This window comes from Streptomyces sp. CA189 (assembly GCF_056428985.1).
Genome location: NZ_JBWJVM010000017.1, coordinates 57,672 through 111,616 on the forward strand (window position 1 = coordinate 57,672; position 53,945 = coordinate 111,616).

At 70.4% G+C, this 53,945-nt stretch carries 45 protein-coding genes and 5 pseudogenes (1 of these 50 only partly in view); 22 read left to right on the forward strand and 28 right to left on the reverse strand.

Features of this window, described 5'->3' with window-relative positions; translation table 11 throughout:
• Both AC061S_RS16435 and AC061S_RS16440 read left to right on the forward strand, forming a co-directional pair.
• Positions 1 to 139, forward strand: the 3' end of a protein-coding gene (locus AC061S_RS16435; RefSeq protein ID WP_478686685.1) for a class I SAM-dependent methyltransferase. The gene continues 665 nt to the left of window position 1, outside the view; the window shows 139 of its 804 coding nt (coding positions 666-804); its start codon lies beyond the left edge, outside the window; its stop codon occupies positions 137 to 139.
• 134 nt (positions 140 to 273) lie between these two features.
• Positions 274 to 1,482, forward strand: coding sequence for an isochorismate synthase (locus AC061S_RS16440; protein WP_478686686.1), 1,209 nt, complete (start codon positions 274 to 276; stop codon positions 1,480 to 1,482).
• On the opposite strand, the gene AC061S_RS16445 is transcribed toward AC061S_RS16440, so the two are convergent.
• Complete coding sequence (locus tag AC061S_RS16445; RefSeq protein WP_478686687.1) at positions 1,475 to 4,108, reverse strand: AMP-binding protein; 2,634 nt, start codon at positions 4,106 to 4,108, stop codon at positions 1,475 to 1,477. The genes AC061S_RS16440 and AC061S_RS16445 overlap by 8 nt on opposite strands.
• A gap of 215 nt (positions 4,109 to 4,323) precedes the next feature.
• On the opposite strand from AC061S_RS16445, the gene AC061S_RS16450 reads away from it, so the two are divergent.
• The 3 genes from AC061S_RS16450 to AC061S_RS16460 are packed head-to-tail and all read left to right on the forward strand — an operon-like array spanning position 4,324 to position 8,020.
• Positions 4,324 to 5,343, forward strand: coding sequence for an iron ABC transporter substrate-binding protein (locus AC061S_RS16450; RefSeq protein WP_478686688.1), 1,020 nt, complete (start codon positions 4,324 to 4,326; stop codon positions 5,341 to 5,343).
• Positions 5,344 to 5,348: 5 nt separating this feature from the next.
• Positions 5,349 to 6,944, forward strand: coding sequence for an ABC transporter permease (locus AC061S_RS16455; protein WP_478686689.1), 1,596 nt, complete (start codon positions 5,349 to 5,351; stop codon positions 6,942 to 6,944).
• The gene (locus tag AC061S_RS16460) at positions 6,941 to 8,020 is read left to right on the forward strand and encodes an ABC transporter ATP-binding protein (RefSeq protein ID WP_478686690.1); all 1,080 of its coding nucleotides are present in this window, start codon (positions 6,941 to 6,943) and stop codon (positions 8,018 to 8,020) included. Before AC061S_RS16455 ends, AC061S_RS16460 begins: the two co-directional genes overlap by 4 nt.
• Before the next feature lie 163 nt (positions 8,021 to 8,183).
• Here the strand turns inward: AC061S_RS16460 and AC061S_RS16465 are convergent, their stop codons facing one another.
• Positions 8,184 to 9,458 carry an RNA-guided endonuclease InsQ/TnpB family protein gene (locus tag AC061S_RS16465; RefSeq protein WP_478686691.1) on the reverse strand — a complete coding sequence of 425 codons (1,275 nt, stop codon included), beginning with the start codon at positions 9,456 to 9,458 and terminating at the stop codon, positions 8,184 to 8,186.
• A 23-nt stretch (positions 9,459 to 9,481) separates the two neighbouring features.
• On the opposite strand from AC061S_RS16465, the gene tnpA reads away from it, so the two are divergent.
• Positions 9,482 to 9,910: an IS200/IS605 family transposase gene (tnpA, locus tag AC061S_RS16470; RefSeq protein ID WP_478686692.1), complete on the forward strand. Its 429-nt coding sequence runs from the start codon at positions 9,482 to 9,484 to the stop codon at positions 9,908 to 9,910.
• A gap of 96 nt (positions 9,911 to 10,006) precedes the next feature.
• Here tnpA and AC061S_RS16475 read toward each other — a convergent pair whose 3' ends face one another.
• Both AC061S_RS16475 and AC061S_RS16480 read right to left on the reverse strand, forming a co-directional pair.
• Positions 10,007 to 10,252 (reverse strand): hypothetical protein, encoded by a 246-nt coding sequence (locus AC061S_RS16475; RefSeq protein ID WP_478686693.1) that lies wholly within the window; start codon positions 10,250 to 10,252, stop codon positions 10,007 to 10,009.
• Complete coding sequence (locus AC061S_RS16480) at positions 10,249 to 11,070, reverse strand: ISAs1 family transposase (RefSeq protein WP_478686694.1); 822 nt, start codon at positions 11,068 to 11,070, stop codon at positions 10,249 to 10,251. The genes AC061S_RS16475 and AC061S_RS16480 overlap by 4 nt, the downstream gene beginning before the upstream one ends.
• A 1,152-nt stretch (positions 11,071 to 12,222) precedes the next feature.
• Between AC061S_RS16480 and AC061S_RS16485 the strand changes: the two genes are divergently transcribed.
• Together AC061S_RS16485 and AC061S_RS16490 are read left to right on the forward strand one after the other, a co-directional pair.
• Positions 12,223 to 16,791, forward strand: a complete 4,569-nt coding sequence (locus AC061S_RS16485) for an RHS repeat-associated core domain-containing protein (protein ID WP_478686695.1) — start codon at positions 12,223 to 12,225, stop codon at positions 16,789 to 16,791.
• 283 nt (positions 16,792 to 17,074) lie between these two features.
• Positions 17,075 to 17,311 carry an RHS repeat-associated core domain-containing protein gene (locus tag AC061S_RS16490; RefSeq protein WP_478686734.1) on the forward strand — a complete coding sequence of 79 codons (237 nt, stop codon included), beginning with the start codon at positions 17,075 to 17,077 and terminating at the stop codon, positions 17,309 to 17,311.
• 988 nt (positions 17,312 to 18,299) lie between these two features.
• Here the strand turns inward: AC061S_RS16490 and AC061S_RS16495 are convergent.
• Both AC061S_RS16495 and AC061S_RS16500 read right to left on the reverse strand, forming a co-directional pair.
• Positions 18,300 to 18,650 (reverse strand): hypothetical protein, encoded by a 351-nt coding sequence (locus AC061S_RS16495; RefSeq protein ID WP_478686696.1) that lies wholly within the window; start codon positions 18,648 to 18,650, stop codon positions 18,300 to 18,302.
• A 36-nt stretch (positions 18,651 to 18,686) separates the two neighbouring features.
• A complete protein-coding gene (locus AC061S_RS16500; protein ID WP_478686697.1) occupies positions 18,687 to 19,514 on the reverse strand; it encodes a hypothetical protein in 828 nt (275 codons plus the stop codon).
• Here AC061S_RS16500 and AC061S_RS16505 point away from each other — a divergent pair.
• Together AC061S_RS16505 and AC061S_RS16510 are read left to right on the forward strand one after the other, a co-directional pair.
• Positions 19,512 to 19,901: pseudogene (locus AC061S_RS16505) on the forward strand (bi-functional transferase/deacetylase); the annotation flags it as partial. The gene AC061S_RS16500 and the pseudogene AC061S_RS16505 overlap by 3 nt on opposite strands.
• Positions 19,902 to 19,903: 2 nt before the next feature.
• Positions 19,904 to 21,169, forward strand: a complete 1,266-nt coding sequence (locus tag AC061S_RS16510; RefSeq protein WP_478686698.1) for an acyltransferase family protein — start codon at positions 19,904 to 19,906, stop codon at positions 21,167 to 21,169.
• A 131-nt stretch (positions 21,170 to 21,300) separates the two neighbouring features.
• Here AC061S_RS16510 and AC061S_RS16515 read toward each other — a convergent pair whose 3' ends face one another.
• From AC061S_RS16515 to AC061S_RS16530, 4 genes are all read right to left on the reverse strand, one after another.
• Positions 21,301 to 22,329: a COX15/CtaA family protein gene (locus AC061S_RS16515; RefSeq protein ID WP_478686699.1), complete on the reverse strand. Its 1,029-nt coding sequence runs from the start codon at positions 22,327 to 22,329 to the stop codon at positions 21,301 to 21,303.
• A 220-nt stretch (positions 22,330 to 22,549) separates the two neighbouring features.
• The gene (locus AC061S_RS16520) at positions 22,550 to 23,383 is read right to left on the reverse strand and encodes a PIG-L family deacetylase (RefSeq protein ID WP_478686700.1); all 834 of its coding nucleotides are present in this window, start codon (positions 23,381 to 23,383) and stop codon (positions 22,550 to 22,552) included.
• A 209-nt stretch (positions 23,384 to 23,592) separates the two neighbouring features.
• Entirely contained in the window at positions 23,593 to 23,970 is a 378-nt protein-coding gene (locus AC061S_RS16525) for an FKBP-type peptidyl-prolyl cis-trans isomerase (protein WP_478686701.1), read from the reverse strand.
• 168 nt (positions 23,971 to 24,138) lie between these two features.
• Positions 24,139 to 24,561 carry a MarR family winged helix-turn-helix transcriptional regulator gene (locus AC061S_RS16530; protein WP_478686702.1) on the reverse strand — a complete coding sequence of 141 codons (423 nt, stop codon included), beginning with the start codon at positions 24,559 to 24,561 and terminating at the stop codon, positions 24,139 to 24,141.
• 162 nt (positions 24,562 to 24,723) lie between these two features.
• Here AC061S_RS16530 and eno point away from each other — a divergent pair, with 162 nt between their 5' ends.
• On the forward strand, positions 24,724 to 26,040 hold the full coding sequence (gene eno / locus AC061S_RS16535) for a phosphopyruvate hydratase (protein WP_478686703.1): 1,317 nt from the start codon (positions 24,724 to 24,726) through the stop codon (positions 26,038 to 26,040).
• A gap of 296 nt (positions 26,041 to 26,336) precedes the next feature.
• Here eno and AC061S_RS16540 read toward each other — a convergent pair.
• Positions 26,337 to 27,043, reverse strand: a pseudogene (locus AC061S_RS16540) (helix-turn-helix transcriptional regulator); the annotation flags it as partial.
• An 88-nt stretch (positions 27,044 to 27,131) separates the two neighbouring features.
• Between AC061S_RS16540 and AC061S_RS16545 the strand changes: the two are divergent.
• A complete protein-coding gene (locus AC061S_RS16545) occupies positions 27,132 to 27,281 on the forward strand; it encodes a hypothetical protein (protein WP_478686704.1) in 150 nt (49 codons plus the stop codon).
• Between the two features lie 152 nt (positions 27,282 to 27,433).
• Here AC061S_RS16545 and AC061S_RS16550 read toward each other — a convergent pair whose 3' ends face one another.
• The gene (locus AC061S_RS16550) at positions 27,434 to 29,164 is read right to left on the reverse strand and encodes an amidase (RefSeq protein ID WP_478686705.1); all 1,731 of its coding nucleotides are present in this window, start codon (positions 29,162 to 29,164) and stop codon (positions 27,434 to 27,436) included.
• Between the two features lie 154 nt (positions 29,165 to 29,318).
• Here AC061S_RS16550 and AC061S_RS16555 point away from each other — a divergent pair, with 154 nt between their 5' ends.
• The 4 genes from AC061S_RS16555 (at position 29,319) to AC061S_RS16570 (ending at position 32,501) form a co-directional block, all read left to right on the forward strand.
• Positions 29,319 to 29,960, forward strand: a complete 642-nt coding sequence (locus tag AC061S_RS16555) for a TetR/AcrR family transcriptional regulator (RefSeq protein WP_478686706.1) — start codon at positions 29,319 to 29,321, stop codon at positions 29,958 to 29,960.
• A 401-nt stretch (positions 29,961 to 30,361) separates the two neighbouring features.
• On the forward strand, positions 30,362 to 30,643 hold the full coding sequence (locus AC061S_RS16560) for a hypothetical protein (RefSeq protein ID WP_478686707.1): 282 nt from the start codon (positions 30,362 to 30,364) through the stop codon (positions 30,641 to 30,643).
• Between the two features lie 68 nt (positions 30,644 to 30,711).
• Positions 30,712 to 31,152: a nitroreductase family protein gene (locus tag AC061S_RS16565; RefSeq protein WP_478686708.1), complete on the forward strand. Its 441-nt coding sequence runs from the start codon at positions 30,712 to 30,714 to the stop codon at positions 31,150 to 31,152.
• A gap of 314 nt (positions 31,153 to 31,466) precedes the next feature.
• Entirely contained in the window at positions 31,467 to 32,501 is a 1,035-nt protein-coding gene (locus tag AC061S_RS16570; protein ID WP_478686709.1) for an amidinotransferase, read from the forward strand.
• Positions 32,502 to 32,640: 139 nt separating this feature from the next.
• Here AC061S_RS16570 and AC061S_RS16575 read toward each other — a convergent pair whose 3' ends face one another.
• The 3 genes from AC061S_RS16575 to AC061S_RS16585 all read right to left on the reverse strand — a co-directional run bounded on the left by AC061S_RS16575 (position 32,641) and on the right by AC061S_RS16585 (position 34,721).
• Entirely contained in the window at positions 32,641 to 33,753 is a 1,113-nt protein-coding gene (locus AC061S_RS16575; RefSeq protein WP_478686710.1) for a carboxylate-amine ligase, read from the reverse strand.
• Entirely contained in the window at positions 33,750 to 34,370 is a 621-nt protein-coding gene (locus AC061S_RS16580) for a SixA phosphatase family protein (RefSeq protein WP_478686711.1), read from the reverse strand. The genes AC061S_RS16575 and AC061S_RS16580 overlap by 4 nt, the downstream gene beginning before the upstream one ends.
• 159 nt (positions 34,371 to 34,529) lie before the next feature.
• The gene (locus AC061S_RS16585; RefSeq protein WP_478686712.1) at positions 34,530 to 34,721 is read right to left on the reverse strand and encodes a dsRBD fold-containing protein; all 192 of its coding nucleotides are present in this window, start codon (positions 34,719 to 34,721) and stop codon (positions 34,530 to 34,532) included.
• A gap of 22 nt (positions 34,722 to 34,743) precedes the next feature.
• Between AC061S_RS16585 and AC061S_RS16590 the strand changes: the two are divergent.
• Positions 34,744 to 35,511: pseudogene (locus tag AC061S_RS16590) on the forward strand (DUF72 domain-containing protein); the annotation flags it as partial.
• Between the two features lie 3 nt (positions 35,512 to 35,514).
• On the opposite strand, the gene AC061S_RS16595 reads toward AC061S_RS16590, so the two are convergent.
• Positions 35,515 to 36,633: a CapA family protein gene (locus AC061S_RS16595; protein ID WP_478686713.1), complete on the reverse strand. Its 1,119-nt coding sequence runs from the start codon at positions 36,631 to 36,633 to the stop codon at positions 35,515 to 35,517.
• A 196-nt stretch (positions 36,634 to 36,829) separates the two neighbouring features.
• Between AC061S_RS16595 and AC061S_RS16600 the strand changes: the two are divergent.
• Together AC061S_RS16600 and AC061S_RS16605 are read left to right on the forward strand one after the other, a co-directional pair.
• Positions 36,830 to 37,273 (forward strand): annotated as a pseudogene (locus AC061S_RS16600) (class I SAM-dependent methyltransferase); the annotation flags it as partial.
• A 16-nt stretch (positions 37,274 to 37,289) separates the two neighbouring features.
• Entirely contained in the window at positions 37,290 to 37,436 is a 147-nt protein-coding gene (locus AC061S_RS16605) for a hypothetical protein (RefSeq protein ID WP_478686714.1), read from the forward strand.
• Between the two features lie 92 nt (positions 37,437 to 37,528).
• Here the strand turns inward: AC061S_RS16605 and AC061S_RS16610 are convergent.
• Positions 37,529 to 37,714, reverse strand: a pseudogene (locus tag AC061S_RS16610) (VOC family protein); the annotation flags it as partial.
• 349 nt (positions 37,715 to 38,063) lie between these two features.
• Here AC061S_RS16610 and qcrB point away from each other — a divergent pair.
• Positions 38,064 to 39,728 carry a cytochrome bc1 complex cytochrome b subunit gene (qcrB, locus tag AC061S_RS16615; protein ID WP_478686715.1) on the forward strand — a complete coding sequence of 555 codons (1,665 nt, stop codon included), beginning with the start codon at positions 38,064 to 38,066 and terminating at the stop codon, positions 39,726 to 39,728.
• A gap of 1 nt (position 39,729) precedes the next feature.
• On the opposite strand, the gene ctaF is transcribed toward qcrB, so the two are convergent.
• The 7 genes from ctaF to AC061S_RS16650 all read right to left on the reverse strand — a co-directional run bounded on the left by ctaF (position 39,730) and on the right by AC061S_RS16650 (position 49,568).
• Positions 39,730 to 40,128, reverse strand: a complete 399-nt coding sequence (ctaF, locus tag AC061S_RS16620) for an aa3-type cytochrome oxidase subunit IV (RefSeq protein ID WP_478686716.1) — start codon at positions 40,126 to 40,128, stop codon at positions 39,730 to 39,732.
• Positions 40,118 to 41,791, reverse strand: a complete 1,674-nt coding sequence (gene ctaD / locus AC061S_RS16625) for an aa3-type cytochrome oxidase subunit I (RefSeq protein WP_478686717.1) — start codon at positions 41,789 to 41,791, stop codon at positions 40,118 to 40,120. Before ctaD ends, ctaF begins: the two co-directional genes overlap by 11 nt.
• Before the next feature lie 143 nt (positions 41,792 to 41,934).
• Positions 41,935 to 43,083 (reverse strand): substrate-binding domain-containing protein, encoded by a 1,149-nt coding sequence (locus tag AC061S_RS16630; protein ID WP_478686718.1) that lies wholly within the window; start codon positions 43,081 to 43,083, stop codon positions 41,935 to 41,937.
• A 30-nt stretch (positions 43,084 to 43,113) separates the two neighbouring features.
• Positions 43,114 to 44,157 (reverse strand): ABC transporter permease, encoded by a 1,044-nt coding sequence (locus AC061S_RS16635; protein ID WP_478686719.1) that lies wholly within the window; start codon positions 44,155 to 44,157, stop codon positions 43,114 to 43,116.
• The gene (locus tag AC061S_RS16640) at positions 44,154 to 45,719 is read right to left on the reverse strand and encodes a sugar ABC transporter ATP-binding protein (RefSeq protein ID WP_478686720.1); all 1,566 of its coding nucleotides are present in this window, start codon (positions 45,717 to 45,719) and stop codon (positions 44,154 to 44,156) included. The genes AC061S_RS16635 and AC061S_RS16640 overlap by 4 nt, the downstream gene beginning before the upstream one ends.
• A 57-nt stretch (positions 45,720 to 45,776) precedes the next feature.
• Positions 45,777 to 48,554: an ATP-binding SpoIIE family protein phosphatase gene (locus tag AC061S_RS16645; protein WP_478686721.1), complete on the reverse strand. Its 2,778-nt coding sequence runs from the start codon at positions 48,552 to 48,554 to the stop codon at positions 45,777 to 45,779.
• 72 nt (positions 48,555 to 48,626) lie between these two features.
• Positions 48,627 to 49,568, reverse strand: a complete 942-nt coding sequence (locus tag AC061S_RS16650; RefSeq protein WP_478686722.1) for a cyclase family protein — start codon at positions 49,566 to 49,568, stop codon at positions 48,627 to 48,629.
• A 159-nt stretch (positions 49,569 to 49,727) separates the two neighbouring features.
• Here AC061S_RS16650 and AC061S_RS16655 point away from each other — a divergent pair, with 159 nt between their 5' ends.
• A complete protein-coding gene (locus AC061S_RS16655) occupies positions 49,728 to 50,588 on the forward strand; it encodes a PP2C family protein-serine/threonine phosphatase (RefSeq protein WP_478686723.1) in 861 nt (286 codons plus the stop codon).
• A 62-nt stretch (positions 50,589 to 50,650) separates the two neighbouring features.
• Here the strand turns inward: AC061S_RS16655 and AC061S_RS16660 are convergent, their stop codons facing one another.
• The 3 genes from AC061S_RS16660 to AC061S_RS16670 all read right to left on the reverse strand — a co-directional run bounded on the left by AC061S_RS16660 (position 50,651) and on the right by AC061S_RS16670 (position 51,839).
• Positions 50,651 to 50,881 (reverse strand): hypothetical protein, encoded by a 231-nt coding sequence (locus AC061S_RS16660; RefSeq protein WP_478686724.1) that lies wholly within the window; start codon positions 50,879 to 50,881, stop codon positions 50,651 to 50,653.
• A gap of 114 nt (positions 50,882 to 50,995) precedes the next feature.
• Complete coding sequence (locus tag AC061S_RS16665; RefSeq protein WP_478686725.1) at positions 50,996 to 51,439, reverse strand: DUF6296 family protein; 444 nt, start codon at positions 51,437 to 51,439, stop codon at positions 50,996 to 50,998.
• Positions 51,440 to 51,467: 28 nt separating this feature from the next.
• Positions 51,468 to 51,839: a polysaccharide deacetylase family protein gene (locus AC061S_RS16670; protein WP_478686735.1), complete on the reverse strand. Its 372-nt coding sequence runs from the start codon at positions 51,837 to 51,839 to the stop codon at positions 51,468 to 51,470.
• Between AC061S_RS16670 and AC061S_RS16675 the strand changes: the two genes are divergently transcribed.
• Positions 51,759 to 51,926, forward strand: coding sequence for a hypothetical protein (locus AC061S_RS16675; protein WP_478686726.1), 168 nt, complete (start codon positions 51,759 to 51,761; stop codon positions 51,924 to 51,926). The genes AC061S_RS16670 and AC061S_RS16675 overlap by 81 nt on opposite strands.
• Before the next feature lie 123 nt (positions 51,927 to 52,049).
• Here the strand turns inward: AC061S_RS16675 and AC061S_RS16680 are convergent.
• Positions 52,050 to 53,945: xanthine dehydrogenase family protein molybdopterin-binding subunit (locus AC061S_RS16680; protein WP_478686727.1), on the reverse strand; the 1,896-nt coding region annotated here is incomplete at its 5' end.

Genomic DNA, 53,945 nt, shown 5'->3' on the forward strand with positions numbered 1-53,945 from the left:
CAGCCACCACCTGGAACCGGGGTTGCTGCGCGCCGGGCTGGACCAGGACACCCTGCGCACCGCCCGGGCGGCCTTGGCGCACGAGGCGTTCCGTGCGGTGTCCTTCACGGTGCACACCGTGCAGGCCCGCCGCCCTTGAGCCGCTGCGCCAACCCCGTCCACGTCCATGCGCCAACCCCGTCCACGTCCATGCGCCAACCCCGTCCACGTCCATGCCCCAACCCCGTCCACGTCCATGCCCAAGCCCATGTCCTGAAAGCGAGCGACCACCACGTGAGCAGCAGCACTCCGCTCAAGGTCACCACCGTTCACGTGCCCGACCCCGGACCCCTGGCCACCCTGCCTCCCGGCCCCTCCGGCATGCTGTGGCTGCACCGGGGGGACGGACTGGCGGCATGGGGGGAAGCCGTCCGCCTGGAGACCACCGGCCCTGACCGCTTCCGCGAGGCCGACCGCCTGTGGCGGGAGTGGACCGCGGCGGCCGTCGTGGACGACGAGGTCCGCCTGCCGGGCACCGGCCCCGTCGCCTTCGGGAGCTTCACCTTCGCCGCGGCGGGCACATCGGCGCTGGTGGTACCCCGCGTCCTGGTCGGGCGCCGGGCCGGCGTCTCGTGGATGACCACCGTCGGACCGCCTCCCGGCGCCGTTCCCAGGCAGGAGCTCGGCCCGTTGCCGCAGGCGGTCTGGCGCCACGATCCGGCCGCGAGGCCCCGATGGCACCAGGCCGTCGGCGAGGCCGTGCGCCGGATCAACGACGGCGAGGCCCGCAAGGTCGTCCTCGCCCGGCAGACGACCGGCGAACTCAGCCACCCCGCGGACCTCCGCACGCTGGCCGCCACCCTGTCCGACCGCTACCCGGACTGCTTCAGCTTCGCCGTCGACGGCCTCGCCGGTGCCACGCCCGAACTCCTCGTCCGACGGACCGGACGGCAGATCACGTCCATCGTCCTGGCCGGCACCTCCTGGCCGGGCGGCACCACCCCGATCGGCACCGCGAAGATCGCCGAGGAGCACGGCTACGCGGCCGCCTCCGTCATCGGCGCGCTGGGCCCGCTCTGCGCCGAACTGCGCCCCTGCGCGGAGCCGGAACTCCTGCACCTGCCGCACCTCACACATCTGGCCACCCGCGTCGACGGCAGCCTCCTGGACGAGAGCCTGTCCTCCCTCGGGGTCGCGGGGACGCTGCACCCCACCGCGGCGGTGGGAGGAACACCCACCGGCCGGGCGCTCGACCTGATCCGGGCCTTGGAGGACACCGACCGGGGCAGGTACGCGGCCCCGGTGGGCTGGCAGGACGCCAACGGCGACGGCGAGTGGTGCATCGCCCTGCGCTGCGCGGCCATCGAGGGAAGCCGCCTGCGGCTGTACGCGGGCTGCGGAATCGTGGCCGGCTCCGAACCGGAAGCCGAGTGGCAGGAGACGGAGGTGAAACTGACCGCGATGCGCAGCCTCTTCGAGGAAAGGGTGCCCGCCCTCAGGTAGGCGGACACGCCGTCCGGCGGGTGCGCCGCGGCCCGGCCGTTCTCGCCACCGCCGCCCTGCTCGTGAGGGCCTTCGTCCCCGCGGACACGCCCTTCAGCAGGCGGGCGACGCCGGCCGCGTAGGCGATGCCGAAGAGGAGCGAGGCGAGGAACGCCGCGTGCCGGGAGAACCCGTCGATGAGCGGGAAGATCTGCCAGTGGGTCAGGTAGATGTACAGGGAGCTGGTCGCGAGGAGGCCGGCCAGTTGGTTGAGGCGCTCGCGGCTGGGGAGGCTGGGCACCCAGACCAGGAGTACGAATCCGGCGAGGATGATCGCCTCGCGCCCGGGGTCGCCGGGGAAGAAGCCCGGCACGGTGGCCAGGGCCACGGCCGTGACCAGCAGGCGCTGTCGCACGGTGGCGGCCTTAGCCGCCGCCCAGCCGAGGGCGAACAGCCAGAAGACCGTGACGGCGTCCGGGATCTGCCCGCGCTCCGGCAGGCCGACGAGGTCGTAGCGGGTGAGGAGCCCCAGGCCGGCGAGGGCCAGGGGCAGGGCGTAGGGGAACCGGCGCTCCGCCCGGTCCACCGCGGGCAGGCCCAGGAGGACGACGGCGGCGATCAGGATGTAGACGAGGGCCTCGATGAACCAGAAGTGCATGCCGGTCTTGAGGCCTTCGGGCCCCAGGACGCTGTCGAGCAGGAAGAGATTGGCGAGCGTGTAGTCGTCGTTGAGGAGCAGGATCAGGCCGATCCAGGCCGTGCTGGGCAGTGCGACGCGGGCGAGGCTGGTCCAGCCCCGGCGTACGCGTACGCGCCGTTCGGCGGTGGTGAGGTGGAAGCGGGCGAAGTTGTATCCGGCGACCGCGAGCAGGATGTGCGCCCCGCCCTTGATGCCGAAGACCTGGATGTGCGAGCCGACGATGCAGAAGATCGCCAGGGCGCGGAGCGCGACGCTCGTCTCCAGGGTCCGCCTGCGGGAGGTCTCCGCGTGCGCGGGCGGCCTGAGATCCCGGATCGGTGTGGTGTGCCAGCCCGCCGGCAGGTGGCCGAGGCGCTCTTCGAGCTGGATCGACATCTCCACGTACGAGAGCGAATCGCCGCCCAGGCTGACGAAGGAGCTGTCCTCCGTGGCGTCGGGGCGGTCGAGGACCCGGGCGTAGAGCAGGCGCAGGCTCTCGGGGGCGCCCTTCGGGGCGGCTTCGCGGCCGGTGGTGGCGTCGGGCGCCTGGCGGGCCGCTTCGCGCACCGCACGGTAGTCGGGCTTGCCCGAGGGGAGGCGGGGGAGGGCGGGCAGGACGCGGACGTGGACGACGCGGGCCGGCAGACCGCACTCCTCGGCCACGCGCCGGGCTATCCGGCGGGCATCGGAGTCGTCGCCGCCGACGGCCGCGATGCGCAGCGCCTCGTCGTCGCCGGTGCACAGGGCGCTGACGCCGTGCCGGGCGAGCATCGCCTCGACCTGCCCGGGGTCGATGCGCAGGCCGAGGATCTTCGCGAACCGGCTGCTCCGGCCGACGATCTCGTACAGCCCGTCGGGGGCGCGGCGCGCGATGTCGCCGGTGGGGAGCTCGTGCACGGTCCGGCCGAGCGCGAGGTCCGCGGGGGTCCGGGCGTAGCCGAGCATGACGTTGGGGCCCGAGTAGACCAGTTCGCCGGTGTTCTCGTCGGGGCTGTGGGCGCCGTCGGCGGGGCCGTCGGGCAGCGGCCGGAGCCGGAAGGAGCCGCCGGGAATGGGGATCCCCGCCGCCTCGGGGCGGGATTCCGCGAGGTGCGGCGGCAGGTAGGCCATGCGGGCCGTCGCCTCGGTCTGGCCGTACATCACGAAGAGCTTCCAGCCGGCGGCGCGGCCGAGCGCGGCGTACCGCCGGACCCGGTCGGGTGCCAGGCGCCCGCCCGCCTGGGTGACGTAGCGCAGGTGGGGCAGTTCCATGGCGGCGAAACCGACCCGGTCGAGCAGGTCGAAGGTGTACGGAACCCCGGCGAGGGCCGTCCCCCGGCCGGCCTTGAACAGCTCCCAGAAGCAGGTGTCGGCGACCGACAGGTCGGTCAGGATCAGTCCGGCCCCGCGCAGGAGGTGGCTGTGCACGACGGACAGGCCGTAGCAGTAGTGCAGGGGCAGGGTGGTCGCGGCGCGGTCGGTGTCCCGGATGTCCAGGTACTGCGCGATGGACTCCGCGTTGGCCTGGAGGTTCTCGTGCGACAGCCGGACGAGCTTCGGCGATCCGGTCGAGCCCGAGGTGCTCAGCAGCAGCGCGAGGTCCGGGTGCAGCTCGTGCGCCGAGACCTCGCGGCGCTCGTCGAGCCGCATCTCCCCGCCTTCGGGGCGGGCCACGACGTCCGGGTCGTACGCGTCGATCAGGGACTGGACGGCTTCGGGGTGGTCGCCCGGCACCAGGAGGACGGGGTGCCCCGCCGCGAGGGCGGCGAGGTGGACGACGAGGGCGTCGACGGTGTTGGAACCGACCAGCAGGACGAGACGGCGTTCCCTGCCGAGGCGGCGGGCCGCACTGTCCACGCGCGCGGCCAACTCGGCATAGCTGACCGGGCCGTCGGCCGTGATGACGGCGGTCCGGTCGCCGTGGGCGGCGAGGCCGAGGGCGAACGGGACGGACGCGGTGCCTGGGAGGAGGTCGGGAAGGACTGTCACGGACGAATCTTAGGAAAGCCTTACCTCGCCCGATAGTCACAGGAAAGTCACAGATGGCTCATGGAAGATCCACAGGAAATTAAGCGGTAGGGTCGGCTCCGCCGATGGGTGGGTGCGACCGGATTGTTGCGTGCGTCACCCTTGACCTTTAGGTTAGCTTTACCTTACTTATGGGGCGGTACCCGTTCTCCACTGCCCCTGTAGGAAGGCTTCCCATGCGACGCCCCTTGGTCCGACGCCTGACCGCGCTCTTCGCGGCGGCACTTCTCCTCCCCGCCGTCGCAGGCTGCGGGGTCGACGAGGACGACGCGGGGCTCGTCATCTACTCGGGCCGCAACGAGAAGCTGGTCAAGCCGCTCCTCGACGAGCTGGAGAAGGCCGTCGGCACCACGGTCGCCGTCCGCTACGGCGAGAGCGCCGAACTGGCCGCCCAGATCCAGGAAGAGGGCGACAAGACCAAGGCCGGGCTGTTCTTCTCCCAGGACGCCGGCGCCCTCGGGGCCCTGTCCACGAAGGGCATGCTGGAGAAGCTTCCGCAGGCGTCCCTCGACAAGGTGGACCCCGGCTTCCGCGGTGGCGCGGGTGACTGGGTGGGCACCTCCGGGCGGGTCCGCGTCCTCGCGTACCACCCCGGACAGGTGTCCAAGGTGCCGGACACCGTCCACGATCTGGTCAAGCCGGAGTGGAAGGGGAAGGTCGGCTACGTCCCGACGAACGCCTCCTTCCAGGCCTTCGTCACCGGCATGCGCGTCCTGGAGGGCGACGACGCCACCCGCACCTGGCTGAAGGGCCTCAAGGCCAACGAGCCGAAGGTGTACGACAACAACCTCAAGGTGCTGGAAGCGGTCGGCAAGGGCGAGGTCTCGCTCGGACTGGTCAACCACTACTACTGGTACGAGCAGGTCGCCGAGAAGGGCGAGGCCAAGGTCAAGGCGAAGATCCACTTCCTCCCCGGGGGTGACGCGGGCGGTCTCGTCAACACCGCCGGTGTCGCCATCCTCAAGGGAAGCGACCAGGCCCCGGTCGCCCAGAAGGCCGTCGACTTCCTGCTCTCGGAGAAGGCGCAGAAGTACTTCGCCGAGGACACCAAGGAGTACCCGCTCGCCTCGGGCGTGACCAGCACGGTCAAGGGCCTGCCGCCGCTGGCCTCCCTGGACGCCCCGAAGATCGACCTCGGGAAGCTGGAATCGCTTCAGGAGACCCTGAAGATGCTCCAGGAAGCCGGGATGGTCTGACCTCCATGCCCGCCACGGATCCCGGCACGCCGACGGATCCGGCCACCGCCCACCGCCCGGACGGCGCCACCGCGCCGACCGGGCGGTGGCGTGCCGGACGCCGGCCACCTGCCGTCCTGCTCGTTCCCGCGGCCGTCGCCGCGGTGTTCGCCCTGCTGCCCCTCGGCTACCTCGCCGTCCGCTCCCTGGAGCGCGGCCCGGCCTTCGCCTGGGACGTCATCGCCGACGAGCGCACCGCCCAACTGCTCGGCCGCAGCCTCGGACTGGCCGCCGTGGTCGTCTCGGCCTGCCTGGTCCTGGGCGTCTCCCTGGCCTGGCTGACCGTACGCACCGACCTGCCCGGCGCCCGGGCCTGGTCGGTGCTGGTGACCCTGCCGCTCGCCGTGCCGAGCTACGTCGCCGCCTTCGCCTGGCTCTCCGCCTTCCCGGAGCTGGCCGGCTTCACCGGGTCCGCCCTCGCGCTGACGCTGGTGAGCTTCCCGTACGTCTACCTGCCCGTCACCGCCGCCCTGCGCGGCACCGACCCGGCGCAGGAGGAGGTGGCCCGCTCCCTCGGCCACGGCCCGCTCAAGACCTTCCTGCGGGTGACGCTGCCGCAGCTGCGGCCCGCCGCCGCCGGCGGGGCGGTCCTCGTCGCGCTGTACGTGTTCTCCGACTTCGGCGCCGTGTCGCTCATGCGCTACGACACCTTCACCCGCGGCATCTACACCTCCTACCGGGCCAGCTTCGACCGCACCCCGGCCGCCGCCCTCAGCATCGTCCTCGTGGTGATGACGATCGCCCTGGTCGCCGCCGAGGCGCGGACCCGCGGCCGGGCCGGCCACGCGAGAACGGGCGGCGGCACCGCCCGCCCCGCCGTTCCCGCCGCGCTGGGCCGCTGGCTGGCGCCCGCGCTGGCCTGGTGCGCGGCGGTCACCGGCGTCGCCGTCCTCACCCCGCTGGCGACGCTCGGGTACTGGCTGGCCGTCGGCAACTCCGCGACCTGGGACCCGGCGACGCTCCTCGACACCGCCGCCACCACCCTCGGCGTCGCCGCCGCGGGAGCCGCGTTCACCACCCTGCTCGCCCTCCCGGTCGGCGTGATCGCCGCGCGCTACCGCGGCCGGACCGCCCGACTGCTGGAGCAGTCGGCCTACGCCGGGCACGCACTCCCGGGCATCACCGTGGCCCTGTCCCTGGTCTTCTTCGCGGTCCGCTACGCCGAACCGATCTACCAGGAACTCCCGCTGCTGGTCTGCGCGTACGCCGTGCTCTTCCTGCCCGTCGCCGTCGCGGGCACCCGCGCGGCCGTGCTCCAGTCCCCGCCCGTCCTGGAGGACGTCGCCCGCTCCCTCGGCCGCACCCCGCTGCGGGTGCTGCGCGAGGTGACCGTGCCGCTGGCCGCCCCCGGGGTCGCCGCCGGAGCCGCGCTCACCTTCGTCGTGTGCATGAAGGAACTCCCCGCCACCCTCCTGCTGCGCCCCACGGGAATGGACACCCTGGCCACCCGCCTGTGGACGGAGACCGGCACCGGATCCTTCGCCGCCGCCGCGCCCTACGCCGCGGCGCTGATCCTGCTGGCCGCCATCCCGTCCTACCTCCTCGGAAGGCACCGCACATGACCGACCTGCAGATCGCCGGACTGGCCAAGGCGTACGGCCCCGGTGCGGCGCCGGTCCTCGACGGCCTCGACCTCACCCTCCCCGGCGGCGCGCTGACGGCGGTCCTCGGCCCCTCGGGCTGCGGCAAGACCACGCTGCTGCGCATCATCGCGGGCTTCCTGCGCGCCGACGCGGGCACCGTCACCCTCGACGGACGCGTGCTCAGCGGCCCCGGGGTCCACCTTCCGCCCGAACGCCGCCGCATCGGCATCGTGCCCCAGGAGGGCGCGCTCTTCCCGCACTTGAGCGTGGCCCGCAACGTCGCCTTCGGCCTGACCGGACTCGACCGGTCCGCCCGGCGGCGGCGCACGGAGGAGATGCTCGAACTCGTCGGACTGGCCGGCTACGGCGACCGCATGCCGCACGAGCTGTCCGGCGGCCAGCAGCAGCGCATCGCCCTGGCCCGGGCCCTGGCGCCGCAGCCCGCCCTGGTCCTCCTCGACGAGCCGTTCAACGCCCTCGACGCCGCCCTGCGCACCGGCGTACGGGCCGACGTGCGCGCGGCCCTGCGCGCCACCGGCGCCACCGCCCTGCTCGTCACCCACGACCAGCAGGAAGCCCTGTCGACCGCCGACCTCGTCGCCGTCGTCCGGGACGGCCGGGTGGCGCAGTGCGCCACACCGCACGAGGTGTACAGCCGTCCCGCCGACCCCTGGGTCGCCGCCTTCGTCGGCGACGCGGTACTGGTCTCCGGCACCGCGGACCGGGACGCGGCGGCCACCGTGCTCGGCCGCATCCCCCTGACGGACCCGCCCGGCCCTCTCCGCGAGGGCGTGGTGCTGTTGCGGCCGGAGCAGCTCCGGCTGACCGACCCGGACGCGGCCCAAGCCAGCGGCACGGTGACCGACGTCCGCTTCTACGGTCACGACGCCATGGTCACCGTCGCCGTCGACGGCATCGACGAGCCCATCGACGTCCGGGTCCCCAGCCCGGCCGTGGCCCGGCCCGGGGAGCGCACGGGCATCGAAGTGACGGGGGAGGCGACCCTGCACCCCGTCGTCGGATCGTCACCCGGAGCGTGCCGGCCGCTGCTCTGACCGCCGTTCAGGTCCTCACCCCGGTGGGCGCGGACCTGGACGTGGACGTGGACGTGTACGGCCCGGCTCGCTCCGGGCCGGGGTCAGGACTTCGGCACGGTGTTGATGTGGTTGGTGCCGGCGCTTTGAAGTGCTCTCCCGGCTGAAGCCGGGAGATTCCTGCTTACCTTGCGGCAGCGGGCTTGACGCGCTTGGCGCGCCTGACGACTGCCCTCCCGGCAGCCGGGACGAGCGCGAGGCCCATCCGGTACAGATGCAAGACGTTGCGGGCCGCGTTGTGGTCGGCGTTGCCCGACCAGCCACAGTCCGGGTTCTTGCACACGAACACAGCCTGGGACTCCCTACTACCCGGCGTGGTGACACCGCAGACGGAGCAGCGTTGGGACGTGCCGGGGGCCGGGACCTTGTGCAGGGTCCCGCCGTGCCGGGCGGTCTTGTACGCCAGCATGGTGACCGTCCGGCCCCACGCCTCCCCGCTGATGGCACGGTTCAGCCCTGACTTCTGGGCGACGTTCTTCCCCGGCTCCTCGATGGTTCCCTTGGCCGACTTGACCATGTTGGTGATGGTCAGTGCTTCGACCACGACGGTGCCGTAGGTGCGGGCGATGGTCGTAGTCGTCTGATGCTGCCAGTCCAGGGCCCGGCGCTTGGCTTTCGCGCGGAGTCCAGCGATCTGGTCGTAGGTGCGGTGCAGCCGGCCGCTGGTGCGCTCGCTGCGGTGGTGCTTACGCCTTGCAGCGCGCTGCTCCAAGCGCAGGAGCTTGGCCTTCTCCTTGTCGTTCAGCCATTCGCCGTGCTCGTACGTTTCGCCGTCCGAGAGGGCGATCGGGACGGTGACGCCCACGTCGATGCCGATATCCGACCCATGGCGGGGTGCGGGCTTGACCTCAAGGGTCTGAACACGGAAAGCGATGTGCCAGCCGAGCGCGTCCTTGACCAGCCGGGCCCCGGTGATCCGGTTCTCCGCGCCTGCGTGCTTGCCGACCGGAAGGTCTTTGGTCCACCGGAAGCGGACCCGGCCCACCTTGGGAATGTTGGCCATGCCCCATCGGCGGTGCACGCGGACGATGTTCAGGTCGCGGCCCTGCGGGATGTCCACGGACATCACCGTGCGGATGCGGCCCTTGAAGTTCGGGGCGTCGGCGCGGCCCTCCCAGCAGTTCTTCCACGCCCGGAAGTACGTCTTGAGCACCGCTTGCGCGGCCTGCGCGGGCAGGACGGCGAGAAAGTCGATGTCCTCGCGGGCCTGCCGGATCGCGGCGTCCGCATTCGCCAGGTTCCGCTTATCCTTCGGCATCATCCGCCACCACGCGTGCAGCAGGTTCCACAGAGCGCGGGCCGCGTGCGCCTGATCATCCGCCGCGCGAACCCTGGCAGGAGACAGCGCAAGCCGGGCACGGTGCCCGAACTGCCGCTTGACCAGGGTGTCTTGACTCACAATCGGGAACCTAGCATTGGTTTATGTCGCCGCGCTGGAACCCGAATCCCGATGTCAGAACCGGTCGCCATATTGTCTACAACCTGCACGTTCACTTGGTTTTCGTCACCAAGTACAGGCGGAAAGCGTTCACCGACGCCATGCTGACCCGTACCGAAGAGATCATGCGGGAGGTCTGCGCCGACTTCGAGGCTGAGCTGAAGCAGTTCAACGGAGAACAGGACCATGTGCACCTGCTCGTGCACTACCCGCCGAAAGTCCAGCTCTCCAAGCTGGTCAACTCCCTCAAGGGCGTCAGCTCCCGCAGGCTCCGCCAGGAATACGACAGCCACGTCCGCAGGTACCTGTGGGGCGGACACTTCTGGTCCGGCTCCTACTTCGCCGGATCATGCGGCGGAGCACCCCTGACCGTCGTCAAGCAGTACATCGAAAACCAGCAGCGTCCTGTCTGACCGTCACCCCGGAGAGGCAGAGCACTCCGGCGCTCCGCGCCTCCGGGCCAAGGATGGCCTTCACCCCCGCCCTGAAGAGCGGAGCACTAGCCAAGATCAGAGGTAGAATCCGTCCACCGTCTTCTGGACATCGGCCCGGGAAACGGCCTCACCGGCCTTGTAGTAGAACCAGTTGACCTTCATGTTCCACGTGCGCGAACCACCGGTGAAGGGAAGGTCGATGAACCAGTTGCTGAAATGCATGTCCATCTTCTCGCGCGGGACGTATTTGCCGGAGCTGGTGAACAGATCCTTGCCGTCCAGTGAATAGGTGACCTTTCCGTCCACGAAGGTGATCATCATGATGTGCCAGCCATCGAGGCGCTGCTTCTTGAGCGCGCGGGTGACCCGGTCCGGCGGATCGGCCTTGAACCAGCTCGTGGTGTCGAGCCTTCGAGGCGTCCTCTCCGAAGGGTGGTGTCGCGGACGAAGTGGAGCCGGTTCTCGATGGTCCACTGTGACCCGGAGAGTTGGCCCAGGCGCTGGGGCGAGGCTTCTTGCGAGGTCAGGCCGGTGATCGCGTAGATGGTCTGGCGGCTGACGGTGCCGGTCTTGAGGTCGGTGCGGTGGCGCAGGATGTGCACGGCCTGGACGGCGTGGGGGGAGCCGAGGTCGATGTCAGTGACCGCGAGGGCTCTGGTCGCCCGGGTCTCCGTGTGGCCGTGGCCGACCTCGCGGTCATAGCGCCGTGCGGTGACGTCCTTCCACGGCAGCGACCGCAGCTGCCGACCGAGCCCGGCTGGTTGGCCTTGACCCACCAGCAGGTAATGCGCCTTCTTCTCCTCCACCAGGAACTGCGTGCGGGCGCGCTGGGTGTGCAGGGCTTCAGCGGTGACGGTGACCCCGGTCAGGTCGAAGGGCTCCAACAGCGCGGCGAAGCAGGTGATTTCGTTCGTCTTGTCCGGAACCCGCAGCTGGGTGAGGGTCTGCCCGTCGCCGGGCATGGCGGCCAGCAGGTGGGCGGCGGGTGTGTGGCCGTGTCTGGAGTCTCGGGCGGCCTTGCCGTCCACAGCCAGCGACCGGGCGCCGCTGGGATCGGCGCCGGTCAGGTCGGCCAGGCCGCCGCGACAGAGCAGGTTGAAGACACGTCGGATCGTGGCGGCACTCGGCGCGATGCGCACCCCCAACGCACCCCGCCACGCGAGCGCCGAGGCGGGCCAGGGCGTGCTGCCGAGCGTTCGCGAACCCCTGGCCGATCGCCGAGTACGAGCGCGCCATCCACCACCGCACCTATCAGTGAGGTCGACCGTCCGAACCTGGCGACGTCTGCCGCCTGGCTACTTGGCGTCGATTCCGTCAACGGGTGCCGAGATCTGCTGTCATCCGCCGCTGTTGTCAGCCGTGATGGTCAGGTTCCGAGGCGCGTCGGAGCCCTCGCAACTGGCGGTAGATGCGGTACAGGCTGAAGAGTGCCATGCTCCCAGCGGCCGCTACCGGCCAGCCCACCGAGCCCCCGTTTCGGTACGTGGATATATCTCCGCAAAGCACCGTCAATGCAGTACGTACCGAGCAAGAGCCACGGCATGACCTTATCGACGGTGTCGCCATCCTTGAACGGATCCCTCACTGGCCCTCCCTGAATCACATGCTGTCGCACTCGCCCACACTCTCGCAGGTGATTCACCGCGAATCCCACTGCGGTGACGAGGTTTATCACCTGCCGGCCAAGCGCACCAGCCATGTCCGCCGCCGCTGGCTCACTTGCAGTCACACCTCGCCCTGGCGCACAGCCTTCCTGACTTGTCAATAACACTAAAGCGCGTACTGCTGCACTGGCCTGACGACCTGTCAGCTTTTCCATCGTGGGTAGGAAGGAGCAATCCGTCGCCCTCGGAATCGTGGGAACCGAGCATTACCTCCCAGTAATACGCGAAGGCTCCTCTTGATTGTAGGGACAAATAGGGCAACCTGAATCGAATGCCCAGCAGCGGTCACCGCTGACGAGTGGAGGCAGTAGGCTGCTCGCCGCCACAAGATCACTTGTGACTTATGCCACCCCATTTGCAAGGACGGTGTCCTCAAGGTGCGCGCTCTCGCACGCCAGAGACCTGGCAGCCGGCAGAGGCTGATAGCCATCGGTGTCTCGCTCGCAGTCTCAGTAACGGTCATCCAGGGCACGGAGTGGGCGCTCGCGCCTGCCGTCGCCTCGGCCGCCACGGTTCCGCCTTCGGTACCCAGCGTTACAGGTCTCTCTCCCTGGTCGCTGAATTCCCACAGCCAGGTCAATTACACGACCAGCGCAACCCCGACCTTCCGTGCCGTTGCAACGGCCGATGCGGGTAACTATTCAGGCCCAGTTCGAGCTCACGCCCGACCCGGCCGTCAACGACACGACTTACAACTACACGGGCCTGTCTGGCCGTACCTCGTCGGGCGCGGTTGCCGTGCACACCCTCCCGGCGGCCAATGACCTCCCGGACGGCAAGCATCTGCGGCTGCGGGTCCGGGCATATGACGGCACCAACTACGGTAGCTGGAGCGGCTACACCGCCTACACCGTGGACAGTGGCCGACCCGCCGCGCCCACCATCAGCTGCGCCGGCGTCACGACTGGCGGCTGGACCGCTTCGGTGCCGGACGGCACCCAGTGCACGCTGACCACCACGGCCGGCGACGGCCAGGGTTACGCATGGGGAATCGACGACTCTTCCGCGACCCAGCGCGTAATGGACACCTCCGGCAGCGGCACGGGCAAGCCGCTGACCATCAGCATCGGCGCGGGCACCGGGTGGCACACCCTCTACGCCCGAACCATCGACGCCGCCGGCAACCAGTCGGTGAACACCACCGGTTACAGCTTCGGTGTCGGCGAGGGCGGGGCAGCTCTGCTCACCCCGCTCGGCGGCGAGCGCACCGCCAGCCGGCTTTCGCTGTCGGCCGTGGGCGCCACCGATTACACCGGCGTCACCTACCAGTACCGGCTCGGCGAGACGGACAGCTGGAAAGACGTCCCCGCCGCCAAGGTCACCCGGACCTCCGACGGCTCGGCCGTCGCCTGGCCGCTCGCCGTCTCCGGCGGCGCCTCGGCGGCTCTGACTTGGAACGTCAAGGACACTCTTTCCGCAGACAGCCCGGTCGACGTCCAAGCCAAGTTCACCAAGGCCGGCGGTACCGGCTACACCCAGGTCTCGACCGTGACGCTCGACCGGATCGCAGGCGCCGCCCCCGTCCGCAACATCGGCCCCGGCAACGTCAACATGCTCACCGGCGACTTCGCGCTCGACTCGAGCGACGTGTCGTTCTTCGGCCTGAGCGTCTCTCGCACCGCGTCCTCGCGACAGCCTGACGCCGGTTCCACGCGGGCCGGCCAGGCCTCGATCTTCGGTCCGCAGTGGTCGTCGGGCGTCCGCGCCGAGACCACTGGCACCGACTGGGTGGCAATCGAGAAGACCTCGGCCACCTCGGTTGCCGCGGTAAACGAGGCGGGTCAGCGGATCGGCTTCACCGCCGTGTCCGGCAGCTGGGAGGCAGAGCCCGGCGTCGTGAACCTCACCCTCACGGGCTCACTGACCGGTTCCTTCAGTTTGAAGGACACTGACGGCCGCACCGCGACCTTCGCCAAGGTTGACCCGGCGGCGACCACTTGGGCGTTCGCGAGCAGCTTCCTGGCGACCACGAACTCCACGACGACTGTCGTCTCGGAGAAGGTCACCTTGAGCGGCGAGGTCCTCGCGCGACCGAAGTATGTCGTCGCCCCGACCAGCGCGGTCACCGCCGCCACCTGCGCTACCACGCCGTCTACTGCGGGCTGCCGGGTGCTGGAGTTCGAGTACGCGACCGCCACCAGCGCCACCGCGAGCACCTCAGGTGACTTCGCCGGGCAGGTCAGCCAGATCAAGCTGTGGTCGACCGTGCCCGGTGGGACGTCGAGTACCTCCACCGCCGTGGCGTCCTACGCCTACGACGTCTTGGGCCGCCTGCGTGACGTCTGGGACCCGCGACTGTCCTCCCCGCTCAAGACCGCCTACGGGTACGACACGGCCGGCCGGGTAGCGACCCTGACGCCTCCGGGCGAGCTTCCCTGGACGATGAGTTACGCCAAGGTTGGCAGCTCCTCGGTGGCCGGTGACGGCATGCTGCTCAACGTCTCCCGGGCCAACCTTGCTGCGGGTTCTGCGAGCACCACCGACGGCACCAACGCCGTCACCACCGTTGTCTACAACGTGCCGGTCAGCGGCTCCAACGCGCCGTACCAGCTCGCCACGGCAGACGTGAAGAACTGGCACCAGGCTGTCGCACCGACTGACGCCACCGCCATCTTCCCTGCCGACCAGGTTCCGGCTTCGAACGACGGTTCGTCCCTGACCGGCACCTCCTATGGCCGCGCCGCCGTCCAGTATGTTGATGCCTCCGGTCGCGACGTCAACGTCGCCGATCCCGGTGGCTACATCAACACCACCCAGTACGACCGATTCGGCAACGTCACCCGGTCGCTCAGCCCGGCCAACCGCTCGGTCGCGCTCGGCCTCACCGACGCTGACAAAGCCACGCAGGCGGACCTCGGCATCGGCTCGCTCAGCAGCGCCGATCGCGCCGAGCAGCTTGAGGACTACTCGTATTGGAGCGGCGACGGGCAGCGCGAGCTGGAGGTCTTCGGGCCGCTGCGCCGCCTCGACCTGGTCTCGGACTTCATGTCAGGCACCACTCTCCTGATCAAGGCCGGCACCTCGGTGACCGGTCGGCCATGGGCGGTGAAGGAGTACGACACCGGCCGTCCGACGGACGGTACTGCTGTGGCCTCCGACCTGCTGACCATCGTCACCTCCGGTCTGCGGGTCCGCGGCTTCAACTCCTTGCAGACCAACACGCGCGTTTCCCAGACCCAGTACGACTGGACCAAGGGTCTTCCCAAGCTGAACATTGTGGACGGCGCCGGCGCCGCCCTCAGCTACGGCACTGGCTACGACGCGCAGGGCCGGATCGTCAGCCAGGACCTTCCTGGTGCCAACGGCGCGGGCGCCGGCTCCCGGGTGACGGTTTACTGGAAGGGTGACGGCACGGGCTGGTGCAAGGGCCGCCCTGAGTGGGCTGACCAGGTCTGCTGGACCGGCCCGGCGGGTGACATCACCGGCGGCGGCAGCAACCCGACGAAGCTGCCGGACACCTCGTACGAGTACAACCGCTACGGCCAGGTCTCCGAGACCAACGAGGGCAGTGGCAGCTCGTACCGCAACACCTTCCTCAGCTACGACGCCGCGGGTCGGCTCACCACCACGCACATGACCGGCAACCTCGGTCAGGCGATCTCCGACAGCACCAACGCCTACAGTTCTACCAACGGGCGAACCACCACCACTTCGTCCACCAGCAGCGGCACGGTCACCCGCGCCTACGACAAGCTGGGCCGGCCGATCTCGTACACCGACGCCGACGGCGGCACCACCACCACCAGCTACGACCAGCTGGGCCGGATCATTACCGCCTCGGACAACGTTCCGTCGACCACCACCTACAGCTACGACTCAGCCGCCGAACCCCGCGGCCTCCCGACGAAGGTCGTCGACTCGGTAGCCGGCACGTTCACCGCCGCCTACGGCCCGAATGGCACCGTCTCCACCGAGCACCTGCCCGGCGGTTACACCCTCAACCAGACCCAGGACACCGCCGGGCAGACCGTCGACCGTACCTACACCAAGGACTCCGACGGCAGCACCGTGATGTCCGACAGCGTCTCCCGCTCGGTCTTCGGCCAGGTCACCACTCATGCCAACAGCGCCACCCTGAGTAGCCAGAAGTACAGCTATGACAAGGCCGGCCGCTTGGTCGAGACTCAGGACACCGCTGGCGGCGTGTGCACCGACCGCGCGTACACCCTGGACCGGCACTCCAACCGCACCGCGCTGACCACCACCACCGGCATCGCCGGCGCGGCGTGCAGCACGGGCGGAACCACCGTCAACCACAGCTATGACAGCGCCGACCGGATCGTCGACGCCGGATACACCTACGACGCGCTCGGCCGGACCACGGCGATGCCCGGAAGCACCGTGGGGTACTACTGGAACGACCTCGTCTACCAGCAGGTCAGTGGCAGCCAGCGGCAGACCTGGCAGCTGGACTCCACCCTCCGTCGCCGCTCCTTCACCACGGAGTCGAACGCCACGGGCAGCTGGGTGCCGACCGGCACGAAGGTGAACCACTACAGCTGCGAATGCGACAACCCGCGCTGGATCACCGAGGACACCGCCTCCGGAGCCGTCACGCGCAACGTGGCCGGTCTGACCGGGGGCATGGCCGCCACCACGAGCAAGACCGGCGACACCGTCCTTATGTTCACCAACATCCACGGTGACACCAACCTGAGCGTGCCGCTGGACACCACTAAGAGCCCCACCCTGGTGGATTCCGACGAGTTCGGCCAGCCAAAGGCAACCGGCTCCGCAGCCGCCCGCTACGGCTGGCTCGGTAACTATCAGCGGTCCGCCGAGACCACCAACGGCGCCATACTGATGGGTGCCCGGCTGTACAACCCGAACACGGGACGATTCCTCTCCCTCGACCCTGTATACGGCGGTAATGCCAACGCCTATATATATCCGGCCGACCCTCTGAACATGTATGACCTGACCGGCTTGTACTCGGTTAGCTGGGGTTGGTACAAGGTGACCATCACCTTGTCTAAGCGACAAAATGATGCCGTCGCCGCCGGAGGAGGCTGGGCCGTAGCCGCTATCGGTGGACTGAAGAACATGGGCTTCGTCGGCCGGGTAGCATACTATTCCCTCCTCGCTTACGGCGCTATGGCTTGGTGGGCCAGCCGGTACGGTAAGTGCCTCCGAGTCCACGTCGTTTACCATGGCGGGTATAACTGGGCTACTTTTGCGACATGTTCACGGTGGTGAATGAGGCGTGAAGAATCCGTTGGGAAACGATGGCATTCTAACGCGCGCAATTCCCTGGATCTCGATCGTTATCGCAATTACCCTGACGGTCGCCACGTTCTCAGGTGACTCTTCCATCACAATCAGGGCAGTGGTAACGATTGCAGCGGCGACGATAATTGCTCGCTGCGTCTATTTGATCATCCATTGGAATGAGGCGGCTCGACGAGACTGAGTAAACACTCACCGACGAGCTAGTCTCAATATTTCTGGACGGCCCGTCGATATCGACGGGCCGTTTCGGATTCTTTCGTGGGACGATTTCGGCCAGGCCGTTGGTCGGCCGCGCGAATGCGATCGACCTGCGGTTTCGTTTGGATCGCCGGGCAAGAAATCTGGATTCAACCCGGACGGCGGCCGCTTCCTGTCAATCGACCCGGTCTATGGCGGCAACGCCAACCCGTACAAGTACTGCTACGGCGACCCGATAAACCGCACGGACTTGAGCGGTAAGTGGTCGTACAGTACCTGGAGCCGCTAGTGGTCGCCCTACAAGCACATCCTCGTTAAATTGAACGCTTCGGAAACAGAATGGATGGAGTGGAGAGCTGGGTCAGCAGCCACATTCTTCTCCATACCCATGCCCTGAGTGAGCGGATGGGTTAAGGCTGTACGGGAAGTCCTGAGACTGTACGCTGACTATATCGCCATTATGGCCGGATGGGTGAGATTTACGGGTGGCTGCATAAGTCTCTATGCGGAATAGGTGCTAGATGGCCGAATTTGATCAGACGGTGAAGTTCAGACTCCTCGTTGCCCTGGATCTGTTCATAGCCATATTGTTTCTGGGGCTCGCAATGGTATTCGCGACCCAGAGCGCGGCATGGCTCACCTGCGTCTTCGCTGTAGGTGGTGTTGCCGCACTGTTTACCGCCTACAAAAGAAACCAGAGGAAGGTCGGATAGCCCGGCACCAACCGGTATAGCCAGTCTCTCTGAAGAGGTCAGGACCCGCCCTGTCAATGACGGGGCGGGTCAACTCGTTTGAGAGCGTCAAGGCGGGGGCCCAGCGCGGGATGACCGCCCCGGACCGGCTTCGCCGGCGGAGGCCGACCTGCTGCTGTGAAGCCGCCTGCGGTTGGTTCAGCGTCAGCGCCTTCTTCGTCCCCGCCGGGGCGGTACGAGAAGGAGCTCGCCCGGGCCGCGCGCAGACGGTGGCCCACGCGGCGGCGGAGCGGCAGAAGCGACGGCCGGTGTCCGCCGACTGCGGCACGACGCTTACCGGCGAGCACCGGGGACAGACCGAGCGCCGCCGCGGCAGGGGCGACGACCGACGAATGCCTGACTCTGGTGGCCCTGATGTCGTTCCTCGACCGCCGGTTCGACGCCCGCGTGGCGGAGCTGACCGGTTGGCGGGAGACCCATCTGCCGTGAGCGGCACGCAGCAGGCCCCCACCGGGCATCGCCCGGTGGGGGCCTGCTGCGCCTACCGACACCCCGTGCTCGCCAGCTTCCGCGTCCCGGGGAGCCTCACCCACAGGGGAGCCCCAGGTCCAGGCGGGCGGGGTCTCGGACGCGAGCCCCAACGATCGACCAGCGGGACCACTCGCCCACCTGGATGGTCCACCCCTGCGCTTGTCCGGCCTGGTGGAGGCGCAGCATGATCGCGTACTTGTGGGCTCTGGCCAGACGCATGGAGGCGACGAGGGAGTCCAGAGGCCCGAGGGCGAGTTGTAGGGCATAACCGAAGGGTAGGGCGGTGGGGTCGAGGGTTCCGAGGCCCGCAGCGGTGATGCGGCTGTTGGCGGCGATCCGGTCGAGGAGGTGGTCGACGCGTGATCGGAGTTCGGCGAGTTGGGCGGAGGTGTCGAGGACGTCCATGCGGCCGCCATCGTTGAGCTGCCACACAGTGCCCGCTCAGACCTTCACTGGCCAGGGCTGCCCCGTGTTCCGGTCGATCGGCAGTCTGGCGCCGGCGAGGCCGATGATCGGGGAGCCGGTCGTGGCGCTCGCTCCGGAGGCGTCCGTGTCTGTTGCGGACAGCTCGTCAAGGGCTTGGAGGACGGTGGCCAGGGTGGGCTTTCCCCAGTGGTCATCGGAGTGAGGGATGTTGTTGGTGATGTGGATGAGCGGTATGAAGTCGACCTGGAGATCGAGCCGGTCGAGGACTTCACGGTCGGAGCGGGCTCGGAAGGTCGCCTTGTGGAGGGGCGGGTCGTACAGCAGGTCGGAGTGTTTGAGGTCGTCTAGTTCCCATTCGGCGTCGGTGAGGTAGCACGTGTACGCGGAGGGTCGTCCTGCCGCCCACGGGTAGGTGCGGGTGATGACACCGGTCTTGAGGTCCTGGGCATCGCCGGGCACCAGCAGAGCGATGCCGTCGTCTCCGACAACCGGCTCACGGACTTGAGCTCCATCCTTGGTCATGGCGGGGCGGCTTGCTGGCGCGATCGGTGCGAGCTCGTAGGTGATGCGGCGGAGCCTGGCCTTGGTGCCGCGGCGTACGTCCCCGGGGATCTCCCAGGCAAGGTGCACGCGGGTTGGGAACTCGCCTGAGTCCTGCTCGTCGTCCGGCCACTCGGCGAAGTAGAGGCCCGGGTCCCAGGATCGCAGCAGGACGCGGCCCTTGGCCGGGTCCCAGGCAGGGAAGTAGACGGAGTCCCCGAGGAGGAGCGCGGTCCGCTCGGCCTGCTGAATGCGCAGGGGCAGGAGCTCCCTCTCTGCCCAGGCCCGGAGACGGTCTTGCACCGCGGCGCGGTGACCTCCCGAGGCCCGGCCGGGCGCTTCGGCCGGGTCGGGCTGCCGCTCGTCGTGCTGTTCGGCGTGATCGCCCCGCTGCTGGCGCCGCTGGTCGACCTCTTCCTGCTGTACGGCGTGTTCTTCGGCGACGCCGGCATCACCCTCACCAGCTGGGGCGGCTTCATCCTGCTCCAGGCCGCACTGTCCTGGTACGCCTTCCACCTCGACCACGAGAAGCCCTGGCACCTGATCAGCCTGCCGATCCAGCAACTGGTCTACCGACAGCTGATGTACATCGTCCTGTTGCAGTCCGCGATCACGGCGATGACCGGTGGCCGACTGCGCTGGCAGAAGCTCCGGCGCACCGGTGAGGTCGCTGTACCGGTGGAGGTCTGACCATGACTGCATTCATCGACCGCGGGCGACCGCAGGACACCGTCCAGTTGAGGGTCCTCGCCATTCCGCGACAGCCGGGGCCGGACCCGGTGCCGGAGCCGGAGCCCGAGGCGCCGTCCCCGCGCAAGGGCGGCCGCGACCGCTATCTCGACCTGCTGCGCGCGCTGGCGCTGGTCCGCGTGATGATTTACCACAACTTCGGCTGGTTCTGGCTGCCCCTCGTCTTTCCGTCCATGGGCGTGATGTTCGCGCTGGCCGGCTCGCTGATGGCCCGTTCGCTCAGCCGTCCCGCTCTCCGCGTGATCCGCGGCCGACTGCGCCGGCTGCTGCCGCCGATGTGGCTGTTCGGCGCCGTCCTGATCACCCTCCAGATCCTCGACGGCTGGGGCCCCGACTCCGACGGTCACCCCACCTGGTGGTGGATCAAGCTGGCGTTCTGGATCCTGCCGCTGAGCACTCCGCCGTACGGGGAGGGCCTGCCCGGTTTCGGCCGGGTGGAAGGAGGCTGGGCCCTGCAGATCACCGTCCCGCTCTGGTACCTCCGGGCCTGCCTCTGGTACGTGCTGCTCTCGCCGCTGATGCTCTGGGCGCTGCGAAGGCTTCCGTGGGTGACGCTGTTCAGCCCCCTGGCGCTGTTGATCGTCATGAACACGTTCTTCGCCGACCAGGAGTTCGTCTACGGCCGGGTCTGGGAGACCGCCAACGACTTCACCATGTTCGGCTCCTGCTGGATCCTCGGCATGGCCCACCAGGAGGGGCTGCTCAAGAAGATCCCGCAGTACGTACTGCCGTCCGTCGCGCCGCTCGTCATGGTGGCCGGCTTCTGGTACCTGCAGACCCGGCCGGTCGATCCGACCGTGCACACCGACATCGAGTCCTGGCCGATCGCCCAGGCCCTGTGGTCCCTGGGCTTCGTCGCCATCCTGCTCCACGTGAGCCCGTCCTGGGATCAGTGGCCCAGGCTGCTGGAGCGGTGGAACGGCCTGGTCAGCCTGCTCAACTCACGCGCTGTCAGCGTCTATCTGTGGCACCAGGTCGCACTGGTGGCCGCGATCCCGCTGATCGACCCCCTCTGGAGCGTCCCCTTCGTCTACGACAACTTCCAGTGGCTGCTGGCCAGCCAGTGGTTCACGCTGCTGGTGGCGATCCCGCTGGTCGCCCTGCTGGTGCTGACCTTCGGCTGGGTCGAGGACGTGGCCGCCAAACGCTCGCCGCGCCTCCTGCCCTACCCGCGCCGCCAACGGGGCAGACGCCGGGCCGCCGACTGACGGGTCTGCGCCTGCACCGGGGGCCGTCCACCGCCCGGCTTCCGGCCGCTCCGCGGTGGCGGCTCGCAGCACGCGCTCGCCCAGGGCGCGCAGTTACGGGGCCCAGTTCGGGCGGGCATTCTCGCGGCGGATCAGACGTGTCTCGCGGCGCCCCGCGCACGCGGCAGCGGCGCATCGCTGAGCGGACCCGAAGAGCAGGAAAGGGCCCTCTTGGCGGTCAAGTGCACCTGCAGCACTCCGATCCACACGAGGGCCGCGCCCAGCAGATGGAGCATCACGAGGAGCGAGGGCAGGGCCGTCACCGACTGCACCAGCCCCACGAGGCCCTGGCTCAGGAGCACGGCCAGGAAGGCGACCGCCTTGCGGCGCGCGGCGCCGAAGCCGTCCTTGGGCAACGCGGAGAGCAGGGCGCCGGCCAGGACCAGGACCGCCCCGGCCAGCACCCCGTGGACGATGGTCACAGCCGTCCAGTCGAAGGGCATCCGTGGCACATCGGAGGAGTCGCCCGCGTGCGGACCGGAGCCGGTGGCGAGCGTGCCCACGACGACCAGCAGGGCCGTCACGGCGACCAGGGCCGCCGACAGCGACCGGATCCGCGCGGCGGACCGCGGCGTGAGCGGGACCGGCGCGTCGGCCCGGTCGACCTCGCCGCTCGCGCCATCCGCACCCGCATCGGCACCCGCATCGGCGGACGCCGCGTGCCAGGTGTACACCGCGGCGGTGAGCAGCAGCGTGGCGGCGAGGAAGTGAGCGGCAACGATGTACGGGCTCAGCCGCATCCACACGGTCACTCCGCCGACGACCGCGTTGAGCATGACGATCCAGAACTGCGCCCAGCCTCCGCGCAGGACTGCGGGCATCGGCCTTTTCTGGAGGCGCGCGGTGATGATGACCCAGCCCACCACCGCGCACAGCGCCCCGGTCAGAAGCCGGTTCCCGAATTCGATGACACCGTGCATCCCCATCTCCGCGGTGGGGGCCAGCGTCTCTCCCGTACACATGGGCCAATCGGTACAGCCGAGACCGGAGCCGGTGACACGGACGATTCCACCGGTCACGATGATCGCGATGCTCGCCACGACCGAACCCAGTGCGGCCACTCTGACGCTTTTCGCTCCGAGCGAGTACCTGTCGGCAAGCCATGAGAGGGGAGTGCGCACGATCAGCCTTTCCTCAAGTTCCCTTTACGCGTCGCGGCGCGGGACCTCAGGGTACGCCGGGCGTTGACTCGGGCCTGACGGGGCGTCGTACACCCAGGGGGCGAGGGCGCGGGCCCGCAACGCGGCCGCGCCGTTCGCCCGCGAGGTCGGCGAGACGGTGCCGCGTCGTGCCGTCCGCCGCGAGGCCGGCGAGGGTCTCGCGACGGACGGGGGAGGGGGATCAGCGCAGTCCGGCGAAGAGATCGTTCTCGGGCAGGGCCGCGCCGGTGGCGTCCTTGACGCGCACGAAGGTCTCCGTGCCCATCAACTCGCCGAACCTCTCCACGCCCATCTTGAGGAAGAAGATGCCCTCGCCCTGACTGGCGTGCGCGGCCAGCGCGTCGAACTTCTGGCCGCTGAACGCGAGGGTGTCCACCCACGTGCTGATCTCGTCGTCGGGGAGGCCGATCTCGGCCATCGCGGCGGCCTCGGCGGGATCCGGCTCCGGCATGTCCTCATGGAACTCGCGCATGATCTCCCCGAACCGCCGCATCGAGGAGTGGGGCATCGTCGTCCAGTACACCTTCGGTGTCAGCGCGGTCATCTCCAGCGCCGCCATCGTGATGCGGTGGGCCTGGATATGGTCGGGGTGGCCGTAGAAGCCGTTCTCGTCATAAGTGACGACCACGTCGGGCCGGTAGTGGCGCATGAGTTCCGCGAGTCGGGCGGCGCCTTCCTCCACGGGGGTCTGCCAGAAGGACCCGGGGGCGTCGTTGCTCGGCCAGCCCATCATTCCGGAGTCGGCATAGTCGAGCATTTCCAGGTCACTGACCTTCAGGACGGCACAGCTCGCCTCGAGTTCTCGACGGCGCATCGCGGCGACGGCCGCCGGATCGTGCCCGGGCTCGCCCGGCTTCACACCCCCCGGTCCGTCACCGCAACCGCCGTCCGTACACGTCACGAGAACCGTGCGGATGCCTTCCGCCGCGTACCGGGCGAGGACTCCGCCGGTTCCCGTGGCCTCGTCGTCGGGGTGGGCGTGTACAGCCATGAGCGTCAAAGGCCGGTCAGTCATGAAACAGTCCTCCTGCAGAAATGCGTCGTGGTCCGAGTGCGCGGCGGGCGTACCGCGATCCTGGGGTCCGGATCCCGGTGGGGCGGACGACCTGGTGGTCTCCCTGTTCCCCCGCACGTTCGGCGCCGGTCCCTCGATGCAACCGCGCGGACCGGACCGCCTGTTCCCGGTGCGGCCACCCGGCCTCAGCGGGGACGAGCAGGCCTTCCTCAGACTACGGAGAGCAGGTCCACCACGAAGACGAGCGTTGAACCGGCCGGGATCAGCGGCGAGGGGGACTGGTTTCCGTAGCCGAGCCGCGGGGGAATGATGATCTCGCGCCGACCGCCGACCTTCATGCCCCTGAGCCCGCGGTCCCAGCCCTTGATGACCCTGCCACCGCCCACGGCGAACTTGAACGGCTGTCCCCGGTCCCAGGAGGCGTCGAACTCCCTTCCGGACTCGAAGGTGACCCCGACGTAGTGAACTCGGACGACCCTGCCCGGCTTCGCCTCCGGCCCGTCCCCGACGACGAGGTCCCGGATCGTCAGCTCCTGGGGAGCATCACCCCCGGGGAGTTCGATCTCCGGCTTCGTCGGTTCACTCATGGCAGCCTCATCGCTCTCCGCCGGAATCCCTCGTACGGACCAGCCGGGCGCATGGTCACTCCATGCAGCGTAACCCTGGGTGCCGCTGATCCACTTCCCCTGCGGTGGAGCACGGCCGACGCGGCGGGCCGGGGCGTCGTGACGGTGCGCATGCCGGGCGGCGCCGCACTAGCGGGTGGCGAGCCGCTCCAGGAGGGCGGCGCTGTGCGCGAGTACCGCCCGCTCCTCATCGGTGAGTTCGGCCTCGATGGCCTGCGCGAGCCAGCCGGCCCTGCGGCCGCGCTCCGCTTCGAGCGCGGCCCGTCCCGCGTCCGACAGTTCGACCAGCGACTTGCGCCCGTCCGTGGGGTGCGCGCGGCGCGTGATCAGGTTCTGCTCCATGAGGAGCCCCACCGCCCGGGCCATCGACTGGGGCCGTACGCGCTGATCGGCGGCGAGGTCGCTGGTGGTCATGGCGCCGTCGCGGTCGAGCGTGCCGAGCACGGCGACCTGGCCCAGCGGGATGCGGTCCTCGTGCTTGACGCGCCGGGTGAGCTTGCCCATCGCATGGCGCAGTTCGGCGGCAATGGCGGCGGCTTCCGAGGTGGGCATGAGGCACCTTACCCCGCTGGTCAGCGCCGTTGCGCGCGTGACCAGCACAGCAATGCTGTACAGCAAAACTGAACAGCATTGCTGTAGGGTTTGATTCGTCGGGCTCAGCGCCAGCGCTGTCGCAGCCGGGGCCACGGCACGCGAAAACGGGGAGGAACGACCATGTCCACACAGGCAGTAGGACCCACCGAAATCACCGACGCCACCATCGAGACCGTCACCGCCCGCCGGATCATCGACAGCCGGGGCAACCCCACGGTCGAGGTCGACGTCGTCCTGGCGGACGGGTCCCTGGGGCGCGCGGCCGTCCCCTCCGGCGCCTCCACCGGTGCCCGGGAGGCCGTGGAGCTGCGCGACGGGGACTCGACGCGCTGGCACGGCAAGGGCGTCGACCAGGCGGTGGCCCACGCCAACGGGGAGATCGCGGCGTCCGTGCGCGGCCGGGACGCGGCGGACCAGGCCGGCCTCGACGCCGCCCTGGTCGCCCTCGACGGGACCGCCACGAAGTCCCGGCTCGGCGCCAACGCGGTCCTCGGCGTCTCCCTCGCCGCCGCCAAGGCCGCCGCGGCGGCCCACCGCCAGCCCCTCTACCGCTACCTCGGCGGGGCCGACGCCCACCTCCTGCCGCTGCCCATGATGAACATCGTCAACGGCGGGGCCCACGCGGACAATCCGCTGGACTTCCAGGAGTTCATGATCGCGCCCGTGGGCGCCGACACCTTCGCCGAAGCCGTCCGCATGGGCAGCGAGGTCTTCCACACCCTGCGCCGTGACCTCCTGGCCGCCGGCCACTCCACGGGGGTCGGGGACGAGGGCGGCTTCGCCCCCGCCCTGCGCACCGCCGAGGAGGCCCTCGACTTCGTGATGGCCGCCATCGAGCGCACCGGCTACCGCCCCGGCACCGACATCGGCCTGATCATGGACCCCGCGTCCTCCGAGTTCTTCCGCGACGGGGTGTACGACTACGCGGGCGAGGGAGTGCGCCGTACCCCCTCCGAGAACGTCGACTACCTGGTCAAGCTCATCGACTCCTATCCGATCCTCTCCATCGAGGACCCCATGGCGGAGAACGACTGGGACGGCTGGCGCGAGCTGACCGCCCGCGTCGGCGACCGCTGCCAACTCACCGGCGACGACCTGTTCTGCACCAGCGAGACCCTGCTGAGCGAGGGCATCCGCACCGGCGCCGGCAACTCGATCCTGATCAAGGTCAACCAGATCGGCACCCTGACCGAGGCGCTGGCCGCCGTGGCCGCGGCCCACCGGGCGGGCTGGACGGCCGTCATGTCGCACCGCTCGGGCGAGACGGAGGACACCACCATCGCGGACCTCGCGGTGGCCACCGGCTGCGGCCAGATCAAGACCGGCTCGCTGTCGCGCTCCGACCGGACCGCGAAGTACAACCAGCTGATCCGGATCGAAGAGGAACTCGGCGACTCGGCCCGCTACGCGGGCCGCTCCGCACTGCGCCGGGCGTAAACAGCGGGCGGCGGCGACCAGGTGGGTTCCGCCACCGCGACCGGCGCGAAAGATCGATGCCAGCGTTCGAAGAAGGCGCCTGCCGGGCGAAAGCCCAGGTCAGGCGCCTTCTCCTGTGGACCGTCGGTGGAGGTGCCGACCATGACCCAGTCGTGGCCGGCCTTGCCTCCGCGCAGTTCACGGCGCAGGACGTCGGTCGCGTTGGTCTTGACGACATTGCCCGTTCACCGGTCGGCTTCCAGCCGCTCTGCGGTGGCGGCGGCCCGCAGCACGCGCTCGCCCGGGGCGCGCAGGCCTTCGGTGCGGGTGAGGGTTTCGGCTACCCAGGTCGCGGCGTCGACGCCGCCCGGCAGTTCGCGGGGCGGCACGCGGGAGCCCGTACGGAAGGGGTCGGCGAGGCGGTCGAGGCGGAAGGTTCGCCAGTCGGCGCGGTCGGTGTCGTACGCGACGAGGTACCAGCGGCGTCCGGCGGCGACGAGCTGGTGCGGCTCGACCAGGCGGCGGGTCTCGGCGCCGCTGCCCGCGCGGTAGGTGAAGCGGAGCTCCTCGTGGGCGACGCAGGCGGCTGCGATGAGGGCGAGGTGCTCGGCGTCGACGTGGGCCCGTGCTGCGGGACGGCGACCGCGGCCTCCTGGAGGACGGTGACCCGGTGGCGCAGCCTGGACGGCAGGACCTGCTCCAGCTTGGCGAGGGCGCGTACGGAGGTCTCCTCGATGCCGGTGACGGAGCCCGCGGCGGCGGTGCGCAGGCCGATGGCGATGGCGACGGCTTCGTCGTCTTCCAGGAGGAGGGGCGGCATGGCGGTGCCGGCGGTGAGGCGGTAGCCGCCGGTGTTGCCCTGGGTGGCGTGGACGGGGTAGCCGAGCTCGCGCAGCCGGTCGATGTCGCGGCGGATGGTGCGCGGGCTGACGCCGAGGCGGTCGGCGAGTTCGTGGCCGGGCCATTCGCGGGGTGACTGGAGCAGGGAGAGGAGTTGCAGGAGGCGGGCGGGGGTGTCGCTCATTGGCGCGAGCATCCCAGGCCAACAGGACACAACCGGTCCTATTGGCTGGCCTTGGGTGCGGGAACCCAATAGGTCACACCGTGACCTATTGAATCCCCCTGCCGGCGGGCCATCCACATCGGCACCCGCCGAGGGCGCCGTCCACGAGGCGCTGGAGCCCAAGCCCTGGGGTGCGGTCTACGGCATCGTCCAGGACAAGTACGGCGTGACCTGGGAGATGAACTGCTACGCGGGCTGACGGCCCCGATGTCGGTGGCCAGTTGAGATTCCCCAGCGGCGGCCAGATGACGGGGAGTCATCTGGCCGCCATGGGTGGCAGGGAGTAGCCAACTCGGCTGCCGTGTCGGCTGGACCAAGCCGGCGTCGGACGAACCTACGTGGTGTGCGCGGTCACTCCGCCGACAGGCGCGGCGTACGCGGCGGCGCCGTGCGTCGGCTGCCGGTCATCTCGAAGGCCGCTGCGAGGGTCAGCAGGGTGTTGTCGTCGTAGGCACGGCCCGCGAAGGTCAGGCCGACGGGCATGCGGGTGTCCGCCATGGTGCCCATCGGTACGGTCACGGTCGGGATGCCGAGGTGGCGGGGGACCAGGTTGCCGTTCGCGACCCAGACACCGTTGCGCCAGCCGAGGTCGGCGGACGCCGCGGAGACGTCCATGTCGGCGGGTCCCACGTCCGCGACGGCCGGGAAGACCACCGCGTCCAGGCCCAGTCCGTCCATCCACAGCTCCAGGTCGATCCGGCGCGCCTCCTCAAGTCCGCGCAGCCCCTGTTCGAGGTGCGGCATCTCGGCGAGGGAGGCGTACGGGCGCTCCCGCACGAAGCGCGGGTAGTCGCCGATGGTGTCGTCGAAGCCGTCGTAGCGGTCGGGCAGTTCGCCTGCCTGCTTGGGCCAGATGCGGGTGCTGTCGACCGCGGCCAGGGTGGAGAGAGCCGGGTCGCCGTTGGCGCGCAGGAAGTCGTCCCAGGCCCAGGCGGACAGGTCCTCGATCTCGAAGGTGAGGAAGTCGCGGCTGACCAGTCCGCGGGTGAACAACGAGGGCGCGCCGGGGCGGTCGCACTCGTAGTTCGACACGACGGGGAAGTCGACCTCGACGACCTCGGCGCCGGCGGCCTCCAGGTCGCGGCGGGCGGCTTCCCACAGCGCGATGACCGAGGGGCGGGTGTCGATGCGCTGTCCGGTCTGGCCGCCGATGCCTCCGTCGGGGTTCGTTCCGGCGTCGGGGTCGGCGTTGATGTACATCCTGGGCACGCCGACGCGCTTGCCGGCGAGCGCGTCGGATGCGGCCTCGGCGGGTGCGAGGGTCAGGTAGGAGGCGGGGCGTACCTGCGACGCCGGGGGCAGCGCCACCCACGGTTGTGCGCGCCACAGGTCACCGCGCGTCTGCGGGTCGTCGGCCACGATGACGTCGAGCAGTTCGAGCAGGTCGGCCATGGTGCGGGTGTGCGGGACGACGACGTCCATGGTCGGTACGAGCGGCCAGTTGCCGCGGGTCGAGATCACGCCGCGGCTGGGGGTGTAGGCGCACAGCGCGTTGTTCGAGGCGGGGGCGCGGCCCGAGGACCAGGTCTCCTCGCCGAGGCCGAAGGCGCCGAACGACGCAGCCGTCGCGGTGCCGGAGCCGTTGGAGGAGCCGGAGCCGTAGGCGCTGGTGAGCCAGTCGGCGCTGTACGGGCTCTCCGCGCGGCCGTACACGCCGCGCTGCATGCCGCCGTTCGCCATCGGGGGCATGTTGGTCAGGCCGATGAGGACGGCCCCGCCCGCGCGCAGCCGCTCGATGGCGAAGGCGTCGCGCTGCGCGACGAGGTGCTCGAAGGCGGGGGAGCCGGACGCGGCCGTCAGGCCCTTCGCGAGGTAGCTGTCCTTCGCGGTGTACGGGATGCCGTCCAGTGGGCCGAGGCTCTCGCCGTGCGCGCGGCGGGCGTCGGAGGCCTCCGCTTCGGCGCGGGCGTCCGGGTTCATCACGACCATCGCGTTGAGAGCGGTAGCCGTACCGGGCCGGTCGTACGCGTCGATCCGCGCGAGGTAGGCGTCGAGCAGGCCTACCGCGGTGGCCTCGCCCTTCTCCAGCGCTACGCGCAGGTCGGCGATACAGGTCTCCACAACATCGAATCCGCGCGTCATACGGGTGTCTCCTGGGTGGCCGGGTCGGGCAGGTGGGACGCCGGCGCGTCGGGCCGGCCGACGGACGTCACGGACGTCACGCACGCCCCTCACTGCACTGACTAGATTTTCAGTCTAGACTAAGAATCTAAACTCCCGGAACCGAGGTAGGCGCATGTCGACGTCAGAGACCTGGCCGGCCCGGCCCCCGGTTGACAGGAAGCGTCAGTCCACCGGGGACGAAGCGCGCGGGCGGGCGATGCGGGCCGCCATCAGCGTCATCGCGGAGAAGGGCACCGCGGCCCTGCGGATGTCGGACATCGCCGCGCGGGCCGGCATGAGCACCGGGCACATCCTGTACCACTTCGGCAAGAAGGATCGACTGCTGCTCGAAGTCCTCGCATGGAGCCAAGCGGACCTCTGGACCCGGTTCGATCAGGCCACCGAGCAGGCCGCGTCCCCTGCTGAGAAGCTGGACCTGTTCGTCCGCTTCTACCTGCCCCGTCATCAAGGTGACGAACGCTACGCGCTGTGGACGCAGGTGCTGGCCCAGCGCCACGACGAGGCGGGCCGGCGCATCCTCACCGCCCTGCTGGACGGCTGGGACGAGCGACTGGAAGCCATCCTTCGTGAGGGCCGGGACCTGGGGCACTTCGCCGAAGTGGACCTTCCCGAGTTCACCATCCGGGCCGTGGCCATGCTGAGCGGTCTCTCCGAAGACGTGATGTTCGGACGGTCGCGCTGGCAGGACACCTCCGCGGACGCGTTCGCCCTGTCCGCCCTCGAACGCGAACTGCGTCCGACCGGTCAGGCGTGACGACGGCTTCCCCACGTATCGGTTTCGCGTAGGACGGAGCCCGGTCCGCTACTGGTCCGGAGGCGGGGCTTTAAGTGCCGCCGAACGCACAGCCTTCGGGGAATAGCTGCAAAAAAGGTTCTTGGTCTGCTGGCGGTACAGCACTCACACAGCGCTGACCAGCGAAGATGCAGACCGAGTCCGTCTCCATCGCTGTGCTGGTCCGTGGCTGGTCCGGATCTCGGTCTTGGTCGCTTCCGGCATCAAGGTCGCCCTGCTCGGCCCCGCCTGCTGCGCGGCCGACTGGGACCGCCCCTCAGCGGTTCGCACCGCACGGCTGGGCGCATCTGACGAGTACCGCGCCCGGCGGGGGGACTTCGCCAGGGGCTGGACCGGACGGGTGCGGTGTGACGAGGGAATCGATGAGGCGCCCCGCGGGACAGGCACGCCGCGCTCTGCCGCACCTGCTCCCCGAGACGGTCACGAAGGCTGCCGCGGCCCTCTTGGAATGCGGACTCCTGAATGAGGAGGGCAGCACGCAGGCCGCACAGGACGCGCACGTGGACGATGCCTGGGGGCCTTGGTCGCACGAGACGTCCTTCTTCCACTACGCCACCTGCGACGTTGCGGTTCTGCTTGCCGCGTTGTTCGGGCCGACCGGTTCCTCGACGGCCCTGATCCGGCGCCCTGATCCGGCGCCCTGATCCGGCGCACGGGCTCGGCCGGCGGAGCGCGTCAGGAACTCGACGCCTCTCTTGCCACCCCCAACGGCATGGGCATCCCCGCCGGCCTCTTCCACTGCAACTCCCGCGAGCACAGCCTCGAACTCCTCGGTGATGGCGTCACCCACAGAGAGACCGCCCAGCTCTGCGCCCACCAGGAGGGCACCGAGCAGGCGGCCTTCGTGGTCTTCGTCGTCGCTGCCTGGGAGCGGATGAGGGCGAAGTACCGCCACCCGCGCGCCTACCGGGTCAGCCTCCTCAACGCCGGGCACCTCGGCCAGAACGTCGCTCTGTCCGCCACCGCACTGGGTTCGGCCCGTTCCAGAGCGCGGCCTTCGACGACAGCGCCGTCGAGGCCCGCCGGCCTCCACAGCGCCACCCACAGCGTCCTGTACACCCTCGCCGCCGGACGCCCCCACCCGGCCGGCCCGGATGACACGGCTGGCCTTGACGCCTTTCGCCGCACCACTGAGCGCGTGAGCCAGCCGTGACTGACCTTCCCGTGAGGGCACGGCCCGCCATTGGCTACAGGGGGGACACTTTCCGTCCCTGGCGTTCAGTCCCTTCTCACGGCCAGGCCGGCAGGGATGGCGCGGATGAAGGTCGCGGCCGTTGCTTTGGTGGTCACGGTCTGAACGCATCCGGCCTTGGCCGAAAAAGGTGTCCCTGATTCGGGCGGACCGGTGTGGCGGCGCCCACCCGGCTGACCTCCACTCGTCGATGATGTCGGGGTGCTCGTCGGGCCGGACGGCAGTGAGATCGGACGACGCCATTCGAACGGTGCGGCGTGGCCGCCAGGAGAGCGATGAAGATGATCGTGGTGGACGCCTGCGACGAGTGGAGTCCGTTGCGCGAGGTGGTGGTCGGCACCGCCTACGGGGCGATGTTCCCGGCCGAGGACCAGCGCATGATCGAGGCGACGATGCCTCGGGAGCACTGGGGGGAGTTCCGCCCGGGCCACCCCTTCCCGCCCTGGATCGTCGAGGCTGCCGAGCGGGAACTTCAAGGCCTCGCGGAACTGCTGGAAGGCGTGGGCTGCGTGGTGCACCGCCCCCGTCGGGTGCCGTGGGCAGGACTGGACGGCTACTGCGCCGCCATGCCTCGGGATGTCCTGCTCGTCATGGGCAACCGGTTGGTCGAAGCGCCGATGGCATGGCGCACCCGTCGTCACGAGCTACTCGCCTACTGGCCGCTCCTGCAGCGGCTGCGCCAGTCGGGTGCGCACTGGCTGCCGTCGGCCGTGGATCTCGGCGTCGACCCCCTTGCCAGCGGTCCCTCGTACTCCGGACGCCGGGTGATCGGCGAGGGTCGCGCCGCGTGGGACGCCGCCGACTTCCTGCGCTTGGGCCCTGGGACGATCGTCGGTCAGCTCAGCCACGTCACCAACCGCTCAGGCGTTGACCACCTGCGCCACCAGCTCGGATACGAAACCCGTGTCCATCTACTACAGCCCGATGACCCGCACGCCATGCACATCGATGCCACCCTGTGTCCATTGCGCGAAGGCCTGGCCCTGTACAACCCCGAGCGGATCGATCCCGTCCACCTCGCCGGCAGTCCACTGGAAGGCTGGGAACTCCTACCCGCACCCACGCCCGAACCACGCGACAGCCCACCGCTTTACATGACCAGCCCCTGGGTGAACATGAACCTGTTGGTCATTGACCACGAGCACGTTGTCGTCGAAGCAGGCGACGAAAAGCTCCAGGCGCTCCTCGTCTCACTGGGTCTCACGCCGCTGCACCTTCCCTTCCGTCATGTCCAGGCACTGGGAGGCTCCTTCCACTGTGCCACGCTCGACCTGCGCAGAATCCGCCACGCACCCATGCCGGCCCGATAGGCGAGGGCTACGACAGCGCGCTCAACCTTCAGGGGCCCCGGGCCCAGCCGACGCCGCTGCGGCCCCAGTGCAGCACCGAGGTCGCCGAGCAGCCACGCCGCTGCTGCGCCGGCCCGGTGGCTGCTGCGCATCCAAAGAGTCATGCTGACTTCCCGTCATCCGGCCGTTCGATGGTTGCCGTGATGAGGTCGAGGACCGCGCGGATGCCGCCGTGGGCGTAGGCGTGGCGCTGGCGGTCGGCGGGGGTGCCCTGGCGGAGGAGCCGGTTGAGCCGGGTGGTGACGTCCTGGGTGTCCCCGGCCTCCGCGAGGGCGGGGGAGACGTGGTGCATCAGCCGGTCCAGCAGCTGCCGGGCGCTCAGCCTGGTACCGCAGGCCGTCAGCAGGGCTCCGCTGAGCCCGTGCCGCGCGGCGTACCAGTTCGCCGCCTGGAGCATCTCGGGCGGGCAGGAGGGCAAGGGGGCGTCCGTCTCGGCCTCGCGGAGCGCCGTGGCGACCAGTGCCCGGACCAGTCCGGCGAACAGGACGGCGTCGTCGGCGTCCAGCTGTACGTCCGCGCACCGGATCTCCACCGTCGGATAGCGCTCGGACAGACGGGCCTGCCAGTAGATCTGGCCGGTGTCGCGGATGACCCCGCCGGCCAGGAGGGACCGTACCCGCCGCTCGTGGTCGGCGAGGCCCTCGAACCGGGGCGGGGGGCCGCTGACCGGCCACCGCCCGAAGACCACCGTGCGCCAGCTGGCGAAGCCGGTGTCCATGCCGCCCCAGAAGGGAGAGTTGGCCGCCATGGCCACCAGTACGGGAAGCCACACACGGATGCGGTTGAGGACCGCCACCCCACGGTCGCGGTCCGGGACACCCACGTGGATGTGCATGCCGTTGATCAGCTGCTCCGCCACCAGCTGCGGCGCCTGCTCCCGCAGTTCCAGGTAGCGCCGGGTCTCCGTCACGGGGACCGGCGCCGACTCCTTCAGCGGAGGGGAGCCGCAGGCGGCGACCCGGCAGCCGAAAGCCTCGGCCGCCTCACCGAGCGCGTGGCGCATCCGCAGCAGATGGCCGCCCACCTCGCGGAGCGAGGTGCATACGGGCGTGGCGATCTCCAGCTGCGCCTGGAGCAGCTCCGCCTGCACCTCCTCCTGTCTCACCCCGGGCCGCAACCCCGCCGCCGTACGGACCTTCGCCGCGAGCGGCACCGGGAGGCCCGTGGCGGCGCCGAGCAGCAGGAACTCTTCCTCGACCCCGATCGTGATCACGGGAGACGGATACCCGCCCGGCGGCCGGAGCAGGCTAGTGCAGACGGATGCCGGTGCGGTCGGCCGGGCATGCGGCGTACGTCAGCGGGCGGCGCCCCGGGGACGGCGAAGTGGGTCAGGCGGGCCGAGCCCGGCGCGAGTTCCTGCCAGGGACCGGGGCAGGCGAGCACCGCGATGGCGGATGCCGGGAACTTCTCGAACGGGCGCTCGATCGCCGCGGCGTCCACGGCGTCCACGGCCTTCTGTGCGAGGCTGGCGGCCAGATCCGCCACGCCCGGGTTGTGGCCGACGAGCAGCAGCGTCCGTACCTCCGCCGGCACCTCGGACACCACCTCCAGCAGGTCGTCCGGCTCGGCGGCGTACGCCCGCTCGTCGAAACGCACACGGACCTCGGCGCCGAGCTGTCCGGCCGCCAGTGCCCAGGTCTCGCGGGCCCGCCGGGCGGTGGAACAGATCACCAGTGCGGGCAGGCAGCCGGCATCGCGCAGCCAGCGGCCCGCCGCGGGCGCGTCCCGCAGACCGCGCGGGCCACGGGGCCGCTCGTGGTCCGCGACGTCGGGCCAGGTGGATTTGGCGTGCCGCAGCAGCACCAGACAGGCGGCGGCTCCCGCGCTCATGACCTCAGCCTCATGACCTCAGCCTCGCACGGTCCACCGGACCGGGCGGGCCGACGAGGCCGCTGTGGTGGACGCCCAGCCGCGGGCGCGGCCGCCAGAGCAGCGCCACGCACTTCCTGCGCCGGCCCTGCGATGCTCAGCCCCCGGCGGCGAAGCGGCCTATCTGGCCGGGCCCGCGTCGTCCGGCCAGCCGTAACCGGTGCGCGGCGGATCGGGTACTGCGCCCACCGCGGCCAGGTCGAGGTCGGCGGCGCGCATCAGCTGACCGGCCAGGTCGCGCATCGCCCGGCTCGCCGCAAGCTCGTCACCGATCGCGGGGATCTCAGCCCGTTCCGGTATGGATATACCCACTGCTCACGGGTAGGGGTGGGGCATGCCCATGCTCGTCGGAACCTCGGGGTGGCAGTACGAGGACTGGCGTGGCGTTCTCTACCCGACCGGCCTGCGGCAGCGGCTGTGGCTGGAGGAATACGCCCGGCGATTCGCCACCGTCGAGAACAACAACGCCTTCTACCGGCTTCCGGCGAAGGAGATCTTCGAGTCTTGGCGGGAACGGACGCCCGAGGGGTTCGTCATGGCGGTCAAGGCAAGCCGCTATCTGACCCACATGAAGCGGCTGCACGACCCCGAGGAGCCGGTACGCCGGCTGGTGGACCGTACCGAGGGTCTCGGTGACCGGCTGGGGCCCGTCCTGCTGCAATTGCCGCCCAACCTCCGGGAGGAGGTCGGGGCGCTGGACACGTGCCTGAGCTGCTTTTCAGGCACGGTCCGGGTCGCCGTTGAACTGCGGCACACCTCGTGGTGGGACGCGGAGCGGGAGCTGCGGGCGGTGCTGGAGCGGCACGGTAGCGCGCTGTGCTGGGCGGACCGGGGATCGCGGCCGGTGACGCCGTTGTGGCGTACCGCGTCCTGGGGATACGTGCGCTTCCACGGCGGCATGGCTGAGCCACCGCCCCACTACGGCCGGCAGGCGTTGACATCCTGGGCCGGACGCATCGCTGACGCCTGGCCTGACCAGGACGACGTGTACGTGTACTTCAACAACGACCTGGGAGGTGCGGCCGTCGTCGACGCCGCGAAGTTCGCCCGGGCCGCGGCCGCGCTGGGCCGGACGGTGAGCCGGACGCCACCATCCCTCGCGGGCTTACGCCGGCTGGGCGCCGAGGGTGAGGATGCCGTCTGGGTCGTACGCGATGCGCGAGCCGAAGCCGCGGCTGATCCGGCCCAGGAGGTCCCGAACCCACCGGCAGTCCTTCGCCGACGCCCTCCGAAGCCGCATGCGTCGGGTCTGGAGGGGCGTGATGCGCAGTTCGCGGAGCCTGCCGGTGTCGGGCTCGAGCGAGGCGGAGTAGAGCAGCCGCAGGTCGTCCCGGTAGTTCTCGTAGCCGGTGATGCCCTCGTAGTCGTTGACCAGGTCGCCGCAGCCGTAGGCGATGAGCTTTCCCCGGTACAGCTCGAGCGGGCGTGGATGGTGCGAGGAATGCCCGTGGACGACGTCCGCGCCTCCGTCGACGAGTGCGTGCGCGAAGCGGACCTGGTCGCGGGGGACGGGGTAGCCCCAGTTGGATCCCCAGTGGATCGAGGCGACGACGAGGTCACCCGGCCGTTTCGCCTGCCGGATCCGGGCGACCACGGCGGCTGCCGCGGTGTCCGACGGCTCGGCCACGTAGTCGATCCCGCTTCGGTCCGCCGCGGCGGCCCAGCTCGGCGGGATTCCGCTGGACGGCATGCCGAAGGAGTGGACCAGGATCCGATGGCCGCCCTCGACGGGGACCGTCGCCGGCCGGCGGGCCCCGTCCGCATCGCGCCCCGCCCCCGCCACGGCGAACCCGGCGCCCGCCAGTGCGTCGAGGGTCTCCGCGAGCCCGCGGCGGCCGAAGTCGAGGATGTGGTTGTTCGCCAGGACACAAACGTCGGGACGGGCGGCGGCCAGGCAGGGCAGGTTGGCGGGATGCATGCGGTAGTGGACCGCCTTGCCGGGCGCGAAGTCGTCGCTCCGCGTGACGCTGGTCTCCAGATTGAGCACCACGGCATCGGGCGCGGCCCGGTCGAGGACCCGGAGCGTGTCGCCCCAGGGCCAGGAGAAATCGACCGGGTGGGGAATCGGGCCGTTCGCGGCCTCTGCCAGCTCGACGTAGGACCGGGCGTCCCGGACGTACGTCTCCGCCAGCGCCGGGTCACCGGGGTGCGGAAGTATCTGGTCGACGCCCCGCCCGAGCATCACGTCGCCGACGAGGCACAGCGTGATCAGATCACCCTGCATGCGTCCAGGCTAGAACCCTGCCACCGGGATGTCACGGGAGCCCCGACGTCGCCACGGAAAGCCGTGGGTTTGAGGTGGAACGCGCGGAGGTCCGCCACCACTCAGCCGTGCGGGTGGACCCCGCGCTCCTGGACGGGTCGAGTGCGAGCCCGGCGCGGCGGCGCGCGTAGCGTCCGTGGCCGGGGGACCGCACACCGTGAGGAGACACCATGTCCAGGGTCGGCTCCCCGCCCGCGGAGTACGGCGACGAGGGCCAGTACGGCGACGAACCAGGGCATACGAACCCGCTGGAAGCGGCCCGGCTGCGGGCCATCACGGAGGCGTTCGATCCGACACCGAACAGCGGCTCACCGCGCTGCGAGTCCCGGCGGACGGGCGCTGCCTCGACGTCGGTGCCGGGACCGGCACAACCGCTGTGTGGCTCGCCGCCCGGTGTCCGCGCGGCCACGTCACGGCAACGGACCTCGACGTCAGCCTCATGCCCCGCGACCGCCCGGAAAACCTCCACGTCGTGCACCACGACGTGACGGTCGACGAGTTCCTCGAGCACTCCTTCGACCTGATCCACGCCAGGTTCGTCCTCATGCACCTGCCCCAGCGCGAGCAGGTGGTCGAGCGCATGCGCCACTGGCTCGTTCCCGGTGGCACGCTGCACCTTGAAGAACTCGTCGACTTCCCGCCCCGCGTTGGTCGAACGCGGCCTGCTCGGCGAGGAGGAGGTCCAAGCCGGAATCGCGGAGCTCCTCGACCCGGCTCGAATCTCGTTCCCCCTGGCCGTGATCGCGGTCCGGGGGCGCCGCTGAGCGGGCCTTCAGGGCATCGAGAGCACGTGGTGAGCGCGGCCACCGGCACGTGTCCGACCGGCCCTACCCGCAGGCGGCGGGCCCGTACCCGGTCAGGGGCGAAAGCACAGCGGGTGGTCCGTCGGCACCTCCGCGACGGCGATGCGCACGCCGTCGGGGTCGGCGATCCACATCTCGATCAGGCCCCAGGGCTCGCGCCGTGGCGGCCGCAGCACCTCAAGGCCTCGGCCGCGCAGTTCCTCGTACGCCGCCTGCACGTCCGCGACTTGGAGCCACATGCAACGGCGGGTGCGGGAACCCCCACAGCGTGCCGTACGTGGACGCGAAGAAGGTCAACAACTCGGCACACATGTGCCCGAGGGGTGTACCGAGCATCGAGTGGGGCGCCCAGCGCCTGGGCACCTGGAAGGCCACCGGGACTCCGCCACGGGGCAGGCCCAGTACGACGGGATTCGCCCCCTCCAGGTGACGGAGGGCTTCGGCAAACGGGCGGCGATCCTGTCGAGGCGAGCCGTCTGGCGCCGTGTCTGAATTGATAGTGAAGAGTGGCTCTCGGTAGTTTTGTGTGTGCACTCCGGATGACGTGCCTGACCCGGTAGCGAGGATTCGGACAGGAGGTGCAGGCCGGTGCCGGGTTCGAGGCGGGAAGCGCGGCTGGGGAACAAGGCGCGGCGTGCGGTGGTGCGGGGAGCCGACGGCTTGGACGCGCGGCTGCCGCTGTCGGAGCTGGCGCGGTCGGTCGTGCGGAAGATCTTTCCCGACCACTGGTCGTTTCTGCTGGGCGAGCTGGCGCTGTACAGCTTCATCGTGCTGTTGCTGACCGGGGTGTTCCTCGCCTTCTTCTTCGATCCGTCGATGCGGGAAACTCCGTATCAGGGTCCCTACGAGCCGTTGCGCGGCGTGCTCATGTCGCAGGCCTACCTGTCCACCCTGAGGATCAGCTTCGAAGTACGGGGCGGGCTGCTGATCCGTCAGATCCATCACTGGGCCGCGCTGGTCTTCCTCGCCGCCATCGGGGCGCACATGCTGCGGGTGTTCCTCACCGGCGCCTTCCGCCGCCCCCGCGAAACGAACTGGCTCGTGGGCGTGACACTGTTCCTGCTGGCACTGCTGGAGGGCTTCGCAGGATATTCCCTGCCCGACGACCTGCTGTCGGGCACCGGCCTGCGGATCGCTCAGGGGATCATGCTGTCGATCCCGGTCGCCGGCACCTATCTGAGCTTCTTCGCCTTCGGCGGCGAGTACCCCGGCGAAGACATCGTGTCCCGCCTCTACCCCGTGCACATCCTGCTGGTCCCCGGCCTGCTGCTGGGCCTGATCACGGTGCACATCCTCCTCGTCTTCACCCTGAAACACACGCAATGGCCGGGGCCCGGCCGGACCGGCCGCAACGTCGTCGGCCTGCCGTTCTTCCCGCAGTACGTGGCCAAGTCCGGCGGGCTGTTCTTCGCCGTCTTCGGACTGATGTCCGTCCTGGGAGCCGTCGCGCAGATCAACCCCATCTGGACCTACGGCCCCTACCGCGCCGACCTGGTCTCCACCGGTTCCCAGCCCGACTGGTACGTCGGGTTCCTGGAAGGGTCACTGAGGCTGATGCCCGGTGTGGAAACACGCCTGTGGGGGCACACGATCATGTGGAACCCCCTGCTGACGGCGGTAGTCCTGCCCGGCATCCTCTTCGCACTCCTCTACGCCTACCCCTTCTTCGAACGCTGGATCACCGGCGCGACGGGGGAGCGGCATCTGTGCGACCGTCCGCGTGACAGGCCTGTCCGCACAGCTCTGGGTGTGGCGGCCCTCTCCTGCTATGGCGTGCTGCTCCTCGCCGGCGGCCAGGACATCCTCGCCTTCGTCTTCGACGTGCCCGTGCACGCCCTCACCTGGGTGCTGCGCATCGGATTCTTCGCGGTACCGGTGACCGTCTTCTGGCTCACCCGACGGCTGTGCCTGGGTCTCCAGGCGCGCGAGCGCCGCCTGCTGGCCGAGGGGGACGCGTCCGGCCTGGTGCACCAGGGCGTCGATGGCGGCTTCCGCCCGCAGCACCGGGCCCTCACGGCCGCCGAGCGGTACGCCGTGCTCGCCAGGGAGCGGCCGCGGCCGCTGCGCCCCGTCGACGACGATGACAACGCCGACCGCGGTGGCCTGCGCCGTCGGCTGGACAGAGTGCGGTCGGCGATCAGCGCCTGGTACTACGAGGACCAGATCGCCTACCCCACGACCGCCGAACAGCGCCGGAAGATCGACGCGATCACCGCGGGACCGGATGCTCACGGGTCTGCCGAGGACGGCTGAGCTATTCCTCGCTGTCGGGGGTCCCGAGGTTCTGGAAGGCGAATCCCAGGACCCCCGGCAGCAGGACGCCGAATCCGATGAGGCACAGCCACAGGCCCTGGACCACCCCCAGGCCGATCAGCGCGCTGCCCGCGGCCGCCAGTACGGGAAAGTAACTGCGGGCAGGGAAGAAGGCGTGCCGGCCGCCGGCCTCACGTACCTCGGCCTCCTTACGGTCCTCCGGCCGCTCTCCGCCGCGCCGGTACTGGCGCCAGAGGTATACGGCGACGAGGCTCGCCATGACGAAGGAGACGCAGAGTGCGGCGCTCCCCGCCGGCTCCCGGGAGAACCAGCCGTAGACGATGGTGGTCGCCGCGAAAAACAGGGCCGTGCCGGTGAAGAGCCAGGCCTCACCTTTCACGGGGCACCTCCGGGTGGTGAAGGTCGAAGGCCGGGGATTCCGAGCGGATCCGGGGCAGGGCGTGGAAATTGTGCCGCGGTGGCGGGCAGCTCGTCGCCCACTCCAGGGAGCGGCCCCATCCCCAGGGGTCGTCGACGGTGACCCGCTCGCCGTAGCGGTGGGTCTTCCAGACGTTGTAGAGGAAGGGCAGCGTCGAGAGGCCCAGCAGGAAGGACCCGAGGGTGGAGACCGTGTTGAGGAGCGTGAAGCCGTCGCTCGGGAGGTAGTTCGCGTACCGGCGCGGCATGCCGGCCTCACCCAGCCAGTGCTGGACCAGGAAGGTGGTCTGGAAGCCGACGAACAGCGTCCAGAAGTGGATCCTGCCGAGTCGTTCGTCCAGCATCCGTCCCGTCAGCTTGGGCCACCAGAAGTAGAAGCCGCCGAAGGTGGCGAAGACAATGGTGCCGAAGAGCACGTAATGAAGATGGGCGACGACGAAATAGCTGTCCGTCAGATGGAAGTCCAGTGGCGGTGATGCCACCAGGACACCCGTCAGGCCGCCCAGGAGGAAGGTGACGAGGAAGCCGATGGACCACAGCATCGGTGTCTCGAAGGAGAGTGATCCCTTCCACATCGTCCCGATCCAGTTGAAGAACTTCACGCCGGTCGGCACGGCGATCAGGAAGGACAGCAGGGAGAAGAAGGGCAGCAGAACGGCGCCCGTCGCGAACATGTGGTGCGCCCACACGGTCGCGGACAGTCCGGTGATGGCGATCGTGGCACCGATCAGGGACACGTAGCCGAACATCGGTTTCCGGCTGAAGACCGGGAGGATCTCGCTCACCACCCCGAAGAACGGCAGAGCCACGATGTAGACCTCCGGATGCCCGAAGAACCAGAAGAGGTGCTGCCACAGCAGGGCGCCTCCATTGGCAGGGTCGAAAACATGCGAACCGAATTTCCTGTCCGCCTCCAGGACCAGCAGTGCCGCCGTGAGGACGGGAAAGGCCAGGAGCGCCAGAATCGAAGTGAACAGCACGTTCCAGGTGAAGATCGGCATGCGGAACAAGGTCATGCCGGGGGCGCGCAGGCAGACGATGGTGGTAATGAAGTTCACCGATCCCAGGATCGTGCTGAGCCCTGAGACGGCCAGCCCCATGGCCCACAGGTCGGGGCCTGTCCCCGGGGAGTACCGGGCGCCGTTCAGCGGTGCGTAGGCGAACCAACCGAAGGACGCCGCCCCGTCCGCGGTCAGGAAGCCGGAGACCACCAGGAGGCCCCCGAACAGGTACACCCAGTAGGTAAAGGCGTTGAGCCGAGGAAAGGCGACATCCGGCGCGCCGATCTGCAACGGCATGATCGCGTTGGCGAATCCGGTGAATGTCGGGGTCGCGAACAGCAGCATCATGATCGTTGCGTGGATGGTGAATGCTTCGTTGTACTGCTGGTTCGAAATGATCTGCAGCCCGGGGCGGGCGAGTTCGGCGCGCATGAGCATGGCCAGCACGCCGGCGAAGAGGAAGAAGGCGAAGGCCGTCACCAGGTAGAGGTTGCCGATCACCTTGTGGTCGGTGGTCGACAGCCATCCCAGGACGGCGGAGCCCTGGCCGGCCCGCCGCGCGGTTCTCGGCCCGGTCCGGTCGTCAGGTAGTGCCTCTTCCGGTGAAGGGTCCACCGACGTCATCCGTCCTCCAGAAAGCCTCGCCGTCGCGCCTGCCCCCCTTGCCCTACAGGCCGTGGCGTCCTGCGAACCGGCGGCGCGCCGGGGACGCCGGTCGCGTACCCCCGACTGCCGTGCTCAACGGCCCCGCAACTGCCCCCGTCGGGTCACTCCCCGCGCCAGACTCTCTGGTATGCCTCTCGGTAGCCCCGCGGGTCCCAGGACGTGGCCCCGCCGCTGTTCTCGGCCGTCACCACGTGAACGGGTGCGACGTAGCCGCTGGCCGGCCGGTGGGCGAAGGCGCGGTTGAACTCGTCGATGATCTGCCAGCCCTGCTGGGCCAGCGGCTCGGGGACGGTCGCGGCCTGGAACCGTCGGCTGTTGACGCGCTGGAAGGCGGAAGGGTCGCCGTCGCCCGCGCCGATGTTGTAGGGCGGCCCCTCGCCGGGGCGCCCGGCGGCACGCAGCGCCGGGGCGGCGTCGGCGAAGTAGAGGTCGTTGATCGCGATGGAGTGGGTCCACCGGTCCCGGAAGCGGGACAGCAGGGAGGAGACCTGCTGGGGGGTGCGCTGACTCGCGTCCGGGATGGGGATGTTCTCGGTCGCCAGCAGCGTCACCCCGGGGCAGGCCGCGAGCTGTCGTTTGATCAGCTCGGACTTGTTGTGGGCGAACGGGATGGAGTCGTCGGTGAAGACGACGACCCCGGCGCCGCCGTCGGACCGGGCGATGACCCAGTCCGCGCTGACCCTCGCGACCTCCTCCACCTTCGTGGTGATGTTGGTGAAGAGCCGGGGGCTCGTGCTCGGTCCGGGGGAGTCGACCGCGTGCCAGCCGATCAGCGGAACGCCTGCGGCCTCTGCCCGCGCCATCTGCTGCGCCGTGAGCAGGGGATCGAAACCGCCGATGACGATGCCCGAGGGCTTGAGGGTGACCGCCTGGCTGAGCGCGGCCTGGATACCCGCGGGGGTGCCGTCCCCGTCGATCACCCGGACCTGCCAGCCGATGGCCGCCGCGGCTTCCCGGACGCCCTTGGCCACTCCGGCGACACCAGGGTTGGTCATGGTCTGGGCGACATAGACGACGGTCTTGTCGGGAACCGCCTCGGGGCCGGTCGTGGGGCCGTTCCAGGAGGGGGCCGTACTCTCGGCCCGCTCGACGGCCTCCTTCGCTTGCGCGAGTACCGCCGGGCAGCCGGCGGCCGAAGGTGAGGCCGCGTGAGAGGTCGGCGACGAGCCGCCTCCGCAGCCCGCGACGAGGGTGGAGGCGGCCGCCCACAGGGCCGCGGCCGTGAGGACGCTGGTGCGATTCGGGTACACGGTGCTCCTGATCGGCGATGCGCTGGGGGTCTATCGGGTGTCGGCGACCCGCGACGCCGACGGCCCGGGCGGCTCGTCCGGCGGGTGCCGGTCCGTCGTTGCCCGCGTGCGCAGCCGCCGCCTGGCCGCGTAGCCGGCCAGGCCGACCGCCATCAGGAGCGTGCCCCCGTTGAACAGAGGCGTGGCCCAGAACTGGGCGCCGAGCTGGCCGATCCCGGCGAGCCCGACTGCGAGCACACTGACGGCCACGAGGGTTCCGAGCGCGTTGGCGCGGCCGGGCTTGACCGTGGTGGAGCCCAGCAGCGCGCCGACGAAGGCGGGCAGCAGATAGTCCAGGCCGACACTCGGGTTGCCGGTCTGCTGCTGCGCGGCGAGCAGGACCCCGGCGATGCCCACGACCAGGCCCGATCCGGCGAAGGCGTAGACGGAGTACCTGCGGGTGGGGATGCCGATGATGCCGGCGGCGCGGGGGTTGGAGCCGACGACGTACAGGTACCGGCCGAACGGCAGCCGTTCGAGCACCACCCAGAGGACGACGACGGTGGCGAGGACGTAAAAGGCAGGCACGGGCAGACCGAGGAACCGGGCGTCGTAGAGGCTGGTGAAGGAGGCCGGCAGACCGTCCGGGCCGGGCACGATCCGGCTGCCGTCCGTGAGCCATCCGGTGAGGGCGTACATGATGCTGCCGGTGCCGAGGGTGGCGATGAAGGAGTCGATCCGGGCGAACTCGACGACGGCACCGTTCAGGGCGCCGACCAGCGCCCCGCCGAGGACGACGGCGAGGCAGGCGAGCGGCCAGGGCGTCCCCGCGTCGACGATCAGGTGCATCACCAGGACGTGCGCCAGGCCCAGCCCGTAGCCGATGGACAGGTCGAATTTGCCGGTGGCGATGGGGATCGTCGCCCCTAGTGCGAGGAGGGCGGGGATCGACTGGTTGGAGAGGATCGAGGACACGTTGTCCCGGGTGGGGAAGGTGTCCGGCAGGGCGACGGAAAAGACCAGGAAGAGCAGAGCGGTCAGGGCCAGCAGGCCGTAGTTCCCGAGGAGGTGCCCGCGCGGGGACCAGGGGGTCACGGGGCCGTCGTGCTTCCGGTGATCGCCGGCATGGCCGAGGCCGCGCGGGTGAGTTCGGCAGGCGTCAGGCCGGCACCCGCCGGCTCGGCCGCCACCGATCCTCGTACGAAGACCAGGGCGCGGTGGCAGAGGTCCGCGACCTCCTCGAAGTCGGTGGACACCAGCAGGACCGCCAGGCCCTCGGAGGCCGCTTCGTCGATCAGCCGGTGGATCGCCGCCTTGGCGCCGACGTCCACGCTCGCGGTCGGCTCCTCCAGGATCAGCAACCGCAGACGTCCGCGGAGCCACCGGCCGAGGACGACCTTCTGCTGATGGCCGCCGGACAGGGTGGCGATGGGCACCTCGCTGTCGCGGGGGCGCACCGCGAACCGTTCGATCAGGGCGGCGGCCTCACTCCGCTCACGGCGGGGACCGAGCCAGCGCCACGCCGGCACGCCGGCCGCCCGGGGGTTGGCCAGGAAGTTCTCCCGGACCGTCAGATCGAGGGCGCAGCCCTCCTCCTGACGGTTGGCGGCCACGAAACCGACTCCCCGGCTGACGGCGGCTGCCACGGTGCGCGGGCGGTACGGTCGGCCGTCGAGCAGCGCCCGCCCGCCGAGCGGCGGCAGCGCGCCGGCCAGGGCGCGCCCCAGGTGCATGTGACCGGCGCCGGTCAGCCCCACCAGGCCGAGGATCTCCCCGGGGGCCAGATCCAGGCTGACGGGCCCGCTGCGCAGGGTCGTCACGGCGTCGAGACTCAGCACGGAAGGACGGCCGGCGGGCACGGCGGCGCCGCACCCGCGCCCGGCCGGTACGCCGCCCGCGATGTCCCGGACCAGGCGGGTGGGGGCGTACCCTTCGAGCGGCCCTCCGCTGACCAGGCGGCCGTCGCGCAGGACGGCGAACGTGTCGGCAACCCGGTACACCTCGTCGAGCCGGTGGCTGACGTACAGGATGGCGTGCCCCCGGTCGCGCAGTGTGTGCAGGACGTCGAAGAGCCGGGCGCAGTCCGCGGCGGGGAGCGTGGCGGTCGGCTCGTCGAGGACGAAGAGTTCAGCCCGTCGCGCGAGGGCCCGGGCGATGGCCACCAGGGAACGCTCGGCCGGCGCGAGATCCGCGATCCGGGCGTCGGCGTCCAGGTGTCCGGCGACGATGCGCAGGGCCTCGGCGCAGCGTTCCCGGGTCCGCCGCCAGGAGATGAGGCCGTGGCGGCGGGGGTAGCCCGTCCCCAGGGCGATGTTCTCGGCGACCGTCATCCACTCGACAAGGCCGAGGTCCTGGTGGATGAAGGACATCTTCCCGGAGGCGGCTTCGGACCCGAGCGGGTGCCCGGCCACTGTCACCTCGCCCTCGTCGGCCTGGTGGACGCCGGCGAGCACCTTGATGAGCGTGGACTTCCCGGCGCCGTTGGGGCCGAGGAGGGCGAGCACGCTGCCGCGGTGGAGGTCGAGGCTGACCGCGTCCAGTGCGACGGTGCCGCCGAACCGCTTGCCGAGACCTCGTATCCGCACGAGCGGTTCCCCGCCGGAGCGCCGGGGCGGGCGGCTCGTCGAGGTGTCGGAAGTGTCATGGGCGTCGTGCACGGACGTCTCCGGGGCCGACCTCGGATCCCCTCTCGGGAGGGTGGGACAGGGAGGATGCTACTGGGAGTCAAGGGGTAATTCTTCGTATAGCGGTTGTTGAGCCGCATTAAGGGCGCATTCGGCCCAGATGACCTTGCCGTGTGGGGTGTAGCGGGTGCCCCATGCCTGGGCCAGCTGTGCGACGAGGAACAGGCCGCGCCCGCCCTCGTCCGTGGTGGCCGAACGCCGCAAGTGCGGGGCGGTGCTGCTGCCGTCGGAGACCTCGCAGATCAGGGCGCGGTCGTGGATCAGGCGCACCTGGATCGGCTCGGTGCCGTAGCGGATGGCGTTGGTGACCAGCTCGCTCAGCAGCAGCTCGGTGGCGAACGTGAGCTCGTCCAGCCCCCAGTGGGCCAGCCGGCGGGTGGCGGCGGCGCGGATGTCGCAGACCCGCGCGGGATCGGCCGGCAGGTCCCAGACCGCGATCCGGTCGGCGGGCAGGGTGTGGGTGCGGGCGACGAGCAGGGCGATGTCGTCGGACGGGTGCTCGGGTGCCATGGCGTCCATGACCGCCCGACAGGTGTCCTCGGGACTCCGGTCCGCCTGGGCCAGGGCGCGGCGCAGCTGGTCGAGGGCGACGTCGATGTCGCGGTGACGGTCCTCGACGAGCCCGTCGGTGTAGAGGACGAGCGTGCTGTCCTGGGGCAGCTCGATCTCGGCCGTCTCGAAGGGGAGACCGCCCAGGCCCAGCGGGGGCCCGGCGGGCAGGTCGGGGAAGCTCACGCTGCCGTCGGGATGGACCAGGGCCGGCGGCAGGTGACCGGCCCGGGCCATGGTGCACTGCCGCGAGGTGGGGTCGTAGATGGCGTACAGGCAGGTGGCGCCGACGATGCCGGTGCTGCCCGTGGCGGGGTCGTCGCTCTCCTCCCGGTCCAGGCGCACCAGGAGGTTGTCCAGGTGGGTGAGGAGCTCGTCGGGGGCGAGTTCCAGTTCGGCGAAGTTGCGTGCGGCGGTCCGCAGCCGCCCCATGGTGGCGGCGGCGTGCAGCCCGTGTCCCACGACGTCACCCACGAGGAGGGCCACCCGGGTGCCGGACAGGGGGATGACGTCGAACCAGTCGCCGCCCACTCCGGCTTCGGCGGGCAGATAGCGGTGGGCGACCTCGACGGCGCTCTGCTCGGGCATGCCGCGCGGGAGCAGGCTCCGCTGGAGTGCCAGGGCCAGGGTGTGCTCCCGGGTGTAGCAGCGGGCGTTGTCGATGCACAGGGCTGCGCGGGCGGCGAGTTCCTGGGCCAGCCGGCTGTCGTCGTCCCCGAAGGGGGCGGGGTCCTGCGAGCGGTAGAAGCCCGCGATGCCCAGCAGGACGCCGCGGGCGAGCAGTGGGACGGCGATGAGGGAGTGCACGCCGTGCGCGAGGATCCGCCGGGAGCGCTCGGGGCTCTGGGCGAGCCAGCCGGCCGCGGACGTCAGCTGGGGTTCCAGGACCGCCCGCCCACTGGCCAGGCAGCGCATGTGAGGGGTTCCGGGGAGGAGCTCCACGTGCCGTCCGGCCGGGTAGAAGGGGCAGTCGTCGCGGATGCCGTGGACCACCGTGCGGTGCAGGTCGGTCCCGGGACCGGCGGGATCGTCGCCGCGCAGCACGGCCTCGGGCAGGTCCACGGTGACGTAGTCGGCCAGCCTCGGGACCGCCGTCTCGGCGAGTTCCCAGGCGGTGCGGCTCACGTCCAGGGTGGTGCCGATGCGGGTGCTGGCCTCGGCCAGCAGTTCCAGGCGGCGCCGTGCCTCGACGGCGTACTTCCCGACTTCCGGCTCGCCCACCAGCACGAGGCCGCGGATCGTGCCGGGGCGCGGTCCGGCGGTGCCGGGTGGCGCTCCGGCGGGCGGCGGTCCGGCGCGGGGTGAGACGGAGAGGTGATGGACCGGCGGCGTGCCGCTGCTGAGTACGGCCTCGACGACCATGCCCTCCACCCCGGAGCGGCTCGTGACCGGGCGGCTCAGCAAGGTGGCCTCCCGGCCGTGGGGGAGGGCCACGTCCACGGAGGCCCGCCGGGAGGAGGCGATGAGCTCGGTCGCCTTCTCCTTGAGGATCGTCTGATCACGCGGATCCAGCTCGAGATCGACCAGTTCCTCCAGCCCGGCCGGAACGGTCGGCCCGGTGTGGTGCCCGTCCCCGGCGGGCCCGCCCGTCTGCGCGCGCATTTCGGCATCGAGGTACGTCCGCAACAGCCGCCGCTCGCGCGTCGAGCTATGCTTCATCAGCCGCCGCTCGATCGTCTCGGCCGCCCGGCGGAGCAGGACGGCCAGGTCCCCGCGCTCGTAGGCGTACGGGTATCCGAAGCAGAGCACACCTACGATGCGCCCGCTGAGCTGGTCGCGGATGGGGACGGCGCAGCAGGCGTTCCTCTGGGCGCGTTCGGCGAAGTGCTCGGCGCCGTAGACCTGGATCGGGCTCCGCTCGGCCAGCGCGAGGCCGATGCCGTTGGTCCCGGCGAAGCGCTCGGCGAAGACGAAGCCGGGCACGCTCTGGATGGGGGGCAGACTCCGGGCCAGGGAGGGCTCGCCGAAACGGCGTTGCAGCACCGTGCCGTTCGCGTCGGCGACCGAGATGTTCATCTGGCTGCCGGAGAACCGGGACTGCAGCTGGTCGAGCACGGGTCCGGCCGCACGCACGAGCCGGCTGTCCGGATCGAAGTCGTCACGGTAGGGAAGTTCGGTCCCGTCCGGTGACAGTCCCAGCAGCCGGCAGCGCAGCCAGGAGTTCAGGATCGGACTCCGGACCCCGGTCTCGACCGGCTCACCCCCCAGGAATCGCTCACGGGAGCGTGCGGGGCCGATCTGCTCTCCCGTGACCCCCATCTGCATCACTTCCCCTTGGCCGATGAAAGTTGAATCAGCGCGTTTTGAGTATATTCCCGGCAATTTTCCGCTTCACAGGAGAGCGACCGGATTGACCGGCGATCCCGTCCCTCCGGGGACGTCGAGAGGTGTCACGACGACCATGAACTCGTAGCGTCCCGCTTCGGCGCACGCGGCGGACAGCGCCTCCAGGTCCAGGTTGTCCAGTAGGGGCACCCCCATGGCCGCGATGGCGAGGGCGTGGACGGGGGAGTGGAGGCCCTCGACCGGGGAGGGACGTACATCGCTGTCCCCGTCCGCGCCGAGCAGGCTGATCGCACGCTCGGCCAGCAGTGGCATCGCGTCCACGTGGAAGCCCGCGCTCGCCGCGTCGACGTCCCACGGGCCCAGCTCGCGGCGGCGCCGGAACCGGCCGGAGCGCAGCAGCACCGCGCACCCGTGGTCGATCCCGACGCCGAGCGCCCGCTCGGCGGCGATGACGTCACGGGCGTGGACCGCCTGCCCGGGCTCCAGCCAGTCGGCTCCGAGGACGGCGGGCAGGTCGAGGAGCACGCCCTTGGTGACGAGCGGGCCGAGCGCCGACACCGAGCCGAAGCGGGCGCCGGCGGCGCCGATGAACTCGCGTGCAGGGTGTCCCTCGTAGAGCCGTCCTCGGTAGGCGATGTGTGACAGCGCGTCGAGGTGGGTGACGGCCTTGCCGTGGTAGTCGACGGCGAGGAAGTCCTTGTGGGTGGCCGGTTCCGGGGGCTCCACATCGCCGAGGTCGGACATGTAGTGCAGGGCGGGCCGGGTGTTGTCGGGGCCGGGCCGGGTGTTCCAGGGCAACCCCAAGGGTACGGTCGTACCGTCCCGGACCAGGGTGGCGGCCCGCCGCACATGGTCCGGGGTGACCCGGTTCCAGGCGCCCCGGTCGGCTGGGGCCCAGCGGCCCCACGTACGGACCGCGGCGAAGAGGGCGTCGAATTCCCGACGGGAGACCCGGGAAACCTCCGCGGGGTGGGTGCTCACGGGCATGCGGTGCTCCAGACGGGCAGGGGCGGCGGGCGGCCCGCCGTTTCCGCATCCATACCCGGCCCGGGCAGCGGCCGGACGCCCACAGGGAGCGATGCCCCCGATGAGTGGCGAGTGGCGGCCGTGCGCACGGGCGAGGCTGGCTGTACGCCCGCGCATGTCGTGTACACCGGTCCGCTGCTGGTGGCGACACCCGCTCTGGCGGCGGTGACGATGGGTCCCAAGGGCACGCTCGCGGCGGCCGGAGTGGCCGTCGGCGTCAGCGTGACCACCGCCACCCACAACCAGGCCTGGGGCGGCCAGCAGGTCTACACGAACTTCCTCGCCCTGATCCTGGTGTCGGTGGCGAGCTGCATCACGAGCCGCGCCGTGCGCACGCGCCGGGAGAACGAGCTCAACCAGATCCGCCGGATCGCCGTGGGTGCCCAGGAGGTCCTGCTGCGGCCCGTGCCGGCCCGGCTGGGCCCCGTACGGGCGGCCAGCATGTACCTGGCCGCCGAGACGGGCGCGCAGATCGGCGGGGATCTGTACGGCGCGGTCCAGACCCGGTACGGGGTCCGGATGATCGTCGGGGATGTCCGGGGCAAGGGACTGCCCGCCGTACGCGCCGCCGCGGTCGTGCTCGGCGCGTTCCGGGAGGCCGTGCACTACGAGGAAGACCTGGTGGAGGTCATCAACCACTGCGGAGCGGCCCTGCGGCGGGACGCCGTCATCGTGGGCGCCGGCGCGGGCGGCGGTGACGACGCCCTCCGGGAGGATTTCGTCACCGCGCTCGTGGCCCAGATCCCGGACAGCCCCGACATCGAGGTGATCAACCGGGGCCATCCGCCGCCGCTGCTGCTGTGCCCAGGCAGGCGTTCCTGGAGGGCCTGCGTCAGGCATTGCTCCGCCACACGCAAGGTTGTTTGGCGGACGATGTGGCGGTCATCCTCGTCGACCGGCTCGAAGACGGGCACGGGGCGGGCCCCGGCCAGGGGTGAGCACTGGCTGGCTTCGGGGTGTCCGAGACGGGGCGGGACGTGAAACGACCTACGAAACGGGCTCCCTGCGCCGGCATTGCCCGGATCAGGTGATGGAGGTCGCCTTCAGGTCTTCCAACCCTCAGGCCTCTCAGCCCTACCGCTGACGTCGGCCACGGCGGACAACTGCAACCTCTTCCGCCTCAGTCGGCTACTCCGGTCGAACTCCCTCGCTCGCCTCGTAGGCCTATCAGCAGCATAGCCCGCCAGCGGCAGATGAAACCTCTTTTTTCCATATTTGTCCGGTGTCTCTGACCGTGCGTCGGCGTCTTCGAGTGCGAAGCCCGCGTCGAACATGCCGCGGATCACCCCTACTGGGCGTTGCGGCACTGGGGGAACCAGACCTCCTCGTCGAGGTCGAAGCCACCACCGTCATCGCAGAGCCGTGTCTCCCCGATCACGCCACGTGTTTCAGGACGCGGGGCGGCGCGCGCGAACGGGGTGGGTCGGGTCCTGCTGGCCCCCTGAGGGCAGTATCCGGAGCTCGCCCCGGTCGCTGATCTCGGCACGTATGATCCCGGTGGCATCGGCATAGACGGGATGGCCGCCCGGACCCGTCTGCGTGGTGCGTGCGACGACGACGATGTCCGTTCCGTGAGCCCCGGGTTCACCCCTGTCGAATACCAGCTCGTAGCGATCCTCCTGGTCACCGCCCACTGCGCACCTCCACGTACCGCTGTCGCGTGGCCCGCGCACCGGCGGGCCGCGTACCAACGTGCACCACGAGCCTCGATGACGAGGGGCACCACGCGGCAGCGGGGTCCGACTGGGGGAGCCGGAGCGTACCCGGGGAGTCCACCTTGTTGAACAGGCGGCCGTCGGCGCTGACCCGGGCAACGGTCGTGAGGCGGGCACGACGGTCCTGTCCGGGTCGCCGCGCTGGTCAGGGGGCGGTGCGGACGGGGAAGGTGAAGGAGCAGCCGTGCTGGGCGAACCGGGGCAGGACCTCGCGCAGGGCGGCCACGGTCTGCGAGCGGTCGCCGCCGCCGTCGTGGAAGAGGGCGGTCGGGTGGGATTGCTGCTGTTCCACCGTCGACACGATGGCCGCAGTGCCCGGACGGCTCCAGTCCTTGGGGTCCACGGTCGCGCCCGGCGCTGCCTGCTCGATCATGGTTCGGGCGTCGAGGATCTCCCGCTGCTGGAAGGCGACCGGCTTGTGATCCATCGTGGTGTCGTGGCTGACGGAGTGGTCGCACAGCCGGTGCCCGGCAGCGACGACGTCCTCGACCAGGTCCGGGCCGTCGTCGATGGTGATGGCGACGTCCCGCGCGCCGCCGCCGGCGGCCGAACGGGCGATCGTGGCAGGGCTTCCGTTGCGGTGGGATTCCGGACTCCAGGCTAGGAACGATCGGGCGCCCTCCGCCTCCCCCGAAGGAACGACCCGAACGCGGCCGGTCAGCCGGCGGTGCCGGCGGCGGAGAAGAGCCCGCCCACACCGCCCTCACCTCCTACCTTGCGGTGATGCTCACCGGAGCGTGCCTCGGTCGAGAGCCGCCAGGACGCGGTCCGGGGTGAGGGGGAGTTCGCGGATCCGGTGGCCGCTCGCGTGGTGGAAGGCGTTGCCGATGGCCGCCGCGGTACCGACGATGCCGATCTCGCCGATGCCCTTGCTGCCCATCGGGTTGAGGTGCTTGTCGTGCTCGTCCAGCCAGTGCACCTCGATGTCGGGCACGTCGGCGTGGGCGGGGACGTGGTACGAGGCGAGGTCGTTCTCGGTGAAGTCCCCGAAGACGGGGTCCACGGTGCTGTGTTCGGTGAGGGCCATGCCCAGTCCCATGATCATGCCGCCGACGAGCTGGGAGCGGGCGGTCAGCGGGTTGAGGATGCGGCCCGCGGCGAAGACGCCCAGCAGCCGACGCACCCGGACCTCGCCGGTGACGGTGTCGGCCTGCACCTCCGCGAAGTGGGCGCCGAACGCGTGCCGGGCGTACGGGGACTTCTGCTTGGCAGAGGCCGTCGTATCGGCCGGGACGGACACCCCGGCCTCCGGGAGCGGGCCGGTGCGGCGGGCGAGGAGGTCGACGAGGCTCGTGCACGCATCGTGGACGGCCCAGCCCCAGGAGGCGGTGCCGGCCGAGCCTCCGGCCACCGAGCCGTGCGGCAGCGCGGAGTGCCCGATCTCCACGGTCACCCGGTCCAGGGGGACCCGTAGCGCGTCGGCGGCGATCTGCGCCAGGACGGTGCGGGCGCCGGTGCCGAGGTCGGTGGCGTTGGTCCTGACGAGGTACGTGCCGTCGGGGAGGGCGTGCGCCCGCGCCGAGGAGGGAGCGATGTACACCGGGTAGGTGGCGGCGGCGACCCCGGTGCCGATCAGCAGCGGGCCGTCCCGGCGCGGCGTGCGGTGGGCGGCCCAGCCGAACCGGGCGGCCCCTTCGCGCAGGCATTCCACCAGATGGCGGCTGCTGAACGGGCGGCCGCTGTCGGGTTCGGCGGCCGGCTCGTTGCGGACGCGCAGCTCGACCGGGTCGATGCCGAGGGCGTCGGCCAGCTCGTCCACAGCCGATTCCAGGGCGTACATGCCGGGGCACTCGCCGGGAGCCCGCATCCAGGAGGGCGTGGGTACGTCGAGGGGCACGACGCGGTGCGTGGTGAGGAGGGCGGGCGCGGCGTACATGACGCGGGCGGGGACGGCGGCCTGTTCGACGAACTCGCGGACGCGGGAGGTGTGGGTGGTGACCTCGTGGACGAGGGCGGTGAGCGTGCCGTCCGTACGGGCGCCCAGGCGTACACGGTGCAGGGTGGGCGCGCGGTGGCCGACGACGGCCGCGAGGTGGCGCCGGGGCAGGGCGAGGGTGACGGGGCGGCCGGTGTGCCGTGCGGCCATCACGGCGAGGACGACGTGCGGGCGGGGGGTGCCCTTGCAGCCGAAGGCGCCGCCGATGTGCTCGGAAACCACCGTGACACGGTCCTCGGGCAGCCCGAAGAGGGAGGCCAGGGTGGAGCGTACGAGTCCGGATCCCTGGCTGGAGTCGTACACGGTGAGGGTGCCGGCGTCGGTGTCGGGGTCGCCGTCGGTGCCGGTGCGGGGCTCCCAGAGGGCGGTGGCCGCGTGCGGCTCCATGGGGTGGTTGTGGAGCGGCGGTACGGCGTACGCGCAGTCCACCCGGACCGGCGCGGCGGCGAACGCGGCGGCCGCGTCGCCCTGTTCGCGGTGGGCGGGGTAGCCGCCATTGACCTCATCGGGGGTGTAGGCCGCCGGATGGCCTGCGTGCAGGACGGCGTCGTGGGGCTCGGCGTCGTAGGTGATGCGGACGGCCGCGGCCGCCTCCCGGGCAGCCTCCTGTGTCTCGGCGACGGCCAGGGCCACGTACCAGCCGCGGTGTGGCACTTCGGGGTCCTGGAGCACGCGCAGGGTGGGGTC

What these genes read in the sequence shown, in the direction of transcription:
- AC061S_RS16450 (WP_478686688.1), top strand. Translation starts at nt 4,324, where the DNA reads ATGCGACGCCCCTTGGTCCGACGCCTGACCGCGCTCTTCGCGGCGGCA.
- AC061S_RS16455 (WP_478686689.1), top strand. Translation starts at nt 5,349, where the DNA reads ATGCCCGCCACGGATCCCGGCACGCCGACGGATCCGGCCACCGCCCAC.
- AC061S_RS16460 (WP_478686690.1), top strand. Translation starts at nt 6,941, where the DNA reads ATGACCGACCTGCAGATCGCCGGACTGGCCAAGGCGTACGGCCCCGGT.
- tnpA (WP_478686692.1), top strand. Translation starts at nt 9,482, where the DNA reads ATGTCGCCGCGCTGGAACCCGAATCCCGATGTCAGAACCGGTCGCCAT.
- AC061S_RS16475 (WP_478686693.1), bottom strand. Translation starts at nt 10,252, where the DNA reads ATGATGATCACCTTCGTGGACGGAAAGGTCACCTATTCACTGGACGGC.
- AC061S_RS16485 (WP_478686695.1), top strand. Translation starts at nt 12,223, where the DNA reads ATGCGGGTAACTATTCAGGCCCAGTTCGAGCTCACGCCCGACCCGGCC.
- AC061S_RS16495 (WP_478686696.1), bottom strand. Translation starts at nt 18,650, where the DNA reads ATGGACGTCCTCGACACCTCCGCCCAACTCGCCGAACTCCGATCACGC.
- AC061S_RS16510 (WP_478686698.1), top strand. Translation starts at nt 19,904, where the DNA reads ATGACTGCATTCATCGACCGCGGGCGACCGCAGGACACCGTCCAGTTG.
- AC061S_RS16520 (WP_478686700.1), bottom strand. Translation starts at nt 23,383, where the DNA reads ATGACTGACCGGCCTTTGACGCTCATGGCTGTACACGCCCACCCCGAC.
- AC061S_RS16525 (WP_478686701.1), bottom strand. Translation starts at nt 23,970, where the DNA reads ATGAGTGAACCGACGAAGCCGGAGATCGAACTCCCCGGGGGTGATGCT.
- AC061S_RS16530 (WP_478686702.1), bottom strand. Translation starts at nt 24,561, where the DNA reads ATGCCCACCTCGGAAGCCGCCGCCATTGCCGCCGAACTGCGCCATGCG.
- eno (WP_478686703.1), top strand. Translation starts at nt 24,724, where the DNA reads ATGTCCACACAGGCAGTAGGACCCACCGAAATCACCGACGCCACCATC.
- AC061S_RS16550 (WP_478686705.1), bottom strand. Translation starts at nt 29,164, where the DNA reads ATGACGCGCGGATTCGATGTTGTGGAGACCTGTATCGCCGACCTGCGC.
- AC061S_RS16555 (WP_478686706.1), top strand. Translation starts at nt 29,319, where the DNA reads ATGTCGACGTCAGAGACCTGGCCGGCCCGGCCCCCGGTTGACAGGAAG.
- AC061S_RS16560 (WP_478686707.1), top strand. Translation starts at nt 30,362, where the DNA reads ATGAGGCGCCCCGCGGGACAGGCACGCCGCGCTCTGCCGCACCTGCTC.
- AC061S_RS16565 (WP_478686708.1), top strand. Translation starts at nt 30,712, where the DNA reads ATGGGCATCCCCGCCGGCCTCTTCCACTGCAACTCCCGCGAGCACAGC.
- AC061S_RS16570 (WP_478686709.1), top strand. Translation starts at nt 31,467, where the DNA reads ATGAAGATGATCGTGGTGGACGCCTGCGACGAGTGGAGTCCGTTGCGC.
- AC061S_RS16580 (WP_478686711.1), bottom strand. Translation starts at nt 34,370, where the DNA reads ATGAGCGCGGGAGCCGCCGCCTGTCTGGTGCTGCTGCGGCACGCCAAA.
- AC061S_RS16595 (WP_478686713.1), bottom strand. Translation starts at nt 36,633, where the DNA reads ATGCAGGGTGATCTGATCACGCTGTGCCTCGTCGGCGACGTGATGCTC.
- ctaD (WP_478686717.1), bottom strand. Translation starts at nt 41,791, where the DNA reads ATGACGTCGGTGGACCCTTCACCGGAAGAGGCACTACCTGACGACCGG.
- AC061S_RS16645 (WP_478686721.1), bottom strand. Translation starts at nt 48,554, where the DNA reads ATGGGGGTCACGGGAGAGCAGATCGGCCCCGCACGCTCCCGTGAGCGA.
- AC061S_RS16650 (WP_478686722.1), bottom strand. Translation starts at nt 49,568, where the DNA reads ATGCCCGTGAGCACCCACCCCGCGGAGGTTTCCCGGGTCTCCCGTCGG.
- AC061S_RS16660 (WP_478686724.1), bottom strand. Translation starts at nt 50,881, where the DNA reads ATGTTCGACGCGGGCTTCGCACTCGAAGACGCCGACGCACGGTCAGAG.